This window comes from Streptomyces araujoniae (assembly GCF_050871195.1).
GTDB lineage: Bacteria > Actinomycetota > Actinomycetes > Streptomycetales > Streptomycetaceae > Streptomyces > Streptomyces bacillaris.
In genome coordinates this window covers 1,082,755-1,138,739 of the sequence record NZ_CP194070.1, presented here as the reverse complement: position 1 = coordinate 1,138,739, position 55,985 = coordinate 1,082,755, and the positions used below count along the sequence as shown (strand labels likewise).

The window sequence follows — 55,985 nt, the reverse complement described above, 5'->3', positions numbered from 1 at the left end:
GCGGCCCGTGCGCCGATGACGTCCGCCCCCACGGTCAGCGTCGCCCCGCCGACCGCGAGCAGCGCCATGGAGAGGCACCCGTAGAAGGGGGCGACGGCCGGGTCCAGGAGGTGGGCGCGGGCCTGGTCGCGGTGGTGGAGCCAGTGTCCGGCCCGGGCGGTGAGGACGGCGGCCAGCAGGAGGGCGGAGAGCGCCCAGACGGCGGTGCACGCGGTCCGGAGGCCGGGCACACCGACCGGGAGCGCCGCCCCGGCGGCGGCCACGATCGCGGTGCCCATGACGCTCGCGTACCAGTTGGGGCCGATGTGCCGCAGCGCGGGCAGCCGTGGCCGCGCACCGTCCGGACCCGCATCGGCGGCCCGACCGGGGCCGTCCGGGCGTGGGCCGTGCGCACGTCGGCCGCCCGGGAGCGCACCGTCCGGACCCGGCCCCTCCGGAGAGGGCAGGGGAGCGGTGCCGGGGGCCGACAGGGGGGCGCTGGTCTGCGGAAAGATGGCCATGCCATGATTCTTCGCCCGCCTGCCCGGGCCCACCAGGGACTCCGCCCCTATGAGGTCATAAGGTGAATTTATGAGCAGTGAGACGCCCGTGCCCCCCACCCCCCTCTCCCACCGGGTCCCCGACCTCGGGGCGCTGGAACTGCTGCTCGCCGTCGCCCGCCACGGCAGCCTCGGCCGGGCCGCCAAGGACCTCGGCATCACCCAGCCCGCCGCCTCCAGCCGTATCCGCTCCATGGAACGGCAGCTCGGCGTGGCTCTGATCGACCGCTCACCGCGCGGCTCCCGGCTGACCGGCGCGGGCGCGCTCGTCACCGACTGGGCGCGCCGGGTGGTGGAGGCCGCCGAGGCGTTCGACGCCGGGGCACAGGCACTGCGCGACCGGCGGGACTCCCGGCTGCGGGTCGCGGCCAGCATGACCATCGCCGAATACCTGCTGCCCGGCTGGCTGATCGCCCTGCGCACCGACCGCCCGGACACCGCCGTCTCGCTCCACGCAGGCAACTCGGCGGACGTCGCCCGCCGCCTGGTGACCGGCGAGGCCGACCTGGGCTTCGTCGAGGGCCTGTCGATACCGGAGGGCCTGGACGGCACGGTCATCGCCCACGACCGCCTGGTCGTCGTGGTCGCCCCCGCCCACCCCTGGGCCCGCCGCCGCACCCCGCTGCTCCCCGGCGAACTGGCCGCCACCCCGCTGATCCTGCGCGAGCACGGCTCCGGCACCCGGCAGGTCCTGGACGCGGCCCTAGCCGTCCACGGCGGGCTCGCCCAGCCCCTGCTGGAGCTCTCCTCCACGACCGCCGTGAAGGGCGCGGCGGAGAGCGGCGCCGGACCGTGCGTCCTGAGCGAACTGGCCCTGGGCGAGGAGCTGTCCGCCCGCCGCCTGGTCAAGATCCCGGTCGCGGGCGTACGGCTGCGCCGCCAGCTGCGGGCCGTCTGGCCGGCGGGCCACCGCCCCACGGGCCCGGCCCGCGACCTGCTCTCCCGCACCGGCCGGAGCGGGGTGCCGGGTGCCCCGTAGCGGCTGCGAACCCCCGGCGGCCGCCGCCTAGAGTGGCCCCATGACCTTCGCGACGCCGCCCGGCTGGTACCCGGACGCGGGCACACCCGGCACCGAGCGCTGGTGGGACGGCACGGCCTGGACCGCGCACACCCGCCCGCTCGGCGCCGCCGGCGCCCCGTACGAACCGGCCGGGCAGCCGTACGCGTCCGATCCGGCCCACCAGCCGTACGCACCCCGGACGTCCGGACCCCCGCAGCCCGTCGGCCGGGGCGGCGGTCGGACGAAGGTCCTGGCGATCGCCCTCGCGGGCCTGCTGGTCCTGGGCTCGGCCGTCACCGCCGTCGTCCTGCTGGGCCGCGACGACAGCGGTACGCGAGCGGCCCCGGCCCCCAGCCCTTCCGCCCCGGCCACCGCCACACCCGCCCCCTCCACCACGCCCTCCTCGGACGACGGCGCCCCGGGGGACGACCCCGCCGTCCTCGTCGACCAGCTCAACGGGATCACGCTGGCGGTGCCCGAGGGCTGGGAGAAGGCGAGGACCGCCACCGGAGGCGTCCCCACCGTCCGGACCGCCCTCTCCTACGACTGCCCCGGCACCTCCGGCCTCTGCTACCGGGGCACGGTCTCCACCCACACCGCCCGCGCCGACCAGACCGACCCCAAGGCCATCGCGGAGGCCGACATCACCACGGCCGCCGACAAGGCCTACGGGGAGGACGTCCTCGGCCGGCGCACCCACGGCGGGATCACCTCCCACCGGGTGCTCGAGGAGGGTCCGGTCGCGGTCGCCGGGCGCACCGGCCACCTGGTGCGCTGGCGGGTCGTCACCGGGAAGGGCCCCGGCGGGGTGGTGCAGTCCGTGGCGTTCCCCTCGACGGCGGGCACCGGGACCCCGGTGATCGTCCGGTTCGCCTTCGACGCGGACCGGCCGGAGCTGCCGCTCTCCCTGATGGACACGATCACCCGGTCCATCCGCCCGATCGGGGACAGCGCGACCAACGGCGGCGTGGGCTCGACGATCGGCCCCTGAACGCCCCCGGGATCAGAGGAAGGTCTTCCCTTCCCCCCGGTACGTCGGAACGGTCGCCGTGACCCGGTCGCCCTCGATCAGCCGGAGCGCGTCGAAGCGCTCGCACAGCTCACCGGCCTTGGCGTGCCGGAACCAGACCTTGTCCCCGATCAGCAGATCGTCGGCGGGGGAGCCGAGCAACGGCGTCTGGACCTCGCCCGCGCCCTCCTGCGCGTCGTAGCGCAGCCCTTCGGGGAGGTACGGGACGGGGGAGCGGTCCGCGCCCGCCGCCCCCGACGCCGGGTAGCCGCCGCCGAGCACCGTCACCACGCCCACGCCGGGCCGCCGCACCACGGGCTGGGCGAACAGCGCGGCCGGGCGGGCGGTGAACGAGGTGTAGTTGTCGAAGAGGCGGGGCACGTACAGCCCCGACCCGGCGGCGATCTCCGTGACCGCGGCCTCGGCCGCCGTGTGCTGCACACTGCCGGTGCCGCCGCCGTTGACGAACTCCAGCTCCGGCGCGACCGCCCGTACGGCCCGCACCACCTCGGCCCGCCGGACCGCCAGCTCCTTGCGGGCGGCGGTCTGCATCAGCCGGATCGCCCGGGACCGCAGCGGCCGCCCGGCCACCGCGTCCCCGACCCCGGCGACATGCCCCTCGTACGCCATCAGCCCCACCAGCCGGAACCCGGGCCGGCGTGCCACCGAGCGGGCCAGCTCGGCGAGCTGGGCAGGGGAGCGCAGGGGGGAGCGCAGCGCGCCGATCCTGACCCGGCCGCCCAGCAGCCGCAGCGAGGTGTCCAGTTCCAGACAGACCCGGATCTCCTCCCGGCCACCGGCCCGGGCGGCGTCGATCAGCTCCAGCTGGGAGTGGTCGTCCACCATCACCGTCACGGCTGCGGCCAGCTTCGGATCGGCGGCCAGCTCCGCGAAGGCGGCCCGGTCGGCGGACGGATACGCCAGCAGGACGTCGTCGAACCCGGCCCGCGCCAGCCAGAGCGACTCCGCCAGGGTGAAGGACATGATCCCGGCGAACCCGGGCCGCGCGAGCACCCGCTCCAGCAGGGCCCGGCACCGCACGGACTTGCTCGCCACCCGGATCGGCTTCCCGCCCGCCCGGGCCACGAGATCGTCGGCGTTGTCGTCGAACGCCTCCAGATCGACGATCGCCAGTGGGGCGTCGAGATGGGCGGTGGCCCGGTCGTACCGGGCCCGGTCGGCGGCGCGGGCAGTCATGGCCGCAGCTTGCCAGAGAGCGCTACCCCTGGGTAGGGGACGTTCGGGGCAGATCGGCCGAGGCCGGACGTCCCGTTCCCCGCCGTAGGCCCGCAGCCCGTAGAGTGACGGGCACGCGAGCACCAACGCGCCTGACGGCGGCGGTGATCCGTGGTCGGTACGGGAAGTGAACCAGGGGGCCGGATGAGTACCGAAGCGCAACGCGCTCCCGTACCCCCGCGCCCGGCCTCCCCACCGCCTTCCGCTTCCCCGGCGGTCCCCCCTCCTCCCACGGCTCCGACCCCCGCGGACCCGCCGACGACCCCGCAGGCCCCCGCCCGGCCGACGGCCCCGCACGCGCCCGCGCAGCGGACGGAGCCGGTACCTTCCACTTCCGCCCCGAGGCCTCCCGCCCCGAGGCCTCCCGCCCCGAGGCCTCCCGCCCCGAGGCCTCCCGCCCCACCGGCGTCCGCTGCTCCGACGGCCGCGCGGACGGACCCCGCGGCGACCGCGGCCGTGCCCGCCGCCCCGCCCGTACCACCGAACCCGGCCGGGGCCCCCGCGCCCCCGCGGACGCCACCGCCCACCGCAGGCCCCGGGCCGTCCGCGCCCCCGGCCGCCGGTCCCGCTCCCACCCACCCCGGCCCGCCCGCCGCCTTCACCACCCACCCCGGCCCGCCCGCCGCCTTCACCACCCGGCGCAGGCCCGTCGGGGCCGTCGACCTCACCCCGGCGCCGGGGGCCGTTCCGCAGCCGCCGCCCCCGGGGGCGTACCGCGTGCCGGCGCGCTACGGCTACCCCGAGACGCCCGTGGAGACCACCACCCGGCTGCGGCCCGTCCCGTCCGGGCGACAGCGGTGGCGGGCGGTCTCGGCGGCGGCCTGTGTCGTGCTCGGGCTCGGGCTGATCGGCGGGGCGGCCACCGGGGCCTGGCTGACCGGGGACTCCTCGGCCGAACCCACCCGGACCCCGTACGCCACCGGCCGTACCGTCTGGCACACCGTCCCCGTCGACACCCTCTTCCCGCCCACCCTCAAGGGCACCGGCGCCGGGCCCGGCGGGACCGACCGCACCTGGATCCGGCTCTCCGTCGCCCCGGACGGCGACTGCTCCCAGGGGCTCGACCCGCTGCTGCGCACCACCCTGCGGTCCGTCGGCTGCGAGCGGATGGTGCGGGCCACCTACACCGACGTCACCCGCTCCTCCGTCACCACCGTCGGCGTGGTCGTCACCGAGGCCGACGAGGCCGGGATGCAGGCCCTGAGCACCCGGTTCACCGAGCAGAGGCTCGCCGGGCGCAAGGACCTGATGCCCCGTACGTACGCCCCCGAGGGCACCCTCGCCGCCGGGTTCGGCGACCGGCAGCGGGCCAGCTGGACCGTCCGGCCGCTCACCGAGATCCCCGTCGTCGTCTTCGCCGTCTCCGGCTTCGCCGACGCCCGTACCGTCCCCGAGCCGCAGCCCGCCGACGCGGCCACCGAGACGGGCGCCGACACGGACATCGCCCAGGCCGGGCTCGGCCACGAGGCCAGGGGCATCGCGGACCGGGTGGAGCGAGGGCTCCGCAAGACCGTCACCGATCTCGTGGAGCCCCCCGTATGACCCGACGACGACCCCGCCGCGTCCTCGCCGCGGTCTGCGCCGCCGCCGTCCTCGCGCTCACCCCCGCCGCCCCCGCCCACGCGGACGCCATCCGCGACCAGCAGTGGGCCCTGGCGGCCCTGCACACCGACCGCGCCTGGCAGACCACGAAGGGCGCGGGCATCACCGTCGCCGTCCTGGACACCGGCGTCGACGGCTCCCACCCGGACCTGGTCGGCCAGGTGCTCCCCGGCAAGGACCTCGTCGGCTTCGGCGCCGAGCGCGGCGACTCCTCCTGGGCCCTGCACGGCACCGCGATGGCCGGGATCATCGCCGGACGCGGCAACGGCCCCGGCCGCGCCGACGGCGTCCTCGGCATCGCCCCCGAGGTCAGGATCCTGCCCGTCCGGGTCATTCTGGAGTCCAAGGACCCCGCCCGCGCCGAGGCCCGCAAGACCCGCGGTACCGCCCTCGCCGACGGCATCCGCTGGGCCGCCGACAACGGCGCCGACGTCATCAACCTCTCCCTGGGCGACGACAGCGAGTCCGCCCACCCCGACCCGGGCGAGGACTCCGCCATCCAGTACGCCCTCTCCAAGGGCATCCCCGTGGTCGCCTCGGCGGGCAACGGCGGCGAGAAGGGCGACCGGATCTCCTACCCGGCCGCCTACCCCGGCGTGATCGCGGTCACCGCCGTCGACGAGTACGGCACCCACGCCTCCTTCTCCACCCGCCGCTGGTACGCCACCGTCAGCGCGCCCGGCGTCGACATCGTCGTGGCCAACCCGGACGGCCACTACTACATCGAGTGGGGCACGTCGGCGGCCGCCGCGTTCGTCTCCGGAGCCGTCGCCCTGGTCCGCGCGGCCCACCCCGGCCTCGACCCCGCCCAGATCAAGAAGCTCCTCGCGGACACCGCCCGCGACGCCCCCGCCGGGGGCCGCGACGACGCCCGGGGGTACGGGATGGTCGACCCGGCGGAGGCCATCGAGGCGGGCTCCCGGCTGCGCCCCGGCGACCTCGGCGCCCAGGCCGCCCCGGCGGGCCACCGCGAGGAGTACTTCGGCCCCGGCCCCACCCCGCCGCCCGCCGACGGCGACCCGGTCAACTGGGCCGCTCCGTTCGCCGGCGGCCTCGGCGCGGCCCTGCTGGCGGCGGCGGTCGTCCTCTGGCGGGGCCGCAACGCCCCCGGCCGCCGCTGAGCCGCCACCCCTGGCCTCCTGGCCCCGGCCCCAGGCACTACGCTCGTCCCGTGGCGCTCAAGAACATCCCGGACCCCGGTTTCTCCGACGACGACGGCTCGGCCTCTCCGGCCCTGACCAGCGCACTCGACGCCTGGTCGAAGGACCGCACCGCCGTCGGCCCGGTCCTCACGGCCCTCCGGGAGGCCCGGCTCCTCGTCCCCGTCGTCGCCGTCCTCGGTGAGGTGGAAGAGGACGAGAAGGGACTGCGGCGCGAGAAGACCAGCGACATGGCCGTTCCCACCCTCAAGGCCGGTGACCGGCGTGCGCTCCCCGCCTTCACCTCGACCGCGTCGCTGGCCCGCTGGGACCCCGAGGCGCGCCCCGTCGCCGTACCGCTGCACCAGGCCCTGCAGGCCGCCGCGCACGAGAAGGCCGACACCCTGGTGCTGGACCTCGCCGGGCCCGTCGCCTTCGAGCTGAGCGGGCAGGCGCTCCTGGCCCTGGCGGAGAACCGGACCAGCACCGACCCGCTCCAGGACCCGGCGGTGCTCGACGCCGTCCGGGACGTGGTCGCCGCCGAGCCCGCCGTGCTCCGCGCCCACCTGGGCCCCGGCCGGGCGGACGGCACCCTCGCCCTGGTCCTCGCCCCGGACGCGCACCCCGCCGAGACGGCCCGCCGGGTGGCCGGGGCGCTCTCCGCCAGCGAGGCTCTGAGGGCCCGGCTGGTCGGCGGCCTGGACCTGGCCCTGCTCCCGGCCGGCGCCGCCGCGCCGGGGGAGCCGCTCTTCAGCCGCTGAGCCGCGCACGCCCGTCCGGACGAGGCGCCGAGGCCGCGCACGACAGAGCCCGCCACCCTGCGACAGGGCGGCGGGCTCACGTCCGTACAGGCGGCAGAGGCCTAGCCGTAGACCGGGCCCGTGTACTTCTCGCCCGGACCCTTGCCCGGCTCGTCCGGCACCAGCGAGGCCTCGCGGAAGGCGAGCTGGAGGGACTTCAGGCCGTCGCGCAGCGGCGAGGCGTGGAAGGTGCTGATCTCCGTGGTGGAGGCGTCCAGCAGCCCGGCCAGGGCGTGGACCAGCTTGCGGGCCTCGTCCAGGTCCTTGTGCTCCTCGCCCTCCTCCGTGAGGCCGAGCTTCACCGCCGCCGCGCTCATCAGGTTGACGGCGACCGTCACGATGACCTCGACGGCGGGGACCTCCGCGATGTCGCGGGCCATGGCGTCGAAGCCGGGGTTCTCACTGCTGGTGGGGGTCGCGTCGCTCATGCCCACACGATAAGGCCCGGCCGCCGGGGCCCTGTCCCCGGGAGGCCCGGCACCCGGGGATTAGCGCCTTGGCAGGTCGGCTGTTAACCTGTGACAACGACCGGCCGGACACCTGTGTGCCCGGCCCACAAGTGGAGGCTCCGATCTCCCACCTGACCGTCCGCACCGGACGGCGGGTCACCGGTCAGGCGGTCCCCATCGTTCCGTACGGACGATGGAGCCGCCCGATGCGCCCCGCGGGTTCACCGTGGCGGTGCTCCGGTAGTTCCAGGAGCCCCGCCTGTGTCCCGTCCGGGGCATTTTTGCGCTTCCGGCCCGGTTGGTCATGACGTTACAGACGTTACGCGGCTGTCCGCCAGGCGGTCGCGTGGTGCTACCGAGGAGGATCCATCAGCGCCGAGCCCCGCATCAACGACCGGATTCGCGTTCCCGAGGTCCGACTTGTCGGTCCCAGCGGCGAGCAGGTCGGGATTGTTCCGCTTGCCAAGGCCCTGGAACTCGCACAGGAATACGACCTCGACCTGGTCGAGGTGGCGGCGACAGCCCGTCCGCCCGTGTGCAAGCTCATGGACTACGGGAAGTTCAAGTACGAGTCGGCCATGAAGGCCCGTGAGGCGCGCAAGAACCAGGCGCACACGGTCATCAAGGAGATGAAGCTCCGGCCGAAGATCGACCCGCACGACTACGACACCAAAAAGGGTCACGTCGTCCGGTTCCTCAAGCAGGGCGACAAGGTCAAGATCACGATCATGTTCCGTGGTCGTGAGCAGTCCCGTCCCGAGCTGGGGTTCCGACTGCTCCAGCGTCTCGCTTCGGACGTGGAGGACCTGGGCTTCATCGAGTCCAACCCGAAGCAGGACGGCCGGAACATGATCATGGTTCTGGGCCCGCACAAGAAGAAGACCGAAGCCATGGCCGAGGCCCGCGAGGCCCAGGCCGCCCGCAAGGCGGGGCGTCAGGGTCCGACCGACGCCGCGCCCGAGGACGGCGCCGCCGAGGCTTCGGGCGAGACACCTTCCGAGGCGTGACCTCAGGGGTCGCCACCCAGGCGGCCCCGGGTCCCCCCGGAAACCCATAGAGACTGACGCCCCCGCAGTCCGGTGCCCCGCACCGTGGGGGGCGCCACTGACGAGGAGAGAACGGCGCGATGCCGAAGAACAAGACGCACAGCGGTGCCAGCAAGCGCTTCAAGATCACCGGCTCCGGCAAGGTGCTCCGCGAGAGGGCCGGCAAGCGCCACCTGCTCGAGCACAAGTCGTCCAAGAAGACCCGCTCGCTGACCGGCACGGTCGTCGTGGCTCCGGCCGACGCCAAGAAGATCAAGAAGCTTCTCGGCAAGTGAGGCCCGGCCCCCGGTCCGTTCCGGGGGCACGACCTCGATCACACCGGGACCAATTCGTTTCCGGGCCGTGTGAAGACACCCACGGCCCCGCTACAAGGAGTTAACAAGTGGCACGCGTCAAGCGGGCAGTCAACGCCCACAAGAAGCGCCGGGCGATCCTCGAGCAGGCCAGCGGTTACCGCGGTCAGCGTTCGCGCCTGTACCGCAAGGCCAAGGAGCAGGTCACCCACTCCCTGGTCTACAACTACAACGACCGCAAGAAGCGCAAGGGCGACTTCCGTCAGCTGTGGATCCAGCGCATCAACGCCGCTGCCCGCCAGAACGGCATGACGTACAACCGCCTCATCCAGGGTCTGAAGGCCGCCAACATCGAGGTGGACCGCAAGATCCTGGCCGAGCTCGCGGTCAACGACGCCAACGCGTTCGCCGCCCTCGTCGAGGTCGCCCAGAAGGCCCTCCCGAGCGACGTCAACGCCCCGAAGGCCGCCTGATCCAGGCCCCACCTTCCAGGTAGTACGTGAACCGGACCCGCAGGCGCCCGCCGTCTGCGGGTCCGGTGCGTTGCCGCCGCGCCCACGGCCGTACGCCCGCCGTACGCCCCTTCACGCGCGGCCCCCGCCGCCGTACGCCCCCGTACGCCGATCCCACCGCCGCACGCAGAGCAGAGAGGCCCGCCGCCGACCATGGGCACCCCCGAACTGATCTCCCCGCGCTCCCCGCGCGTCGCCGCCGCCCGCCGGCTGGCCCGCCGCAACTTCCGCGGCAAGGAGCGCAGGTTCATCGCCGAGGGGCCCCAGGCCGTGCGCGAGGCCGCCGCCCACCGGGGCGGGGACGGACAGCCCACCCTCATCGAGCTGTTCGCCACCCCCGAGGCCGCCGAGCGGTACGCCGACATCGTCGCCGCCGCCCACACGGCGGGCGCCCGGGTCCATCTGGCCGGGGACGACGTCCTCGCCGACGTCTCGCAGACCGTCACCCCGCAGGGCCTCATCGGCGTCTGCCGCTTCCTGGACTCCCCGTTCCAGGAGATCCTGGACGCCCGGCCCACCCTGGTGGCCGTTCTGGCCAACGTCCGCGATCCCGGGAACGCCGGCACGGTGCTGCGCTGCGCCGACGCGGCGGGCGCCGACGCGGTGGTGCTCACCGACGCCTCGGTGGACCTCTACAACCCCAAGTCCGTACGGGCGTCGGTCGGTTCGCTCTTCCATCTGCCCGTCGCCGTCGGCGTCCCGGTCGAGCAGGCCGTGCGGGGGCTCCGGGACGCCGGGGTGCGCATCCTCGCCGCCGACGGGGCCGGGGACGACGACCTGGACGACGAGCTGGACGCGGGCACCATGGGGACCCCGACCGCCTGGGTCTTCGGCAACGAGGCCTGGGGGCTGCCCGAGGAGACCCGGGCGCTGGCCGACGCCGTCGTCCGCGTGCCCATCCACGGCAAGGCGGAGAGCCTCAACCTCGCCACCGCCGCGGCCGTCTGCCTTTACGCCTCCGCCCGCGCCCAGCGCCCGCGCCGCGCACCGGAGGCGTAGCCCGGCTCCCCCCGCGTACGCCCCCCCGGCACCGGACGCGCGGACCCCGCTGCCCGGCGTCCACGGGCCCGCCCGACGCTCCGTCACCGAACGGTCCCGGCCATTCGCGTACGTCGTCCACCGGCGCACTCCCTCCGCGCGCCCCCGCAGGGTGTCGCCGGTTCCCCGACGGCTAGTAGGGTGACGAACTCGGGGGCCCACTGCACCGGTTCGAGAGGTGGGGATACGGGAATGACGGCTGTCGGCATGAGTTCGCCGGGACCGGCGCACACCGCCGCCGCGCGCGTGGACGGCCCCGGGCTCGACCCCGACGACCTGCCCGACGGGCTCGTCGTCGCCGACGAGAACGGCCGCGTCGTCTGCTTCAACGCCGCCGCCGCGCGCATCACCGCCACCCCCCGCTCGCAGGCCCTCGGCCGCCCCCTGGCGGTGGCCCTCCCGCTGGAGGACCTCAAGGGCAAGCGCTGGTGGGCGCTGACCGACCCGTACGGCGGCCTCGCCACCCGGGGCGGCCAGCCCGAGCGGAACCTGCTGTTGCCCGGCGGCCGTGAGGTGCTTGTCTCCGCCCGCTACGTACGCGAACACCCCACCGGGCCGGTACGCCGGGTGGTCGTCTCGCTGCGCGGCACCGAGGCCCGCCGGCGCACCGAACGCAGCCACGCCGAGCTGATCGCCACCGTCGCCCATGAGCTGCGCTCCCCGCTCACCTCGGTGAAAGGGTTCACCGCCACCCTGCTCGCCAAATGGGAGCGCTTCACCGACGACCAGAAGCGGCTGATGCTGGAGACCGTGGACGCGGACGCCGGACGGGTCACCCGGCTCATCGCCGAGCTGCTGGACATCTCCCGTATCGACTCCGGCCGGCTGGAGCTGCGCCGCCAGCCCGTCGACATCGCCGCCGCCGTCGCCCGCCACATCCAGGCGCTCATGGCGGCCGGACAGGCCCCCGACCGCTTCCGGGTCCGGGCCCGGGGGCCGCTGCCCGACCTCTGGGCCGACCCCGACAAGATCGACCAGGTCCTCGGGAACCTCCTGGAAAATGCGGTGCGCCACGGCGAGGGAACCGTCACCATCGACATCGCCCCCGCACCCGCGCCGGGCTGCGACGAGACGGGAACGGCTGTCACCGTGAGCGATGAAGGCCCCGGCATCCCCGAGGAGTCGATGGGCCGTGTCTTCACCCGCTTCTGGCGGGGGAGCAAGCGCGGCGGCACCGGCCTCGGCCTCTACATCGTCAAGGGCATCGTCGAGGCGCACGGCGGCACCATCACCGTCGACCGGGGGCCCGGCGGCGGGGCCGAGTTCCGATTTATCCTGCCCGTGAGCGCACCCGCCTATCTGGGGTGAGGCGCCCGCGGGCGCCCCGACCGTCCTGCGGCCTTTAGACTCGACCTTTGGCACCTTTGCGTCCAGCGGTCTCCAGCCGGGTCGCGCCACCAGCCAATCGGAAGCACGGGAAGAGATGTCGGCACCGAACAAGTCGTACGACCCAGTCGAGGTCGAGGCACTGAAACCGGAAGAGATCGAGCGCATGCGGGACGAGGCGTTCGCCGCCTTCGCCGCCGCCGGCGACCTCGACGCGCTCGCCCAGGCGAAGACCGCGCACACCGGAGGTACCTCGCCCCTGTCGCTCGCCAACCGCGAGATCGGCGCCCTGCCCCCGCAGGCCAAGGCCGAGGCGGGCAAGCGCGTGGGCCAGGCCCGCGGCGCCGTCTCCAAGGCACTGGCCGCCCGCCAGGCCGAGCTGGAGGCCGAGCGCGACGCCCGGGTGCTCGTCGAGGAGGCCGTGGACGTCACACTGCCCTACGACCGCGTCCCGGCCGGCGCCCGCCACCCGCTGACGACGATCATGGAGCGCGTCGCGGACGTCTTCGTGGCCATGGGCTACGAGATCGCCGAGGGCCCCGAGGTCGAGGCGGAGTGGTTCAACTTCGACGCCCTGAACTTCGTGCCCGACCACCCGGCCCGCCAGATGCAGGACACCTTCTTCGTCCGGGGCACCACGGCCGACGGCAGGGCGACCGAGGGTGACGAGTCCGGCGTCGTGCTCCGGACGCACACCTCGCCCGTCCAGGCCCGCTCGCTCCTGGAGCGCAAGCCGCCCGTCTACGTGGTCTGCCCCGGCCGGGTCTACCGCACCGACGAGCTGGACGCCACGCACACCCCGGTCTTCCACCAGATCGAGCTGCTCGCCGTCGACGAGGGCCTCACCATGGCCGACCTCAAGGGCACCCTGGACCACATGGTCCAGGCGCTCTTCGGGCCGGACATGAAGACCCGGCTGCGGCCGAACTTCTTCCCGTTCACCGAGCCGTCCGCCGAGATGGACATGGTCTGCTACGTCTGCCGCGGCGAGTCCGTCGGCAACCCCGACCGCCCCTGCCGCACCTGCGGCAGCGAGGGCTGGATCGAGCTGGGCGGCTGCGGCATGGTCAACCCCAAGGTGCTCACCGCCTGCGGTGTCGACCCCCAGAAGTACAGCGGATTCGCCTTCGGGTTCGGCATCGAACGGATGCTGATGTTCCGCCACAACGTCGAAGACATGCGAGACATGGTCGAGGGTGACGTCCGGTTCACCCGGCCGTTCGGGATGGAGATCTGATGCGCGTCCCGCTTTCCTGGCTGCGGGAGTACGTCGACCTGCCGGAGACGGAGACCGGCCGTGACGTACAGGCCAAGCTCGTCTCCGTCGGCCTCGAGGTCGAGACCGTCGAGCAGATCGGCGCGGGCCTCAAGGGCCCCCTGGTCGTCGGCCAGGTCCTGACCATCGAGGAGCTGGAGGGGTTCAAGAAGCCCATCCGCTTCTGCACCGTCGACGTCGGCTCCGCCAACGGCACCGGCGAGCCGCAGGAGATCGTCTGCGGCGCCCGCAACTTCTCGGTCGGCGACAAGGTCGTCGTGGTCCTCCCGGGCGCGGTCCTGCCCGGCGACTTCGCGATCGCCGCCCGCAAGACGTACGGCAAGACCTCCCACGGCATGATCTGCTCCACCGACGAGCTGGGCATGGGCGACGACGGCACGCACGGCATCATCGTGCTGCCGCCGGAGCACGAGGTCGGCACCGACGCCATCGAGCTGCTCCAGCTCGTCGACGAGGTCCTCGACATCGCCGTCACCCCGGACCGGGGCTACTGCCTGTCCGTGCGCGGGGTCGCCCGCGAGACCGCGACCGCCTACGGGCTGCCGCTGCGCGACCCGGCGCTGCTGGACGTGCCCGCGCCCAACGCGTACGGCTACCCGGTCCAGATCTCCGACCCGCTTCGCTGCGACCGCTTCACCGCCCGCACCGTCACCGGCCTCCAGCCCGAGGCCCGCTCCCCGATCTGGATGCAGCGCCGCCTGCAGAAGGCCGGGATGCGCCCGATCTCGCTGGCCGTCGACATCACCAACTACGTGATGCTGGAGCTGGGCCAGCCGCTGCACGCCTACGACCGCAACCGGGTCGACGGGCCGATCGGCGTCCGCCGCGCCCAGCAGGGCGAGAAGCTCACCACGCTGGACGGCACCGTCCGCGTGCTGGACGCCGAGGACCTGGTGATCACCGACAACCGCGGGCCGATCGGCCTCGCGGGCGTCATGGGCGGCGCCAACACCGAGATCGCCGACGCGGACGGCGAGCACGCCCTCACCACCGAGGTCGTCATCGAGGCCGCGCACTTCGACGCGATCTCCATCGCCCGCACCGCGCGCCGCCACAAGCTGTCCTCCGAGGCGTCCAAGCGCTTCGAGCGCGGCGTCGACCCGCAGGCCGCCGCCGCTGCCGCGCAGCGCACGGTGGACCTGCTGGTCCTCCTCGCGGGCGGCACCGCCGAGGCCGGGGTCACCGAGATCACCGCCCCCTCCGCCCCGCGCACCATCGCGATGCCCGCCGACCACCCGGACCGGGTCGCGGGTGTGGCGTACGGGCGCGAGACCGTCGTCCGCCGCCTCCAGGAGGTCGGCTGCGACGTCTACGGGCAGGACGAGCTGATCGTCACCGTCCCGTCCTGGCGGCCCGACCTGAACGAGCCGAACGACCTGGCCGAAGAGGTCATCCGGCTGGAGGGCTACGAGAACCTGCCCTCCACCCTGCCGACGCCCCCCTCCGGGCGTGGTCTCACCGACCGCCAGCGGCTCCACCGCCGCATCGGCCGGGTGCTGGCCGGAGCCGGTTACGTCGAGGCGCTGAGCTACCCGTTCATCGGGGACGCCGTCCTGGACCAGCTCGGCCTGGAGAAGGACGACGAGCGCCGCCGTACGGTCGAGCTCGTCAACCCGCTCTCCGACGAGGAGCCCTCGCTGCGCACCACGCTGCTGCCGGGCCTCCTCGGCGCGCTGCGGCGCAACGACGGCCGCGGCAGCCACGACCTGGCGCTCTTCGAGACGGGCCTGGTCTTCCGGCCGACCGGCGAGGAGACCCCCGCCGTCCGGCTGCCCGTCGACCGCCGCCCCACCGACGAGGAGATCGCCGGACTCGACGCGGCCCTGCCGCGCCAGCCGCGCCGCGCCGCCGTCGTCCTCGCGGGCGCCCGCGAGCAGGCCGGCTGGTGGGGCAAGGGCACCCCGGCCACCTGGGCGGACGCCGTCGAGGCGGCCCGCTCGATCGCCGCCGAGGCCGGTGTGGAGGTCACCGTCCGCGCCGACCAGCACGCCCCGTGGCACCCGGGCCGCTGCGCCGCGCTGTACGTCACCGTGGACGGCGAGGAGACCCTCTTCGGACACGCGGGCGAACTCCACCCGCGCGTGATCAAGGCGCTCCACCTGCCGGAGCGGACCTGCGCCGCCGAGGTCGAGCTGGACGTCCTGGAGCAGGCCGTGGACGGAGCGCTCCAGGCGCCCCGGATCTCCACCTTCCCGGTGGCGACCCAGGATGTGGCGCTCGTCGTCGCCGGGGACGTCCCGGCCGCCGACGTGGAGCGGGCGCTGCGCGAGGGCGCGGGTGAACTCCTCGAATCGCTGCGGCTGTTCGACGTCTTCACCGGCGAGCAGATCGGCGGGGGCAACAAGTCCCTGGCGTACGCGCTGCGCTTCCGCGCCGCCGACCGCACGCTGACCGTCGAGGAGGCCTCGGCCGCCCGCGACAGCGCGGTGGCCCTGGCCGCCGAGCGCACGGGCGCGGTGCTGCGCGGGGCGTAGCACCCTCCGGGCGTGGAGAAGGGGCGTATCCGGCCACCGGATACGCCCCTTCTCCTTCTCCCGCCGGGCGGCGGAGGGACCGCACGCGGACCGGACACGGAACCGGGAGGAAGCGCGGTTCCGGTCCCGACCCGCAGCCACCCTCCTTCGTCGTTGGGCAGTGGGTCGTGCGATCCGGCGCCGTCCGCACGGCCACGGAGTGTCGGGCAGGCCGGCGGTGCGGACGGCGCGGGTGCGGGTCGTAGGCCTTACGAGGGGGTGCCGACGACCCGGCCGCCTCTTGCGAGGGAGCCCATTCAACCGACCCCGGTCCCCGCGCGGCAGAGTGCACAGCAGGAGGGTTCGGGCATTCCGTTCACACCCCGTGTGAATCGTGCTCCACTAGGCTCATTGCGACACGCATCTGGGGGGACGATGGAGCCGAATGTCCTGCTCGAATCCCTGATCGACGAGGCCGGGATGTCCCGGGCGGGGCTCGCCGGTCACGTCAACCGGGCGGGCCGGGCCAGGGGCCTGGGCCTGCGCTACGAACATACGGCGGTCTCCCGCTGGCTCAAGGGCCAGCGGCCGCGCGGCCAGGTGCCCGACCTGATCTGCGAGGTGCTGGCCGCCCGGCTGGCCCGCCCGGTCGCCCTCGACGACATCGGCATGGGAACCTCCGGCGGCTGCGGCACGGAGACGGCCGCCCATCCGGCCTCCCTCTCCGGCTTCGTCGACCGGGCCACCGCGCTCTGGCGCTCCGACGAACAGCAGCGCCCCGGCCTGGCCGCCGTGCCCGCCGTCACCGGCACCCCGGCGGTGATGCCGGTCTGGGAGTGGGAGAACCCGCCCGAGGACACCGACGTCTCCCGCCCGGGCCCCGGCCGGGTCAGCATGGCCGACATAGAGACGCTCCGCTCCGCCCGCGACCACTACGAGCAGCTCTACCGCAAGGCGGGCGGCATCGCGACCAGGCCCCGGATCGTCCGCTTCCTCAACGCCGAGGCCGCGCCCCTGCTCCGCGGCGGCCACAGCGACGCCCTCGGCCGCCGGCTCCACCGGGCGACGGCGGCCCTGGTGGCGGTGGCCGGCATCTGCGCGTACGACTCCGACGCCCACGGTCTCGCCCAGCGCTACTTCCACCAGGCGCTGCGGCTCGCCAAGTCCAGCGGCGACCGGGCGCTCGGCGGCTATGTGATCGCCCTGCTGACCACCCAGTCGCTCTTCCTCGGGGAACACCGCCGCTCCATCGCCTTCGCCGAGGCCGCGCTGCGGGCCGCCGGGGACCACATCACCCCGGCCCTCGCCGCCGACCTCCACGCCATGCAGGCCAAGGCGTACGCACAGCTCGGTGACGCGGCGGGCGCCCGCGCCCGCATCGCGCGGGCCCAGGCGCAGGCGGACCGGATCCACACCGGGCGGGAGCCGGACGAGACCGGATACGTCCAGCCGGGCCTGGTCGACGTCCAGGTGGCGGAGGCGCTGCTCAGCCTGGGGGACCTGGACGCGGCACGGGAGCACGCGGCCTCCGCCGTGCGCGCCCCGGCGCACGACCGGGGGCGCGTCCACCGGCTCGCGATGCTCAGCCATATCGAGCTGCTCCAGGGCGAACCGGACCGAGCAGCCGGTACGGCGGCCGAAATGGCCGAGCGGGCCCGGGGGATGGAGTCCCAGCGGATGCGCGACCGGCTGCGCCAGGTGGGGCGGGAGCTGGCGGAGAGCGGCTGCGCCGACGCCGTACAGACGGCCGATCTCATCGGCGGGGCGCTCCGCGTGCCTCTGTGAGCTGCGCCGCGCACCCCGTCGTTCGTTCCGCTTCGCGGCCGACCCTGCTGGCATGTTGCCCCCAACATGTCGAAAGGCGGCAGAAACGTGCAGTGGACGAACCTGAACGAACAGAAGGTGTACGAGAACCGTTGGTTCCGGGTGAACCTGGCGGATGTCGAGCTGCCCGACGGCAGCCATCTCGACCACTTCGTCATCCGGCTCCGCCCGGTCGCCGCGGCCACCGTCGTCAACGGGGCGGACGAGGTGCTGCTCCTGTGGCGCCACCGCTTCATCACCGACAGCTGGGGGTGGGAGCTGGCCGCCGGGGTCGTGGACGACGGCGAGGACATCGCGGCGGCGGCGGCCCGCGAGATGGAGGAGGAGACCGGCTGGCGCCCAGGCCCGCTGCGCCCGCTCCTCACCGTGGAGCCCGCCAACGGCCTCACCGACGCCCGCCACCACCTCTTCTGGGCGGAGGAGGGGCAGTACACGGGCCCGCCGAAGGACGCCTTCGAGTCCTCGCGCCGTGAGTGGATACCGCTGAAGGTGATCCCGGACATGATCGCCCGGGGGGAGGTGCCCGCGGCCAACATGGCGGCGGCGCTGCTGATGCTGCACCACCTGCGGCTGGGCTGAGGGGCGTTCACGGGCCCGCTCCCGTACGCGAAGGAGGACACGGACCCCGCCCCCGTACACCGAGGAGGACTCGGGTCCCGCCCCCTACGCACGAGGAGGACTCGGGCCTCGCCCCCGTACGCGGGAGAGGCACGGGCCCGCTCCCTACGCACGAGGAGCCGGCCCCGGGATCGTCCGGGACCGGCTCCACGAAGTGACGGGGGAGGCTCAGGCGTACGGGTAGAACCCCGACCCCGTCTTGCGCCCCAGGCGCCCCGCGTCGACCATGCGCTGGAGCAGCGGGGGAGCGGCGTACAGCGGCTCCTTGTACTCCGCGTACATCGAGTCCGCGACCGAGGCCACGGTGTCCAGGCCGATCAGGTCCGCGAGCTTCAGCGGCCCCATCGGGTGGGCGCAGCCCATCTCCATGCCGTTGTCGATGTCCTCGCGGCTCGCGATGCCCGACTCGAACATCCGGATCGCGGAGAGCAGGTACGGGATCAGCAGCGCGTTCACCACGAAGCCCGACCGGTCCTGGGCGCGGATCGCGTGCTTGCCCAGCACGTCGTGGACCACGGCCTCGGCGCGCTTGACGGTCTCGTCCGAGGTGGTCAGCGCCGGGATCAGCTCGACCAGCTTCTGGACGGGCGCCGGGTTGAAGAAGTGGATGCCGATGACCCGGTCCGGGCGCGAGGTGGCGACGGCCAGCTTCACCAGCGGGATGGAGGAGGTGTTGGAGGCGAGGATCGCGTCCTGCCGGACCACCACCTGGTCCAGGACCTGGAAGATCTCCGTCTTGACCTGCTCGTTCTCCACGACGGCCTCGATGACGAGGTCGCGGTCCGCGAACTCCCCGAGGTCGGTGGTGAAGCTGAGGCGGCCGAGGGTCTCGTCCCGCTCCTGCTCGGTGATCTTGCCGCGTTCGGCGGCCTTCGAGAGGGAGTTGTGCAGCCGGGTGCGGCCGATCTCCAGCGCCTCGCCGGTGGTCTCGGCGACCTTGACCTCGAGGCCGCTGCGGGCGCACACCTCCGCGATCCCTGCGCCCATCTGGCCACAGCCCACCACCCCGACGCGTGCAATGTCGGCCATAGAGTCCGTCACCTCGTGCCTTTCGCTGTTCTCCGCATTGCAGGGTCCCGTGTGATTCCGGTGCCCGCCTCGACCCCACGACGTTACTCCGCGATCCGGCCCCGACGACCCGCGGGTCGGAGGGCTACGAACGGGCATCATCCGGTTACGTACAGCGATGGGGGTGACGGTCGACGTGAAGGGACGAGTGGCGTATGCGACGTGGACGCGGTGGACGTGGAGGAATGACCCGGCGGTCGCTGGTGGCGGGCGCGGCGGGACTGGTGGCGGCGATGACGACGGGCGGTGACGCGGCGGCGATGGCAACGGCCCCTTCCGTACGGGGCGGGGGCGGCGGCGAGGACCGCCTCGCGCGGGGCGAACTGCGCGGCGTCTGGATCGCCACGGTCGCCAACCTGGACTGGCCCTCCAGGCCGGGGCTGACGGCGGCGGCCCAGCGGACCGAGCTGATCGCCCATCTCGACCGGGCCGTCCGGCTGCGGCTCAACGCGGTGGTGTTCCAGGTCCGCCCCACCGCGGACGCCCTCTGGCCCTCCCCGTACGAACCGTGGGCCGACTGCCTGACCGGAGTCCAGGGCCAGGACCCGGGGTGGGACCCGCTCGCCACGGCCGTCCGCGAGGCGCACGACCGGGGCCTGGAGCTGCACGCCTGGTTCAACCCGTACCGGGTGGCCAACCACACGGACCCCACCCGGCTCGCCGCCTCCCACCCCGCCCGGCGGCACCCGGAGTGGGTCCTTCCGTACGGCGGGAAGCTCTACTACAACCCCGGCCTTCCGGAGGTCCGCCGGTTCGTCCAGGACGCCATGCTGGACGCCGTCCGCCGCTACGAGATCGACGCGGTCCACTGGGACGACTACTTCTACCCGTATCCGGTGGCGGGCCAGGAGTTCCAGGACGACGCCGCCTACGAGCGGTACGGCTCCGCCTTCGCGGACAGGGCCGCCTGGCGCCGGGACAACGTGGACCGGCTGGTGCGGGAGATGGGGGAGCGGATCCGGCAGACCCGGCAGGGCGTCCGGTTCGGCATCAGCCCCTTCGCCGTCTGGCGGAACAAGGCCACCGACCCGGCGGGATCCGACACCCGGGCGGGCGTCGAGACCTACGACGACCTGCACGCCGACACCCGTAGATGGGTCAAGGAGGGCTGGATCGACTACATCTGCCCGCAGATCTACTGGCACATCGGCCAGACGGCCGCCGACTACGCCAAGGTCCTCGCCTGGTGGGACGCGACCGTACGGGGCACGGGGGTGGGCCTGTACGTGGGGGAGGCGCTCTACAAGGCGGGCGACCCGGCCCAGGCCGCGCCCTGGCAGGACCCGGCGGAACTCTCCCGCCACCTCACGCTCGCCCGCGACCACGGGGAGGTGGCCGGGCACATCTTCTTCTCCGCCAAGCACGTGGCGGCGGACCGGATCGGCGCGATGGCCCGGGTGGTGGCCGACCACTACCAGGACCGGGTGCGCGCCCCGCGCTGAGCGGTCCGGTGCCGGCCGGGAGGCGGCCGCGAGCGGCGGCAGCGAGGGGCCGGGGCGGCTCGGCCCCGGCCCCGTTCCCTCTCCCCTCACCGCGGGGGCCGGTCCCCGGGCGCCTCGATGCGCTGGACGACGCGCCGCCCGGACCGCTGGGTGGCGGCGATGCAGACCAGCACCGCGACCGCCGCGAGGGGGGCCGCCGCCGACACCTCCTCGCCGAGCAGCAGGACGGACCACGCCAGCGTCAGCAGCGGTTGCGCGAGCTGGAGTTGGCTGGCCCGGGGGACGCCGATCGCGGCCATGCCCTTGTACCAGACGTACAGCCCGAAGAAGGTCGACCCGGCGGCCACCCAGACCAGGCCGAGCACGCCGTGCGTGGTGAGGCGGACCGGCTCCAGCGGCAGGGCCACCGCGCTGCCCGCCACCGCGAACGGCAGGCAGAGCATCAGGGCCCAGCCGATCACCTGCCACCCCGGCATCACCCGGGCCAGCCGGCCGCCCTCGGTGTACCCGGCGGCGCACACCAGCAGCGCCCCGAAGAGATAGAGATCGCCCGAGGTCAGGGCCCCGCCGCTCTGCTGCACGGTGAAGCCGATGACGACGGCGGCCCCGGCGAGGGCCGCGACCCAGAACGTACGGGAAGGGCGCTCCCCGGTACGGAGCGACCCCAGCACGGCGGTCGTCAGAGGCAGCAGCCCCACCACCACGGCGGCGTGCGAGGTGGTGGAGGTCTGCAGCGCCAGGGTCGTCAGCAGCGGGAACCCGACGACCACCCCGCCCGCCACCACCGCGAGCCCGGCCCAGTGGCGGCGCTCGGGCACCGGCGCCCGCACGGCCAGCAGGAAGCAGCCCGCGATGAGGGCGGCGAGCGTGGAGCGCAGGGCGACGAGGGACCAGGGGCCGAAGCTCTCCAGGCCCCAGGCGGTGGAGGGGAAGGTGAGCGAGAACGCCACGACGCCGAGCGAGGCGAGGAACGTGCCCCGGCGGGCGGAGGCCTTGGGGCCGGGCTGCGGCGCGGACGGGACCGGGGCCGGGATGGCCCGGACCGGGGCCGGGCCCGGGGAGGTGCCTGCGGCGGCCGGGGCGGTGCCGTCGGTCGGGGTGGTCCCACCGGCCGGCGCCGGGGCGGCGCCTGCGGCCAGGGCGGTGCCCGCGGTCGGGGCCGGGGCTGTGGGCGGGCCCGGGACGGTCTCCGTACCACCCTCGACCGCTATCGCTCCGGAACCGGTAGCGCTATCCTTTGCTCTCATGCAAGAGCGTAGCAGCGTGGCCGAGCTGGTCACTTCCCTCCGTGCCGAGCTGAACCGCTACTCACCCGGTGGAAAGCTGCCCTCCAGTCGTGCCCTCGTCGAACGCTTCCGGGTCAGCCCCGTCACGGTCTCCCGCGCCATCGCCCAGCTCGCCGCCGAGGGACTGGTCACCACCCGCCCCGGCTCGGGTGCCTTCCGGGCCGAACCCCGGGCCGAGGTGCCCGCCCCCGGGGACACCTCCTGGCAGGAGGTGTCGCTGAGCGGCGACGGCGGACCCGAGGTCGTGCCCCGTACGGTCGACGCCTCCGGAGTGCTGGCCACCCTCGCCGCGCCGCCGCCCGGCACCATCGAGTTCAACGGCGGCTATCTGCACGCCGACCTCCAGCCGGAGCGGGCCCTCTCCGCCGCCCTCGCCCGGGCCGGACGCCGCCCGGGGGCCTGGGGGCGGCCGCCCACGGACGGACTGCCCGAACTGCGCTCCTGGTTCGCCCGCGAGATCGGCCCCGCGGTCTCCGGCGCCGACGTCCTGATCACCGCGGGCGGCCAGAGCGCCCTGGCCACCGCCCTGCGCGCGCTCGCCCCGCCCGGCGCCCCGGTCCTCGTCGAGTCACCCACCTACCCCGGCATGCTCGCGGTCGCCCGCGCCACGGGGCTGCGCCCGGTCCCGGTCCCGATGGACGCGGACGGTATCCGGCCCGAACTGCTCGCCGACGCCTTCCGCGCCACCGGGGCCCGGGTCCTCGTCACCCAGCCGCTCTTCCAGAACCCCACCGGGGCCACCCTCGCCCCCGCCCGCCGTCCCGAGGTCCTGGCGATCGCCCGGGCGGCCGGGGCGTTCGTCATCGAGGACGACTTCGCCCGCCGGCTGGTTCACGAGGACGCCGGACCGCTTCCGCCGCCGCTGGCCGCCGACGACCCCGACGGGGTGGTCGTCCACGTCTGCTCGCTCACCAAGGTCACCTCGCCCAGCCTCCGGGTCGGCGCCCTGGCCGCCCGGGGCCCGGTCCTCGAACGCCTCCGCGCCATCCAGGTCGTCGACAGCTTCTTCGTCCCCAGGCCGCTCCAGGAGGCCGCGCTCGAACTCGTCGGCTCCCCGGCGTGGGGCCGCCACCTGGCCGCGGTGGCGGCGGAGCTGCGCGGCCGCCGTACGGTGATGGCCACCGCCCTGCGCTCCGAACTGCCCGCCCTCGCCCTGCCCCACGTCCCGGCGGGCGGCGGCAGCCTCTGGCTCCGCATCCCGGCGACCGGCGCGGGAACGGCCCCCGACGAGACGGCCGTCACCTCCGCCGCCCTGCGGGCCTCGGTCGCCATCGCCCCCGGCACCCCGTACTTCTGTGCCGAACCCCCGGCAGGCCACGTGCGGTTGAGCTTCGCCGCGGTCTCCGGGCCGGGCGAGATCGCGGAGGGCGTGCGCCGGCTCCGTACGGCGTACGACGCGGCCTACGCCGGGTCGCGGGGGCCGGGGGAGGCGCCGGGCGGGTGACGGTGGCGCGGGGCGGCGGTCGGACGGTCCACCCCACCCACCCGGCCGGACCGCCCCGCGCCCACCGCGACCCCGGCAGTCGCGCAGCCTCGCCCCACCCACCCGGCCGGACCGCCCCGCGCCCACCGCGACCCCGGCAGTCGTGCAGCCTCGCCCCACGCGCCCGGGCGAACCGCCCCACCCCCGCCCGGCCGGACCGCCCCACACCCCCGGCGAACGTCTGGGGCGGCCCCCGACAGGTGCCCTCTTGACCGGACAGTCGTTCGGCACCACGATCCGGCCATGACGCATCCGGCCATGACGCAGCGGGTCACCCTGGTCGCGGCGGCGCGCACCTCGCCGCGCCTGGCCGAGCGCTTCGACGACGACCGGCCGCTCGACCACGCCGGCTGGCACGAGGTGCAGCTCGTCGCCCACACCCTGGTCCCGCTCGGGGCGGCCGAACTGCGGTACTGCTCACCCAGCCCGCGCAGCCGCGCCACCGCCGACGCGCTCGGCTACGCCCCGATGGCCCAGCCCGCCCTGCGCGACTGCGACATGGGCCGCTGGCGCGGTGCGACCCTGGCCGAGGTGGCCGCCCGGGAACCGGCCGCCGTCGACGCCTGGTTCGCGGACCCGGGCGGCGCCCCGCACGGCGGGGAATCGCTCCTCGCCTTCATCGGGCGCATCGGGAGCTGGCTGGACACCCGCCCGGTCTGCGACGGCTTCATCGTCGCGGTCGCGGAGCCCGCCGCGATCCGGGCGGCCCTGGTCTACGCGCTGAACGTGCCGCCGACCGCGTACTGGAACGTGGACGTCCGCCCGCTCTCCACGATCACGCTCGCCGGTTCCCCCGGCCGCTGGAGCCTCAGCCTGGAGTCCGGCCTCCGCTGAGCTCCCCTGACCTCCGCCGACCTCCGCAGGGCCCCTCCGCAGGGCCCCTCCGCAGGGCCCGCTCTTCCCTCCGGCCCGACCGGTCGGTACGTTGCGGGGACACCGATCCCGCACCGTACCGAGGGAGCCCCATGGCACAGGTCCACGGCCACTGCGACGACCGGTTCACCCGGGTCCGGGAGGCCTTCGAGGAGAACTTCACGGCCCGCGGCGAACTCGGCGCCGCCGTCACCGTCCTCCTCGACGGCCGGCCCGTGGTGGACCTCTGGGGCGGCTGGGCCGACGAGGCCCGCACCCGCCCCTGGGAGCGGGACACCCTGGTCAACGTCTGGTCCACGAGCAAGGGCCCCACCGCCCTCTGCGCCCACCTCCTCGCGGACCGGGGCCTGCTCGACCTGGACGCCCCCGTGGCCACGTACTGGCCGGAGTTCGCGGCGGCCGGCAAGGAGGCCGTTCCCGTACGCCACCTCCTCTCGCACCGCTCCGGGGTCGCCGGGATCGACGTACCGCACACGCTGGACGACCTGTACGACTGGGAGCTCACCTGCGCGCGGCTCGCCGCCACCGCCCCCTGGTGGGAGCCGGGGACCCGGTCGGGCTACCACGCGATCTCGTACGGATTCCTCGTCGGTGAGGTGGTCCGCCGGGTCACGGGGGTGCCGCCGGGGGAGTTCCTGCGGCAGGAGATCACCGGACCGCTCGGCATCGACTTCACCTTCGGCCTCCCGGAGAAGGAGACCCACCGGCTCGCCGAACTCGTCCAGGAACGCACCGACCGCGCCGCCCAGGCCGCTCTCCTGGCCCGGATGGAGCCGGTCGCCGTCGCCTCCCTGCTCAACCCGCCCACCGGCCGGGCCGCCGCCAACACACCCGGGTGGCGCGCCGCCGAGATCCCCGCCGCCAACGGCCACGGCACCGCCCGCGCGGTCGCCGCGCTCTACGGGATCCTCGCCGGACGCGGCACCCTGGACGGCCGCCGGATCCTCTCCGAGCAGGCCGTCGAACGCGTCCGCGAGAGCCAGGGCGCCTGCCGCGACCTGGTCCTCGGTGACGCCTTCGCCCAGGAGACGGAGATCGCGCTCGGCCTCTGGCTGAGCGGCCGCAACCGCTCCTACGGGCCCAACCCGCGGGCGATGGGCCACGACGGCGCGGGCGGCTCCTGCGGGCTGGCCGACCCGGAAGCGGGCATCGCCCTCGGGTACGTCATGAACCGGATGGGGGCGGGCGTGGCCGACGACCCCCGGAAGACGGCCCTGGTGGACGCGGTGTACGCGGCCCTCGGAGACACCGCCCGGGGATGACCGGAGCGCGACATTCCCCACCGCCGACCCAACCCGGGTTTCACCTGCGGTTGCCAGGAATGTGAGGATGTCACCATGACAACCAAGGTCTACTTCGACATCACCATCGACGACGCGCCCGCTGGGCGGATCACGTTCAACCTGTTCGACGACGTCGTCCCCAAGACGACGGAGAACTTCCGCGCGCTCGCCACCGGCGAGAAGGGCTTCGGCTACGCCGGCTCGTCCTTCCACCGTGTCATCACGGACTTCATGCTCCAGGGCGGCGACTTCACCCGCGGCGACGGCACCGGCGGCAAGAGCATCTACGGCGAGAAGTTCGCCGACGAGAACTTCAAGCTCAAGCACGACCGCGTGGGCCTGCTCTCGATGGCCAACGCCGGCCCGAACACCAACGGCTCGCAGTTCTTCATCACCACGGTGCTGACCCCGTGGCTGGACGGCAAGCACGTGGTCTTCGGTGAGGTCGCCGACGACGACAGCATGGCCCTGGTCCGCAAGATCGAGGCGCTGGGCTCCTCCAGCGGCCGCACCCGCGCCAAGGTCACCATCGCCGAGTCCGGCGTTCTCTGACCGACGTACGGGCCCTCGGGCCCGCACGCACGGAAGCCCGGCCGACGCCATCGCGTCGGCCGGGCTTCCCGTTGTCCTACGGCCCTCCAGACCGGCTCCCGGTCAGTCCGACCGGAAGTCAGTCCGACCGGGCGGCCCGCTCCGCGTTGCGCTCCTTGATGCGGGCGGTCTCCTTGCGGACCTCCGCCTGGGTCGCCCGCTCCTTCTGGAGCCACTCGGGCATCTCGGCCTTGAGGGCGTCGATCTGCTCGGTGGTGAGGGCGTCGGTGACCCCGCCGCGGGCCAGCCCCGCGATGGAGACGCCGAGCTTCGCCGCGACGACGGGACGGGGGTGCGGCCCGGTGCGGCGCAGCTCGACCAGCCAGGCGGGCGGGTCGGTCTGGAGGGTGTTCAGCTCGGTGCGCGAGACGGCACCCTCCTGGAACTCGGCGGGGGTGGCCTGGAGGTACACACCCAGCTTCTTCGCCGCGGTGGCGGGCTTCATGGTCTGGGCGGTCTTGTGCGACGTCATGGGTCCAGGGTATCGACCACAGGACATACCTCCGACCACGGACCGGTAGCCTGAACCCGTGACAGGCTCGGACACACCCTCATCCTTCAGGCTCGCGTACGTACCCGGTGTGACGCCCGCCAAGTGGGTGAGGGTCTGGCACGAGCGGCTGCCCGGCACCCCCCTGGAGCTGGTCCAGGTCCCCCCGGCCGACGCGGGCCGGCTGCTGGCGGACGGCGGTGCGGAGGCCGGACTCGTACGGCTCCCGGTCGACCGGGACGTCCTCAGCGCGATCCCCCTCTACACCGAGACGACGGTCGTGGTGATCCCCAAGGACCACACCGCCACCGCCGCGGAGGAGGTCACGCTCCCCGACCTGGCCGACGAGATCGTCCTGCACCCGCTCGACGACGTCCTGGACTGGGAGACCCTCCCCGGCCGCCCCGCGATCGAGCGCCCGGCCACCACGGCGGACGCGATCGAGCTGGTGGCGGCGGGCGTGGGCGTCCTCCTGGTCCCGCAGTCCCTGGCCCGCCTCCACCACCGCAAGGACCTCACCTACCGCCCGGTCCCGGAGGCCCCCGAGTCCCGCGTCGCCCTGTCGTGGCCGCAGGAGGAACCCACGCCGGATCTGGTGGAGGAGTTCATCGGCATCGTCCGGGGGCGCACGGTCAACAGCACCCGCGGCCGCGCGGCCCAGCAGCAGACGCCGAAGGCCAAGCCCCAGCCGAAGCGCTCCGGCAAGCCGGCCTCCGGCGGAAAGCAGCAGGGCAGGCAGACCGCCCAGCAGCCCGGCTCCGGCCGCCGCGCGGGCGTCCCGAAGGGCGGCAGCAGGACGGCGGGCAAGCGCGGAAAGCCGCGGGGTCGGTAGGGGGACTCGGTCCCTGCCGCGGTATTCCGGCCGTGCGGACGGCTGCGGGCGAGAGTTCCCAGGCGACACGTGCGGACGGCTGCGGGCGAGAGTTCCACGGCGACACGTGCGGACAGTTGCGGGTGAGAGCTCCACGGCGACACGTGCGGACGGCTACTGGTGAGGGCTCCACGGCGACACCACCGACTCGGCAGGCCGTCCCAGCCCTCCGTTACGCCTCGTTGCGCCGCGGGCGTCCCCCGTCGGCGCCTCGCTGCCCCGGAGGTGACCGGGTCCACGGGCACCGCGGCGACGGCGGTGTCCCTCCTGCTCCACGCCACCGGCTGCGACTGCCGGTGACCGCGCGCGCCGGAACTCGCTGGCCACCCGGTGACGGGATTCCTGGGCTGGCCCCATGGCCACCGCGAGAACCTCGTACGTCTGCCTCGCCTGCCGGGCGTCGTACAAGCAGCCCTACGACCGCACGAGGCAGCGGAGTTGCCCGCGCTGCGCCGAGCCGCTGATCCACGCGGGCTCGGCGTTCGCCCCGCCCCGCCGACGGGACACGGCGGCCTGGCGGACGCTGACCGTGCTGCTGAACGCCGACGTCGGCTTCCACAAGAGCTGCTGCGGTGGCCCCGGTTACCGCCCCCGCACGCTGCGGGAGGTCCGCGAACGGATGACGTACGCCGAGCGCAGCGGCGAACCGGTCGCCAGGGCTCTGGTGCGCTACAACATGCCTTGACGCAGCGTCAGTTCATCACGTCCTCGACGATTCGCCGGGCGGCCTCGGCGGGTGTCGGGGGCGCGTGGTGTCGATGACCTCGGCGTCGGCGTGCAGCCAGATGTGATCCGCTTCGGCGTTCAGCCATACGGCCATGTGCCTCAGGTCAGTGGGGAGGGGTGCGGAGCCCGACGCGCAGCAGTCCCCGGCCGAGTGCCACCAGCGAGGGGGCGGTGGCCGTCATGGGGCCGGAGCCTGGTCGCGGGCCCGCGCTGCAGGGCGGTCGGGCCCACGGCCCCGCAGCCGGCCGATACGCCGGAACGTGCGACTGAGCGTCAAGCCCGGGGTGCTCACCGCCCGAGGCGCTCCCCGCGCTGCCGCGAGCAAGCTCGGGCCGTCGCCGGCACGCCGGGTCTCGACCAGGAGTGCAGCGATTCACCCCCTGATTGCATAAAAGTGCAGTCATGCGTATAGTCATGCCATCAACGAGGAGGATTCCGATGGTGGTACGCGCAGCAGTCGCAGGGGCGAGCGGATACGCCGGTGGTGAGCTGCTCCGACTTCTGCTCGCGCACCCCGGGGTCGAGATCGGGGCGCTCACCGGGCACTCCAACGCGGGCCAGACCCTCGGCTCGCTCCAGCCGCATCTGCGGCCGCTGGCCGACCGGGTGCTGGAGCCCACCACCGCCGAGGTGCTCGCCGGGCACGACGTCGTCTTCCTGGCGCTCCCGCACGGGCAGTCCGCCGCCGTGGCCGAGCAGCTCGGGGACGAGGTGCTCGTGGTCGACATGGGGGCCGACTTCCGGCTCAAGGACGCGGGGGACTGGGAGACGTTCTACGGGTCCCCGCACGCCGGGACCTGGCCCTACGGGCTGCCCGAGCTGCCGGGCGGGCGGGGCGCGCTCGCCGGGGTGAAGCGGATCGCCGTGCCGGGGTGCTATCCGACCGCCGTCTCGCTCGCGCTCTTCCCGGCGTACGCGGCCGGTATCGCCGAGCCGGAGGCCGTCGTCGTCGCCGCGTCCGGCACCTCCGGGGCGGGCAAGGCGGCCAAGCCGCACCTGCTCGGCTCCGAGGTGATGGGCAACATGACCCCGTACGGCGTCGGCGGCGGCCACCGCCACACGCCCGAGATGATCCAGAACCTCAGCGCCGCCGCAGGCCGGCCGGTCACCGTCTCCTTCACGCCCACCCTCGCCCCCATGGCGCGCGGCATCCTCGCCACGTGCAGCGCGAAGGCCACGCCGGGTGTGAGCGCGGAGGGCCTGCGCGCGGTGTACGAGAAGGCGTTCGCGGACGAGCCGTTCGTCGATCTCCTGCCCGAGGGGCAGTGGCCCGCCACCGCCTCCGTGTACGGCTCCAACGCCGTGCAGATCCAGGTCGCGTACGACCCCGCCGCCGGGCGGATCGTCGTCGTCGCCGCCATCGACAACCTGGCCAAGGGCACCGCGGGCGGCGCCCTCCAGAGTATGAACATCGCCCTCGGGCTGCCCGAGGACACCGGCCTCTCGACGATCGGCGTCGCACCGTGAGCGTCGAGCGCGCGGCCGCCGGGCCGCCGAGGGCCAGGAGAGCCGCGCCGCGCCGCGCGGTCGGAGAAGCGAAGAAGGAGATGCAGTGAGCGTCACGGCAGCACAGGGATTCTCGGCGGCGGGCATCGCCGCGGGGATCAAGGAGAGCGGTAACCCGGACCTGGCCCTCGTGGTCAACCACGGGCCGCGTCGCGCCGCCGCGGGCGTCTTCACCTCCAACCGCGTCAAGGCCGCGCCCGTGCTCTGGTCGGAGCAGGTCCTCAAGGGCGGCGCGGTCACCGCCGTCGTCCTCAACTCCGGTGGCGCCAACGCCTGTACGGGACCCAAGGGGTTCCAGGACACCCACGCCACGGCGGAGAAGGTCGCCGAGGTGCTGGAGGGGCACAGCGCGGGAGAGGTGGCCGTCGCCTCCACCGGGCTCATCGGGCTCCTGCTCCCCATGGACAAGCTCCTCCCCGGCATCGAGCAGGCCGCCGCCGCCCTCAGCGAGCACGGCGGCGAGAAGGCCGCCATCGCCATCAAGACCACCGACACCGTCCACAAGACCGCCGTCGCGGGCGGCGACGGCTGGACCGTCGGAGGCATGGCCAAGGGCGCCGGCATGCTCGCCCCGGGCCTCGCCACCATGCTCGTCGTCCTCACCACCGACGCCGACGTGGCCGCCCCGCAACTGGACGCCGCCCTCCGCGAGGCCACCCGGACCACCTTCGACCGGGTCGACTCCGACGGCTGCATGTCCACCAACGACACCGTGCTGCTCCTCGCCTCCGGCGCCAGCGGCATCACCCCGGAGCAGGACGCGTTCGCCGAAGCCGTACGCGCCGTCTGCGCCGACCTCGCCCGGCAGCTCATCGGGGACGCCGAGGGCGCCTCCAAGGACATCCGGATCGAGGTGATCAACGCGGCCACCGAGGACGACGCCGTCGAGGTCGGCCGCTCCATCGCCCGCAACAACCTCCTCAAGTGCGCCATCCACGGCGAGGACCCCAACTGGGGCCGTGTCCTCTCCGCGATCGGCACGACGAAGGCCGCCTTCGAGCCGGACCAGCTCAACGTGGCCATCAACGACGTCTGGGTCTGCAAGAACGGCGGCGTGGGGGAGGACCGCGACCTCGTCGACATGCGCTACCGGGAGGTCAAGGTCACCGCCGACCTCGCGGCGGGCACCGAGTCCGCCGTCATCTGGGCCAACGACCTCACCGCGGACTACGTCCACGAGAACAGCGCGTACAGCTCATGACGACGGCGCGGAAGCACACCGCACTCCCGAAGGCGCAGACCCTCATCGAGGCGCTGCCCTGGCTGACCCGGCACCACGGCAGGACGGTCGTCATCAAGTTCGGCGGCAACGCCATGATCGACGAGGAGCTGAAGGCCGCGTTCGCCCAGGACGTCGTCTTCCTGCGCCACGCCGGTCTCAAGCCCGTCGTCGTGCACGGCGGCGGCCCCCAGATCAGCGCCCAGCTCGACAAGCAGGGCCTGGTCAGCGAGTTCAAGGCCGGGCTGCGCGTCACCACGCCCGAGGCGATGGACGTCGTACGGATGGTCCTCGCCGGACAGGTCCAGCGCGAACTGGTCGGCCTCCTCAACCAGCACGGCCCCCTCGCCGTCGGCATGACCGGCGAGGACGCCCACACCATCACCGCCACCCAGCACCGGCCCACCATCGACGGCGAGTCCGTCGACATCGGCCGGGTCGGGGAGATCACCGCCATCGACACCGGGGCCATCCAGGCGCTGCTGGACGACGGCCGCATCCCGGTCGTCTCCTCCATCGCCCGCTCCGCCGACGACCACCACGTCTACAACGTCAACGCCGACACCGCGGCCGCGGCGCTCGCCGCCGCCCTGAACGCCGAGACGCTGATGGTCCTCACGGACGTCGAGGGGCTGTACGAGGACTGGCCCAACAGCGACGACGTGATCAGCAGGCTCACCGCGAGCGAGCTGGAGAAGCTGCTGCCCGAGCTGTCCAGCGGCATGGTCCCCAAGATGCAGGGCTGCCTCCACGCCGTACGCAACGGCGTCGAGACCGCCCGGGTCATCGACGGCCGGGTCCAGCACTCGATCCTGCTGGAGATCTTCACCGACGAGGGCATCGGCACGATGGTCGTGCCCGACGCTCCCATCGCCGTACACACAGGGCCCGAACTGCCCGGACTGGGGGAATCATGACGACCGGCACCGGAGCCGAGGCCGCGGGACTCACCGCGCGCTGGCAGGGCGCGCTGATGGACAACTACGGCACCCCCCGCCTGCCCCTCGTCCGCGGCGAGGGCGCGCACGTCTGGGACGGCGACGGCACCCGCTACCTCGACTTCGTCGGCGGCATCGCGGTCAACGCCCTCGGCCACGCGCACCCGGCCGTCGTCGAGGCCGTCTCCACCCAGGTGGCGTCCCTCGGCCATGTGTCGAACCTGTTCATCGCCGAACCGCCGGTCGCCCTCGCGGAGCGGCTGCTCCAGCTCTTCGGCCGCCAGGGCCGGGTCTTCTTCGCCAACTCCGGCGCGGAGGCCAACGAAGCCGCGTTCAAGATCGGCCGGCTCACCGGGCGCACCCACATGGTCGCCACCGACGGCGGCTTCCACGGCCGGACGATGGGCGCGCTCGCGCTGACCGGCCAGCCCGGCAAGCAGGAGCCGTTCCGCCCGCTCCCCGGTGATGTCACCCATGTCCCCTACGGGGACGTGGACGCCCTGCGCGCGGCCGTCACCACCGACACCGCACTGGTGATCATCGAACCGGTCCAGGGCGAGAACGGCGTCGTCGTCCCGCCCAAGGGCTACCTGGAAGCCGCCCGCGAGATCACCCGCGCCACCGGCACCCTCCTCGTCCTGGACGAGGTGCAGACCGGGATCGGGCGCTGCGGCCAGTGGTTCGAGTACCAGGCCCACCAAGGCGTCGAGCCGGACATCGTCACCCTCGCCAAGGGGCTCGGCGGCGGGCTGCCGATCGGTGCGACCGTCGCCTTCGGCCCGGCCGCCGACCTGCTGAAGCCCGGTCACCACGGCACCACCTTCGGCGGCAACCCGGTCGCCTGCGCCGCCGGACTCGCCGTCCTGGACACCCTCGCGGCCGACGGCGTGCTCGACCAGGTCAAGCGGCTCGGGGAGAGGATCCGCGACGGCGTGGAGGCGCTCGGACACCCGCTGGTCTCCCATGTCCGCGGCAGCGGGCTGCTGCTGGGTATCGTGCTCACCGGACCCCTCGCACCGCAGGTGCAGCAGGCGGCCCAGGGAGCCGGCCTCCTGGTGAACGCGCCCGCCCCCGATGTCGTACGGCTCATGCCGCCGCTGATCATCGGTGACGCGGAGGTGGACGCGTTCCTGGAGATCCTGCCGGGCGCTCTCGACGCGGCACACGGGGACGGACGATCCGGAGCATGACCCTCCGGAGAATGAGGCGACGACGATGACCGAGGCGCAGGAGACCGAGCACGGCGGGCCGTCCGTGCCGCAGACCCGCACCGCCCGCCACCGCCGGATCGTGGACATCCTGAACCGGCAGCCGGTCCGCTCGCAGAGCCAGCTGGCCAAGCTCCTCGCGGACGACGGGCTGAGCGTCACCCAGGCGACGCTCTCCCGCGACCTGGACGAGCTGGGCGCGGTCAAGATCCGCAACACCGGCGGCGAGCTGATCTACGCGGTGCCCAGCGAGGGCGGCTTCCGCACCCCGCAGGCCCCGCTCGGCGGCTCGGCCAAGGAGGAGCGGATGCGCCGGCTCTCGGCCGAACTGCTCATCTCGGCCGAGGCGTCGGCCAACCTGGTGGTGCTCCGTACGCCGCCGGGCGCCGCCCAGTTCCTCGCCTCGGCCATCGACCAGGCCGAACTGCACGACATCCTCGGCACCATCGCGGGCGACGACACGCTGATGCTCATCAGCCGCGACCCGAGCGGCGGCCAGGCGCTCGCCGACCATCTGCTGAGGCTCGCTCAGAACGACCGCTGAGCCGGAGAACCAGGGCCGGCCCGTCGCACGGCCGCCCTCCGGGCGACGACGGCAGTTCGACGACAGGCCCTAGTAGCGCGTGATCGCGGTCGGGCCCGACGAGGTCCCGACCGCGATGTGCGGCCGCCGCTCCGGCCGCACCCAGGCCAGGATCTCCGCCATGGCCTCCGCCGGGACCGAGACGCAACCCGCCGTCGCCCCGCGCCCGTTCACATGGAGGAAGATCCCGGCGCCCCGGCCGCGCACCGGACGGTCGTAGTTGAAGCCGATCACCAGCGCCCGGGCGTACTGCGTCCCGTACGTGACCAGGTGCTCGGCCTCGTCCGCCCGGCAGTGGTCCGGCCGGGGCTCCACCCAGCGGTTGTACGCGCGCGAGGCGTTGTCCTGGCACCACCACGAGTCCTCGTTCACCTTGCGGTACGGATACCGCGTCCCCGCCGGGGCGTCCTCGATGCCGAACGCGTACGGCAGGTCGTACAGCCCCGTCGGCGTGGTGCCGGTGCCCTGTTCCCGGCCCGCCCCCTCGGCCAGCCCGTTCGCCCCGAACCGCGCGGGGGCGGAGCCCTTCTCCGCCCACCGGCCCCCGCGCCGCTCCCACCAGGTCACCGTGCCGGTGGTCGAGCCGGTACCGGGGGCCTCGGCCGTGATCAGCTGCGAGCCGCCGCCGGTGTCCGCCAGCCGGTACGGGAGCGGCGGCGGGGTGTCGGCGGGCGCGGCCCCGAGGGAGCCGGTGGCCAGGGCGAGGAGGACGGCGAGGGTCGGCAGAGGTCGGCGCATGTCCGGACCGTACGGCGACCGGGACCGACGCCCCACCGGACCTGCTCCGTACGGCCCAGTGCTGCCATCCGCGGGCGATGCACCTGGGCCCGCCGCCCTGACCTGCCGCTTTGACAAAGCATACGGACCACTGCATAGTTATACCCATCAGTGATTGCACCGTAAGGAGAAACCCGTGACCGAGCGCGTCGTACTCGCCTACTCGGGCGGCCTGGACACCTCCGTCGCCATCGGCTGGATCGCCGAGGAGACGGGCGCCGAGGTCATCGCCGTTGCCGTGGACGTCGGCCAGGGCGGCGAGGACCTGGACGTCATCCGCAAGCGCGCGCTCGCCTGCGGTGCCGTCGAAGCCGAGGTCGCGGACGCCAAGGACGAGTTCGCCGAGGAGTACTGCCTCCCGGCGATCAAGGCCAACGCCCTCTACATGGACCGCTATCCGCTGGTCTCGGCCCTCTCCCGGCCGACCATCGTCAAGCACCTCGTCGCCGCCGCCCGGAAGCACGACGCCGGGATCGTCGCCCACGGCTGCACCGGCAAGGGCAACGACCAGGTCCGCTTCGAGGCCGGTATCTCCGCGCTCGGTCCCGACCTCAAGTGCATCGCCCCGGTCCGGGACTACGCGATGACCCGGGACAAGGCCATCGCCTTCTGCGAGGAGAAGAACCTCCCGATCGCCACCACCAAGAAGTCGCCGTACTCCATCGACCAGAACGTCTTCGGACGGGCCGTCGAGACGGGCTTCCTGGAGGACATCTGGAACGCGCCGATCGAGGACATCTACGAGTACACCTCCAACCCCGCCACCCCGCGCGAGGCCGACGAGGTCGTCATCTCCTTCAAGGAGGGTGTCCCGGTCGCCATCGACGGCCGGCCCGTCACCGTCCTCCAGGCGATCCAGCAGCTCAACGAGCGGGCCGGCGCCCAGGGCATCGGCCGGATCGACATGGTCGAGGACCGGCTCGTGGGCATCAAGTCCCGTGAGGTGTACGAGGCGCCCGGCGCGATCGCGCTGATCACCGCCCACCAGGAGCTGGAGAACGTCACCGTCGAGCGCGAGCTGGCCCGCTACAAGCGGCAGGTCGAGCAGCGGTGGGGCGAGATGGTCTACGACGGCCTGTGGTTCTCCCCGCTCAAGCGGGCCCTGGACGGCTTCATCAACGAGGCCAACCAGCACGTGACCGGCGACATCCGGATGACCCTGCACGGCGGCCGGGCCGTCGTCACCGGCCGGAAGTCCGAGGAGTCGCTCTACGACTTCAACCTCGCCACCTACGACTCGGGCGACACCTTCGACCAGTCCAAGGCGCAGGGCTTCATCGAGATCTTCGGCCTCTCCTCGAAGATCGCCGCCAAGCGGGACCTGCAGGCATAGCCTGACGCGCACCTCGCCCGACCCCTTCTCGTTGTACAGCCGCCTCCCCGTCGTCACGTGGCAGGGAGGCGGCCGCATATCCGCACCCCGGCCCCACGCCTTTGCCTTTTGAGGAGCACGCAGTGAGCAGCAACAACGGTGACGTCCGGCTCTGGGGCGCGCGTTTCGCCGACGGACCGGCCGAGGCGCTGGCCAAGCTCTCCGCCTCCGTCCACTTCGACTGGCGGCTCGCCCCCTACGACATCGCCGGCTCCCGCGCCCACGCCCGCGTCCTGAACAAGGCGGGCCTGCTCACCGAGGACGAGCTGAACCGGATGCTCGCCGGGCTCGACCAGCTCGAAGCCGATGTCGCGGACGGCTCCTTCACCGGGACCATCGCCGACGAGGACGTCCACACCGCCCTGGAGCGCGGGCTCCTGGAGCGGCTCGGCCCCGACCTCGGCGGCAAGCTGCGCGCCGGGCGGTCCCGGAACGACCAGATCGCCACGCTCTTCCGGATGTACCTGCGCGACCACGCCCGGACCATCGGCGGCCTGATCGCGGACCTCCAGGGCGCCCTGGTCGGCCTCGCGGAGGCCCACCCGGACGTGGCGATGCCCGGCCGCACCCACCTCCAGCACGCCCAGCCGGTGCTCTTCGCCCACCATGTGCTCGCCCATGTGCAGTCCCTCTCCCGGGACGCCGAGCGGCTGCGCCAGTGGGACGCGCGCACGGCCGTCTCCCCGTACGGCTCCGGGGCGCTCGCCGGCTCCTCGCTCGGGCTCGACCCGGAGGCGGTCGCCGCCGACCTCGGCTTCGAGCACGGTTCGGTCGGCAACTCCATCGACGGCACCGCCTCGCGGGACTTCGTCGCGGAGTTCGCCTTCATCACCGCGATGATCGGCGTCAACCTCTCCCGGATCGCGGAGGAGATCATCATCTGGAACACGAAGGAGTTCTCCTTCGTCACCCTCCACGACGCCTTCTCCACCGGCTCCTCGATCATGCCGCAGAAGAAGAATCCGGACATCGCGGAGCTGGCCCGGGGCAAGTCCGGCCGCCTCATCGGCAATCTGACCGGCCTCCTCGCCACGCTCAAGGCGCTCCCGCTCGCCTACAACCGGGACCTCCAGGAGGACAAGGAGCCCGTCTTCGACTCCTGCGACCAGCTCGAAGTCCTGCTCCCCGCCTTCACCGGCATGATGGCCACGCTCACCGTCAACCGCGAGCGGATGGAGGAGCTGGCCCCGGCGGGGTTCTCGCTCGCCACCGACATCGCGGAGTGGCTGGTCCGCCAGGGCGTGCCCTTCCGGGTCGCCCACGAGGTCGCGGGCGCCTGCGTCAAGGAGTGCGAGCAGCACGGCATCGAGCTGGACCAGCTCACCGACGAGCAGTTCGCGAAGATCTCCGAGCACCTGACGCCGGAGGTCCGCACCGTCCTCGACGTGCGCGGCGCCCTCGCCTCCCGCAGCGGCCGGGGCGGCACGGCCCCCTCCGCCGTCGCCGTCCAGCTGGCCGAGGTGAAGAAGGACCTGGAGGCCCAGCAGGCCTGGGCCGACGCCCGCCGGTAGGCCGGAGCCGGCCCGGGACCGTGCGTACGGGGGTGGCGCCCCGTACGCACGGTCCCGTCGCAGGTGTACGGAGAGGGGCGCGGGCTACGTTGACCGGGGTAGGAGTATCCGCAACCGACCCCGAGGAGCCCGCGATGCCCTTCACCGCCCTGGCCAACGCGACGACCCCGACCGCCCACATCGGACTGGGACTCGCAGCCGTCGGGAGGCCCGGATACATCAACCTCCACCGCGACGAGGACTTCCCCGACGGCCGGGACGTGGCGGCCCTGCGCGCCCGTACGCACGAACTGCTGGACGCGGCGTACGCGCAGGGCGTCCGGTACGTCGACACGGCCCGCTCCTACGGCCGCGCCGAGGAGTTCCTGGGCGAGTGGCTGGACGCCCGCCCCTCCTTCACCGACCTCGTCGTCGGCTCCAAATGGGGATACACCTACACCGGCGACTGGCGCACCGACGCCGGGACCCACGAGGTCAAGGACCACAGCCTCGCCACCTTCGAGCGCCAGCGCGCCGAGACCCGCGAACTCCTCGGCGACCGGCTCGACCTCTACCAGATCCACTCCCTCACCCCCGACAGCCCGGCCCTCGCGGACAAGGAACTCCACGAGAGCCTGGCCGCCCTCGCCGCCGACGGGGTCGCCATCGGCTTCTCCACCAGCGGACCCGCCCAGGCCGACGCCATCCGGGCCGCCCTCGCGCTCACGGTCGACGGCGACCCCCTCTTCCGTACCGTCCAGGCCACCTACAACGCCCTGGAGACCTCGGCCGCCCCCGCCCTCGCCGAGGCCCATGACGCCGGGCTCACCGTGATCGTCAAGGAGGGCATGGCCAACGGGCGGCTCGCCGGGGACGAGGCGCCCGCCGTGTTCCAGGAGATCGCCGCCGACGCGGGGGTGGGCGGCGACGCGGTGGCCCTGGCGCTCGTCCTGCACCAGCCCTGGGTCGGGGTCGTCCTCTCCGGCGCCGCCACCGCCACCCAGCTCGCCGGGAACCTGCACGCCCCCGTCGTCGGCCTGGACGAGGAGCAGCGGGCCCGGCTGGACGCCCTGGTGGAGGAGCCGGAGTCGTACTGGCGCCACCGCGCCGCCCTGCCCTGGCACTGAGCACGCGCGGTACCGCCCGGCCCCCTGGGGTCGTCAGCCCGCCCGGCCCCAGGGGCTCGTCAGCCCGTCAGGACGACGAGCTCCCGGGTCGCCCGGGTCATCGCCACATACCGGTCCACCGCCCCTGCCACGCCCGCCCCGAACGCCTCCGGCTCCACCAGCACCACCAGGTCGAACTCCAGCCCCTTCGACAGCTCCGGGGTCAGCGACCGCACCCGGGGCCGCTCCCGGAACCGAGGCGCGCCGATCACACAGGCCGTCCCCTCCGCGTGCGCGGCCAGCCAGCCGTCCAGGACCGGTTGAAGGTCCGCCACCCGGCCACGTACGACGGGCAGACCGCCCGACCGGATCGAGACCGGCACATTGGCGTCCGGGAGCACCGCCCGGATCACCGGCTCGGCCTCCGCCATCACCTCTTCCGGCGTCCGGTAGTTGACGGTGAGCGAGGCGAGGGCCACCCGGTCGAGCCCGACCCGCTCCAGCCGCTCCCGCCAGGATTCGGTGAACCCGTGCCGGGCCTGGGCGCGGTCCCCGACGACGGTGAAGCTCCGCGAGGGGCAGCGCACCAGCAGCATCTGCCACTCGGCGTCGGTCAGCTCCTGCGCCTCGTCCACCACGATGTGTGCGAACGGGCCCGCCAGCCGGTCCGGCGCCCTCTCCCCGGACGCCTCCGGACCGGCCAGGGAGTTCCTGAGGTCCTGGCCCCGCAGCATGACCAGCGCGCCCTCGCTGTCGGCGTCCGCGTCGGCCAGGGTCTCGTCCGCCAGCAGCGCGTCGACGACCTGGTCCATGCCCGCGCGCTCGGCGGCCGCGGCCGCCTCCCGGCGGCGTCTGCGCCGGGACGCCTCCGGGTCCCCGAGCCGCTGCCGCGCCGCGTCCAGGACGGGCAGATCGGAGACCGTCCACGCCCGCGCCTCCGCGCGCTGCAACAGCCGGACCTCCTCACGGCTCAGCCGGGGCGCGCACAGCCGGAGATACGCGGGCACCGACCACAGGTCACCGACGAGATCGGCCGGATCCAGCAGCGGCCACGCCCGGTCGAAGGCGGCGAGCAGCTCCCGGTCCTGCCCCAGCGCCTTCCGGACCAGCTCGGGCGCGGCCCCGTCGCCGTCGTACTTCTCCATGAGGAGGGTGAGCAGCTCCTCCCACACCTCGTCGCGCACCTCGTTGTGCACGGCCCCGGGTCCGGCGGTCCCGAACGCCACCGCCCAGTCGGCGGCGGTCAGCCGGAGGTCGCACCAGGGGGTCTGGACGGTCAGCGGCTCGGTGGGAGGCTCCTCGTAGAACCGTACGGCGGTCTCGACCGCCCGCACCAGCTCCGCCGACGCCTTCAGCCGGGCCACCTCGGAGTCGGTCTCGGCCCCCGCCGTGGCTCCCTCGGGGACGAGGTCCCGCAGGACGCAGGTCTGCACGCCCTCCTCCCCGAGGCTCGGCAGCACATCCGCGACGTACCCGAGATAGGGGCGGGACGGGCCGACGAACAGCACGCCGCCCCGGCGGTGGGCGAGGCGCGGGTCGGCGTACAGGAGGTACGCGGAGCGGTGCAGGGCGACGACCGTCTTCCCCGTGCCCGGACCGCCGTCCACGACCAGCGTGCCGCGTGAGCCCGCCCGGATGACGGCGTCCTGGTCGGCCTGGATGGTGCCGAGCACGTCCCGCATCCGTTCCGAGCGGTTGGCGCCGAGGCTCGCGACGAACGCCGACTGGTCGTCGAGCGCCGCGTGTCCGGCGAAGGCGTCAGGGGCGAACACCTCGTCCCAGTAGTCGCTGATCCGGCCGTCCGTCCAGCGGTAGCGGCGGCGGCTCGCCAGGCCCGTCGGCCGGGCGTGGGTGGCGCCGAAGAACGGCTCGGCGGCGGGGGAGCGCCAGTCGACCAGCAGCCGGTGGCCCGCGCTGTCGGTGAGGCCGAGCCGGCCGACGTAGACGGGCGCGGAACCGTCCTCCGGGACCATGCGGCCGAGGCAGAGGTCGAGCCCGAAGCGGCGCAGGGTGCGCAGCCGGGCGGTGAGCCGGTGGATCTCGGCGTCCCGGTCCATCGCCTGCCGGCCCGTGCCGCCGGGCGCCCGGCGTTCGGCGTCGAGACGGGCGGTCAGCTCGGCGACGGACTCCTCCAGGGTCCGGGCGACGGCCGCGAAGTGCTCCTCGTCGGCGGCGATCAGGGCGGGGGCGGCCTTGGGGGAGAGATGGCCGGGGAGGCGGAAGGCGCTGGTCGGCATGGTGGGCGTTCCGTTCTGCTGGTCCTGGTCGGGCGGGGGTGTACGGGGGCGGCTCAGCCGGTCGGCGCCGGTGCGCCGAACCAGCGGGCCAGCCCGGCGGCCAGCCCCTCCTGGTCCTCGCCCGTCCCCGCCCACGCCACATGGCCGTCGGGCCGCAGCAGGACGGCAGGGGCGCCGAGTTCACCGGCCGGTTCCGCCGCGTCGGCCACCTGGTCGACCCGGTCCGCCCAGCCGGCCGCCGAGAGCCGCCCGCCGCCGTCACCGCTCCGGCCGGTTCCGTCGAGCAGCAGGCCGCGGCCCTCACGCATCAGTTCGTAGAGGCGGCCGCCCCCTGCCAGCCGGACGTCCCGCAGGCGTCGGCCGAGCAGTTCATGGCCCTCGCCGAGGTCGTAGCGGATGTCGACGGCGGTGACCATCCCGGTGACGTACGCGTCGACCTCCTCGAAGTCCATCAGCCGCGCGAGCAGTTCGCGCAGCGCGGCCGCCCCCGGACCGGTCCCCAGCAGGGTGATCTGGGCGCGGGTGTTCTCCAGCACCCGGGCGCCCACCGGGTGCCGTTCGCTGTGGTAGCTGTCCAACAGCCCTTCCGGTGCCCACCCGTTGACCTCGGCGGCCAGCTTCCAGCCGAGGTTGAACGCGTCCTGCACCCCGAGGTTGAGCCCCTGTCCACCGGTCGGCGGGTGGATGTGCGCCGCGTCTCCGGCCAGCAGCACCCGGCCCGCCCGGTACCGCTCGGCCTGGCGGGAGGCGTCCCCGAACCGGGAGAGCCAGCGGGGCGTGTGGACGCCGAAGTCGGTGCCCGCCACCGTCCGCAGCCGCGCCCGGAACTCCTCCAGGGTCGGCGCGCCCGCCCGCTCCTGGGAGACGCCGTCGGCGGGCACGATGACCCGGTGCGTCCCGTCCCCGTTGGGGATGGTGCCGAACCGCAGCTCCTTCTCGCGCACCTTCGCCACCACGTCGGCGACCACGTCGGGGTCCTCGGCCAGCTCCATGTCCCCGAGCAGCGTCTCGACCGTGGCGGGCTCACCGGGGAAGGCGATGCCCGCCTCCTTGCGGACCAGGCTCCGGCCGCCGTCGCACCCGACGAGATAGCGGGAGCGCAGCCGCGTCCCGTCGGCCAGCCCGACGGTCACCGCCTCCGCGTCCTGGTCCACCGCGACCACCTCGTGGCCGGGCCGGATCTCGGCGCCCAGCTCGACGGCCCGCTCCCGGAGCAGCCGCTCGGTGACCGGCTGGAGGGTGGAGAGGCCGTACGGGTGGGCCGTGTCCAGCAGCTTCGGCCACGGCTTCCGGATCCCCCCGAAGGAGCCCCCCACCTGGAACTTCTCGCTCACCGCGAGGAACCGGTCCAGCAGCCCGCGCTGGTCCATCACCTCCACGCTCCGCACATGCAGACCGCGCCCCCGGCTCTCCCGGGTCGGCTCGGCCAGCTTCTCCAGCACCACGGTCCGCACGCCGGCCAGCCGCAGTTCGCAGGCGAGCATCAGGCCCGTCGGTCCACCGCCGACGACGATTACGTCGATCATCACAGTTCCGCCCTTGTCGACGTCGAATTCCCGCAGCCGGCGCTCCTGAGCCCGGCTTCGGCCGTCGATTCTGCGGCATTTGGGGGGCCTTGCGGCAAGACCCCCCATCCGCTATAAGTTAAGAGTGGCAAGGAGTGGGTTCACCTCCTGCCGATCTCTTTTCCTCCCTCCCTCTCGCGCCGCTGGTGCCGGTCCCGTCGCTCGCGGGACGCAAGGTTCCTCGCGGCTCTCGTCCCACCCGCTGACCACCCGGGCTGCCCCGCACTTTTTGATGAGACAAGAATGTCTCACATGGGCTATGGTCGTCTCATGACTCTCGACCGTGAGCAGGTGCTGCGCAGCGCCGCCGCCCTGCTGACCCACAAATCGACCGCCACCATGGACGAGGTCGCCAGAGCGGCCGGTATCGGCCGCGCCACCCTCCACCGCCACTTCGCCGGGCGCGACGCGCTGGTGAAGGCGCTGGAGAACCTGGGCCTCCAGGAGTTCGAGGCGGCCCTCGACACCGCCCGGCTCGACGAGGGCACCTCGGAGGAGGGGCTCCGCCGCCTCATGGCGGCCGTCGAGCCCAGCGCCGGGCTGCTCTCGTTCCTCGTCAACGAGAACCAGCTCTTCGAGGGCGACCAGGTCAACGAGGGCTGGAACCGGGCCGATGCCCGGGTCTCCGCCTTCTTCCGCCGCGGCCAGGAGCGCGGTGAGTTCCGTATCGACCTCACCCCCGCCTGGCTGACCGAGGCCCTCTACGGGCTCGTCGGCACCGGCGCCTGGTCCGTCAAGGCGGGCCGGGTCGCCGCACAGGACTTCCAGTACATGATCGTCGAGCTGCTGCTCGACGGAGCACGCCGGAGAGCAGAGCAGTGACCAGCATCGACCAGCACCCGAAGACCGTGGACGACGTGCGCCGCCCGGGGCGGTGGATCGCGCTCGCCGTGCTCGTCCTCGCCGTGCTGCTGGTGGCCGTCGACGCCACCGTCCTCGGCCTCGCCACCCCCTTCCTCAGCGAGGACCTCGCCCCCACCGGCAACCAGCTGCTCTGGATCGGTGACGTCTACTCCTTCGTCATCGCCGGTCTGCTCGTCTCGATGGGCTCCCTCGGTGACCGCATCGGCCGCAAGAAGCTGCTGCTGATCGGTGCCGTGGCGTTCGGCGCGGTCTCCGTGCTCAACGCGTACGCCACCACGCCCGAGATGATGATCGTGGCCCGGGCGCTGCTCGGTGTCGCGGGCGCCACCCTGATGCCGTCCACCCTCGCCCTGATCCGCAACCTCTTCCACGATCCGCGCGAGCGCAGCCTCGCCATCGGCATCTGGGGGGCCATGGCCTCGGCGGGCGCGGCGGTCGGCCCGGTCGTCGGCGGGTTCCTGCTCGAACACTTCTGGTGGGGCTCGGTCTTCCTGATCAACCTGCCCGTGATGGCCGTGCTCGTCGTCGTCGGCGTCAAGCTGATCCCGGAGTCGAAGAACCCGGCCCCCGGCCCCTGGGACATGCTCAGCGTCGGGCTCTCCCTGGTCGGCATGATCGGCGTCGTGTACGCGATCAAGGAGACGGCCTCGCACGGGCTGAGCTGGGGTCCGGCCGTGGCCGCCGCGGTCGGTGTCCTCGGGATCACCTGGTTCGTCCGCCGGCAGCTCCGGCTGCCCGCGCCCCTGCTGGACATGCGGCTCTTCCAGCACCGGGGCTTCTCCGGCGCGGTCCTCGCCGACCTGCTGACCATCCTCGGTCTCTCGGGTCTGGTCTTCTTCCTCTCCCAGTTCCTCCAACTGGTCCAGGGCCGGGGGCCGCTGGAGGCGGGGCTCGCCGAACTGCCCGCCGCCGTCGGCGCGGTGACCGCCGGTCTGCTGGCCGGGTTCGCCGCCCGCCGGTTCTCGGTGCGCTCGGTCGTGGCGGGCGGGCTCGGCGCGGTCGGGCTCGCGCTGGGCACGGTGACCCTGCTCGACCAGCACACCGGCTACCCGCTGCTCGGCTCCATGCTGCTGATCGTCGGCGTCGGCGCCGGGTTCTCCTTCACCGTCACCGCCGACGTGATCCTCTCCAGCGTCCCGACGGAGCAGGCCGGTTCCGCCTCCGCCGTGTCGGAGACGGCGTACGAGCTGGGCGCCGCCCTCGGTATCGCCCTGCTCGGCTCCATCGTCACCGGCGTCTACCGGGGCTTCCCTACCCCGGCGGGCATCCCCGCCGACGTGGAGTCGGCCGCCCACGAGTCGCTCGGCGGAGCCGTGGAGGCGGCCACCGCCCTGCCCGCCGCCCAGGCGGCCCCGCTGGTCTCGGCGGCCCAGGAGGCGTTCGTCGAGGGGATGCGGTCCGCCGCCGGGGTCGGCTCGGCGGTGCTCATCGCGGCGGCCGTCGCCGCGTGGTTCCTGCTGCGGGGCCAGAAGCTGGAGGACGGGGTCGAGCACCCGTAGCGGCCTCCGCACGGAGAAGGGCCCACGCCCCGGGAAGACCGGGGAGCGGGCCCTTCTCGTACACGCCCTGTGCGCCGTCCTGTACGCGGCCCTGCTCGGGCGGCTGCGCCGTGTGCGCTCCGGCGGCTGCGCCGCGGCTCAGGCCGCCTTGGCCTTGGTCGCGTACATGTCCACGTACTCCTGGCCGGAGAGCCGCATCACCTCGGACATCACCGAGTCGGTCACCGCCCGCAGCACATAGCGGTCGCGGTCCATGCCCTCGTACCGGGAGAACTCCATCGGCTCGCCGAAGCGCACCGTGACCTTGCCCGGCCGGGGCAGCCCCGCACCGCCCGGCTGGAGCTTGTCGGTGCCGATCATGGCGAACGGGACCACCGGGGCGCCCGTCATCAGGGTCAGCCGCGCGATGCCCGTACGGCCCCGGTAGAGCCGGCCGTCGGGGGAGCGGGTGCCCTCCGGGTAGATCGCGAAGGCCTGCCCCTCCTCCAGCACCCGGCGCCCGGTCATCAGCGCCGCGACCCCGCCGCGGCCGCCGTCCCGGTCCACCGGGATCATCCCGGCGCCGGTGAAGAACCAGGCCATCAGCCGGCCCTTGAAGCCCTTGCCGGTCACGTACTCGTCCTTGCCGATGTAGAACACCGGCCGGTCGACGCAGACCGGCATCACCATCGAGTCGATGAAGGTGAGGTGGTTGCCCGCGAGGATCACCGGCCCGGTCCCGGGGATGTTCTCCACGCCCTCCACCTGGGGGCGGAACATCAGGCGCAGGATCGGTCCGAGCACTGCCTTGAAGACCGTGAGACGGGACAACGGGTTCCTCCGGTGTCGTGGCCGGGCCGGCCAGGATGTCGAGTGGGGTGGTGCGGTGTGGTGTCCGGTGGTGCGAAGTGTTGGACTGTGCAGGTGAGGACGATACTCGCGGGTATGGGCTGATCGCACATCGGGTTCACGGAGTGGATACGTGGTGTTGACGTGTGTTTCCGCCGAGTTCGCCTCCGGTCCGCCCCGTAGGCCCGTCCCGATGCCTACGATCGGGCCTCGCCCGGCAGAACGCGGAACCCCGACTTCACCCAGCGAGGAGCATCATGACGGAGCGTGTGACCGGTACCCCCGGCCGGCGGACCCTTCTGGGCGCCGCCGTCCTCGGCACGGCGGCCCTCGGCCTGACCGGCACCGCCGCCCAGGCCGCCGAGCGCGGACGCGGCGGCTCCGGGAACGGCCACGGCTCGCTGCGCGACCTGCCCGTGCCGACGGTGATCGGCCACCGCGGGGCCAGCGGCTACCGCCCCGAGCACACCCTCGGCTCCTACCAGCTGGCGCTGGACCTGGGCGCGCACATCGTCGAGCAGGATCTCGTCCCCACCAAGGACGGCCACCTCGTCTGCCGCCACGAGAACGACATCACCGGCACCACGGACGTCGCCGACCACCCCGAGTTCGCCGGCCGCAGGACCACCAAGACCATCGACGGCGTCTCCTCCACCGGCTGGTTCACCGAGGACTTCACCCTCGCCGAGCTGAAGACCCTGCGGGCCACCGAGCGCATCCCCGGCAACCGCCCGGACAACACCCTCTACGACGGCCGCTGGACGGTCCCCACCTTCGAGGAGGTCCTGCGCTGGGCCGACCAGGAGGGCCGCAAGCGCAGGAAGCCCGTCTGGCTGTACGTCGAGACCAAGCACCCCACGTACTTCCGGAGCCTGGGCCTCGGCCTGGAGGAGCCCCTCGCCCGGCTGCTCCGCCGCCACGGCCGGGACCGCCGCACCTCCCCGCTCATCCTCCAGTCCTTCGAGCCCGGCTCGATCCAGCGCCTCGCCCGCCTGGTCGACACCCCGCGCATCGTCCTGCTCTCCGGGCCCACCAGCCGTCCCTGGGACTTCGTCGAGTCGGGCGACCCGCGCACGGTGGCCGACCTGATCAAGCCCGCCGGGCTGAAGTGGATCGCCTCCTACGCCCAGGGCATCGGCCCCACACTCGACCTGATCATCCCCAAGGACGCCGCGGGCCGGCTCACCCGTCCGACCACGCTGGTCAAGGACGCGCACGCCCGGGGCCTGCGCCTCCACCCGTACACCCTGCGCAACGAGAACAGCTTCCTGCCCGCGGACTTCCGGCGCGGCACCGACCCCAACGCCTACGGTGACGTCTTCGGCGCCTACGCCGCGTACTTCGCCACCGGCATCGACGGCATCTTCACCGACCACCCGGACACCGCCCTGCTCGCGGCGGCGGACTTCTCCGGCCGCTGACCTCTTCTTCCTTCCGTACGGGACGGGACCGGCGGCACGGGCGCGCACGACGGGTCCGCCGGCTCCCTCGGGTGCGGCGGTCGGGCCCGGCGGCCGGTGCGCGGGTACGGGCGTCAGCCGCCGGGCCCGTCGGTGCCCCGGTCGGGTGGTGCCGCCCGTGCGGGGCAACCGGGCGCGCCGCCGCCGCGTTTGCCGGGGCATGACGCTTCTCGATCATGAACCCGACCGGTCCGCCGCCACCGCCCGGACCGTCCGCGCCTTACAACCCCTGGTCCGCGCGGAGGCGCGGGCCGAGGCGCCCGCCGCCGGGCTCGACCCCGCCGACCTCGAACAGACGGTGTGGCTGCGGCTGCTGGAACGCCCCACCGGAGCGGTCCCGCCCGGCGACCCGGCCCGCTGGGTGCGCGACACCGTACGGGCGGAGGCCCGGCGCGGCCGCCGTACGGTCCGGCGGGAACGCCCGTACGCCGGGACGGAACCCGCCGCTCCGCTCGTGACCGGTCCGGAGCGGACCGCTCTCGGGGCCGCCGAGGGCCGGGCGCTGCGGGCCGCGATGGCCCGGCTGCCCGGACGCTGCGGCCGGCTGCTGGAGGCGATGCTGTCGCCCGCCGACCCGACATACCGGGAAATCGCAGGGGAGTTGGGTATCTCACAGGGGAGTTTGGGCCCGATCCGTTCCCGTTGCCTTGGATGTCTGCGCAGAATGCTCGCGGCGGAGGTTGCCGTCCCTGAACTGCGGGGAAGAGGGCGATAGGCAACCGGGCGGACAGGTGAGCGGGAGGCGTGCACACATGGGCATGAGCGTGATCATCTCGGCGGCGACGGCCGAGGACGTGGAGCAGATCTTCCGGCTCCAGTACCTCTGCTTCCAGCGCGAGGCCGAGCTGTACGACAACTACCGCATCGACCCGCTCGTCCAGAGCCTCGACGCGGTCCGCGGCGAAGTCGCCGACGACCTGGTGTTCGTGGCCCGCCTCGGGGACGAAGTCGTCGGTTCGGTACGCGGCTTCACCGACCCGGACGGTACGGGCCAGATCGGCAAGCTCTGCGTGCACCCCCGGCTCCAGGGCCACGGGCTGGGCACCCGGCTGCTGAACGCGGCGGAGTCGGCCCTCGCGGCCCAGCGCGCGGCCACCCGCTTCCGGCTGCACACCGGACACCGCAGCGAGAGCAACCTCCGGCTCTACCGGCGGGCCGGGTACGCGCAGGTCGGCAACGCCACGGGTACGGACGGCGTCCGGCTCATCCTGCTGGAGAAGGAAGTCGCGGCCCAGGAGTTCGTGGCCAGCGCCTGACCGGGCGCCTCACGGGTGACCTGACACCTCCGGCCTGAGCGGGCGCCTTACGGGTGCCCGGACACCTCCGGCCCGACCGGCCCCCTCGCGAGGAGGCCGGGGCATCGACCGGCCCGAAGGGGGCCGGGGGCCGAGGCCGCCAGGTGCCCGGCCCGCTCGGGAACCGGGGCGCCTCAGGCCCGCTTCGCGCGGCGCAGCCAGATCATCCCGGTGACCGGCAGGATCACCGGGATGAACAGGTAGCCCATCCCGAAGTCCGACCAGACCGTGGAGTCGGGGAAGGCGGACGGCTCGGCCAGCGTCCAGGCGCCGACGACCAGGACACCCAGCAGCTCGGCGGCGCAGCACGCCAGCGCCGCCCGGCGGGCCTTCTCGCCCCCGCGCACCAGCGAGTACGTGATGAACCCGTAGACGACGGCGGCGACGGCCGAGAGCGAGTAGGCGAGCGGCGCCCGGTCGAAGCCCCGGATCACCTCGACGATCGAGCGCGAGGCCGCCGCGACGGTGAACACCCCGTAGAACCAGACCAGTACCCGGCCCGGCCCGGTGCCCAGCTCGAAGGACCCCTTCGAGGCGGGGGAGGCGGGGGTTGCGGTCACGGCTTCGGGGGAGGGGTCCGGGCGCCGTTCGGTGTCACTCACGTCAGTTACCCCAGATGTCGTAGAGCCGTACTTCGAGGACCGCCAGGACGAGCGCGCCCGCGGCCACCGTCACCGAGCCCCAGCGGGTCCGCTCGGACAACGACAGGACGCCCGCCGCCGGTACGGCCGCGAACGAGCCGATCAGATAGGCGATGAACACCGCCGTCCCCTGCTCCGGACGCTCCCCGCGCGCCAGCTGCACGATGCCCACCACCAGCTGGGCCAGGGCCAGCACGGTCACCACGGCCATCCCGATGAAGTGCCAGTCCTTCGTCGGCTGGTCCTTGTAGGCGGCGTGTCCGCACCAGGCGGCGAGGGCGAGCGCGGTCACGGCGACCGCGACCGTCAGGGCGTCAAGCATGTAGCGAGGGTATTACGGCCGTGCCACCCGCCCGCGTGCGCCCCCGACCTGCGCCGACGCCGTCCTCCGCGGCTCCGGTGTGTGTCCCGCGTGGGTCCCGGGAGGAGGCCGTGACCGTGGCCTTTGCCACAACTGGCACCCCTGGCGCCCCCTCCGGCCCCCGCCCACGGCCCCCTACGGCCCCCGCCTTCACCTCTATAAGTGCAGGTCAGAGCGTTTTTCTCGTCCGCCGGTGCGGCGGCCCGGGGCATCGCCGCGGGCTGTCCACGGCCGTCCGCTATGCGGACATGCGGGATCGCTCCGCAGTTACGTCTGTTTTACTTGGGCCCATGACCACGACGAGCAGCCGCACCCTTGCGACCGAGGCGATCCGTACGCCCGGTGCTCGTTGTATGTGTCGAATGCGCGCCTTCTGAGGGCCCCAGCCTGAGCCTCGCGCCCCGAAGCGAGACCGAGCCTGTGCCGTTCGCCCCCTGTGGAACGAGCCGCCCGAGCATGCGCTGTCCCCGGCCGACCGCCGTACACAGCTGTGCTGAGACGTAAACCGGCCGACCAGCCCGCATCAGTCTCTTCAGACGTTTGCCCCGTGCCCGGCGGACACCCGCGCCGCGCACTCGACAGTGACGGAAACCCCCTGTGATCACCACGACGGGCCTCACGAAGGTCTACCAGTCGCGCGACCGCGAGGTCACCGCACTCGACGGAGTCGACCTCCACGTCCGCGAGGGCGAGATATACGGCGTCATCGGACAGAGCGGCGCCGGGAAGTCCTCCCTCATCCGCTGCGTCAACCTGCTGGAGCGCCCCACCTCCGGCACGGTCACCGTGGCCGGCCAGGACCTCACCGCCCTCGCCGGCCGCGGCCGGCGGGCGGGCAGGGAGCTGCGCGCGGCCCGCACCCGGATCGGCATGGTCTTCCAGCACTTCAACCTGCTGAGCTCGCGCACCGTCCTGGACAACGTCGAACTCCCCCTGGAGATCCTCGGCGTCTCCGGCCAGGAGCGGACCCGCAAGGCGAAGGAGCTCCTCGACCTGGTCGGCCTCGCCGAGAAGGCGAAGTCCTACCCCGGTCAGCTCTCCGGCGGCCAGAAGCAGCGCGTGGGCATCGCCCGCGCCCTGGCCGGAGACCCCAAGGTGCTGCTCTCGGACGAGGCGACCTCCGCCCTGGACCCCGAGACCACCCGCTCCATCCTCCAGTTGCTGCGCGACCTCAACCAGCAGCTCGGTCTGACCATCCTGCTGATCACCCACGAGATGGACGTCGTCAAGACGATCTGCGACTCCGCCGCCCTCATGCAGCGCGGCCGGATCGTGGAGTCCGGCACGGTCGGCGGACTGCTCGCCACCCCCGGCTCCGAGCTGGCGGGCGAGCTGTTCCCGGTCGGCGGGACCGCCTCCGGGCCGGACCGCACGGTCGTGGACGTCACCTTCCACGGCGAAGCCGCCTCCCAGCCGGTGATCTCGCAGCTCTCCCGTACGTACAACATCGACATATCGATCCTCGGCGCCGCGATGGACACCGTCGGCGGCAAGCAGATCGGCCGGATGCGCATCGAGCTGCCCGGCCGGTTCGAGGAGAACGTCGTCCCCATCGGCTTCCTGCGTGAACAGGGCCTCCAGGCCGAGGTCGTCGAGGACGAGAACGGCCCGCGGGACCCGAAGGCCGCCGCCGCGACCGCGGGATCCGCCGAGAGCCCCGCCGCCGCGACCGGCCCCGAGCAGACGCCCGCCGCTCTCACCAAGGAGGTCGTCAAGTGACCTGGTCCGAAATGCAGCCCCTGCTGACCCAGGGCACTCTGGACACCCTCTACATGGTGCTGTGGTCGACGCTGGTCACCGTCGCCGGCGGACTGCCGCTCGGTGTCCTGCTGGTCCTCACCGACAAGGGCGGACTGCTCCAGAACACCGTGGTGAACAAGGTCACCGGCGTGATCGTGAACATCGGCCGCTCGCTGCCCTTCATCATCCTGCTGATCGCCCTGATCCCCTTCACCACCTGGGTCGTCGGCACCTTCATCGGCCCCACCGCGATGATCGTGCCGCTCGCCGTCGGCGCCATCCCGTTCTTCGCCCGGCTCGTCGAGACGGCGATCCGGGAGGTCGACCACGGGCTCGTCGAGGCGGTGCAGTCGATGGGCGGCTCGATCCCCACCATCGTCCGCAAGGTGCTCCTGCCGCAGGCCCTGCCCTCGATCGTCTCGGGCGTCACCACCACCCTCATCGTGCTCATCGGCTACTCCGCGATGGCCGGTGCGGTCGGCGGCGAAGGGCTCGGCTCCAAGGCCGTCACCTACGGATTCCAGCGCTTCGACAACCAGTTCATGCTGATCACGGTCGCCCTCCTGATCGTCATCGTCAGCGTGATCCAGCTGATCGGCGACCTCGCCGTACGGCTGCTGGCCCGCCGCGGCCGCACCGCCTCCTGAGGATCCGGCTCCCCGAGGCCCCTGAACTTCCCTTCCCCACCAAGTCCGAACTCCTTGTCCGGGCGCACCACCACCATGAAGAAAGAGGCACTTTTCGTGCGCAAGAACATCAAGATCACCGCAGCCGCCGCTTCCGTCGCCGCCCTCGCCCTGGGCCTCAGCGCCTGCGGTACGGACTCCGACCCGGCCTCCAAGGGCGAGAGCGGCGCCAAGGCCGACACCTCCAAGGCCCTCGTCGTCGCCGCGTCCCCGACGCCGCACGCCGACATCCTGAACTTCGTCAAGAAGAACCTGGCGGAGAAGGAGGGCCTCAAGCTGGAGGTCAAGGAGTTCACGGACTACGTCCTGCCGAACACCGCCACCCAGTCCGGCCAGGTCGACGCCAACTTCTTCCAGCACAAGCCGTACCTGGACGACTTCAACGCGAAGAACGACACCACCATCGTCCCGGTCGTCAACGTCCACCTGGAGCCGCTGGGCCTCTACTCCAAGAAGCTCAAGGACATCAAGGACATCAAGGCCGGCCAGACCGTCGCCGTCCCCAACGACACCACCAACGGCGGCCGCGCCCTCCAGCTGCTCGCCGAGAACGGCCTGATCACCCTCAAGGACGGCGTCGGCACCAGCGCCAAGCTGAGCGACATCACCGACAAGAAGGGCCTGGAGTTCAAGGAGCTGGAGGCCGCCACCGTGCCCCGCGCCCTGAACGACGTGGACGCCGCCGTCATCAACGGCAACTACGCCCTGGAGGCCAAGCTCTCCCCGGCCAAGGACGCCCTGGCCCTGGAGAAGGCCGAGGGCAACCCGTACGCCAACTTCCTGGCGGTCAAGGAAGGCAACGAGAAGGACCCGCGCGTCGAGAAGCTCGCCAAGCTCCTCAACTCCGACGAGGTCAAGAAGTTCATCGACGACACCTACCAGGGCTCGATCGTCGCCGCCTTCGGCGCCCCGGCCAAGTCCTGAACCCCGACCGGCACTTGACCGACGGAGCCCCGCCCCTTCCCCGGAAGGCGCGGGGCTCCGCCGCGCGGACCCGGCCATGCGCGACGCGCACCCGATGCTGCATGCTGTGCTTTTAACCGGTCTTCTGCATGGAGCTGCGCATGACTACCACCTTTCCGTCCGTCTCCATCAGCACGGACAGGTTGGTGATGCGCCCCTTCGAGATGGCCGACATCCCCGCGTACATCGAGATGATGAACGACGAGACGGTCGTCGCCTGGACCGACGGACCGCATCCCTACAGCCAGGTCGACGCCGAACGCTGGGTCCGCAGAATCGCCCCCGGGGAACGCACCTCGGGCCACGGCATCGCCCTCGCCGTCACCGAGTTCCTCACCCAGCGGCTCGTCGGCAGCGTCCAGCTCCTCAACACCGACTGGCGCACCCTGGCCACCGAGGTCCGCTACATCACCGCCCCCTGGGCGCGCGGCGAGGGGTACGCCACCGAATCGGTGCTGGCCGTCGCGGAGTGGCTCTTCCGCGACCAGGGCTTCGAACGCCTCGAACTGCGCACCCCCGCGGACAACACCGCCGCCCAGCAGGTCGCCCAGAAGCTCGGGTGCATCAGCGAGGGCGTCCTGCGCAACGCCCGGATCGCCCGGACCCGCACGGAGAACGGCACCGACGGCGGCTGGACCGACATCCGCACCGACCTGATCGTCTGGGGGCTCCTCCCCGAGGACCTCGAAGGCGTCGCCGAGCAACTCGCCGACGCCGGCGGCTACGGCACGTACAACGACTGGAAGTGAGCACGACGGGCCTCCGGCACGGGCTCCCCGAGGCCCCCGGCCGGCCTCCGGCCCGGACCAGGTACTGTCACCCCTGCCCACCCTGCACCCCGCACGCGCACGGGCACCCCCTCGCTCCCTCCGACACCCCAGGAGACAGACGACGATGGCCGACCGGGTCACGGTGATCGGCTGGGACGGCTCGCCTCTGACCAGGGCGGCCACGGCCGCGCTCTCGGCCGCCACGCTCGTCGCGGGCGCCGCCCACCACCTCGCCCTGCCCGAAGTGCCCGAGGATGCCGAGCGCATCCGCCTCGGCAGCGTCGACCTGGCCGCCCGCCGCATCGCCGGCCACCGCGGCAGCGCCGTCGTCCTGGCCGACGGCGACCCCGGCTTCTTCGGTGTCGTCCGCACCCTGCGCGCCCCCGAACACGGCCTGGAGGTCGAGGTCGTCCCGGCCGTCTCCGCCGTCGCCTCCGCCTTCGCCCGCGCCGGAATGCCCTGGGACGACGCCCAGATCGTCGTCGCCCACCCGCGCACCCTGCGCCGCGCCGTCAACGTCTGCCGGGCCCACCACAAGGTCGCCGTCCTCACCTCACCGGGCGCCGGCCCCGCCGAACTCGCGCTGCTCCTGGACGGCGTCCACCGCACCTTCGTGATCTGCGAGGAACTGGGCACCGGCCGTGAACGCGTCACCGTGCTCACCTCCGACAAGGCCGCCGACCACACCTGGCGCGATCCCAACGTCGTCATCGTCGTCGGCGGCGGAGGCCCCGAGACCGCCACCACCGCCCCCGCCGCCTGGATCGCCGGCCGCCGCCCCGCCCAGCCCCCGGGCATCCGGGGCTGGGCCCTGCCCCCCGAGGCCTACCGGGAGGCAGGAGCGGAAGGCGTACGGGAGTCCGGCGAGGGGGAGTTCCCGCAGCTGCGCGCCGCCCAGCTGGCCATCCTCGGCCCCCGCACCGGCGACCTGGTCTGGGACATCGGCTGCGGCAGCGGCGCCCTCGCCGTCGAAGCGGCCCGCTTCGGGGCGGCCGTGCTGGCGGTGGACGCCGACCCGGGAGCCTGCTCCCGTACGGACGCCGCCGCCCGCGCCTTCGGAGTGCCCCTCCAGATCGTCTGCGGCCGGGCCCCGCAGGTCCTGGAACGGTTGCCCGAACCCGATGTCGTACGGGTCGGGGGAGGGGGCGTCCAGGTGGTCCGCGCGGTCGTGGACCGGCGTCCGGAACGCATCGTCACCCACGCCTCCACCCGGGACGAGGCCGAGGCCCTGGGCGCGGCGCTCACCGGCAACGGCTACACCGCCGAGTGCTCGCTCCTCCAGTCCGTCGACCTGGACACCGAGGTGTGGATCGAGCGTGAACGGTCCGTCGTCTTCCTTCTCTCCGCACGGCGTTCGGACCTCGCCCCCTGACCTTTCCGTCCGGTACGGGAGGTAGGCTGGCCGATTGTTGTACCGCGCCCGGACGTTCGTCGCTTCGTTCGTCAATGTCCGGAAAAGTGGACTGTTTTGTTCCGCTCTGTGGTACGGCAGCAACCGGGGGACGCGCGACGTGGCGCAGTCCACAGCGAGCCGTGGCGGAACTGCCTGTCACGGTGGCGAACGACCGCGAGAATAGGACCAGGTCCGCGGGCGGTTCGTGCCGCGCGGCGAGCCCGCTCGTTCTTCATGACGAGCACCGGCGTGCCGTGGTTCGGCGTCCCGGGCGAAGGGCCGAAGGAGCACTGACGATGGGCGAGGGGTACGCATGACTGACACCGGCCAGATCCCGGGCGAGGGACTGCCGGAGAACGCAGGCATGGTGGAGCAGCCGGGCATCCCCGCCCCGGGCGCGTACACCTTCCTCGACCCCTCCGAGCACGCCCCCGAGGACGACGACCTCCTGCTGATGCCGGCCTCCCAGGGCGCGTGGAGCGACCCGCAGACGGTCCAGCCGCAGGCCCAGGCGGCCCCGGCCGGGGCTCCGCAGGGCTTCCCGGCCGCTTCCCGGACCGCTCAGCCCGTGGCGGCTCATGCCGTGCCCGCCACGGCCGTGGCCGAGGCGGTGCCGGTGCCGGAGGCCGCCCCCGCCGCTGCGGCGGCTCCCGAGGCCGTCTCCGCCCCGGAGGCGCAGGCCTCCACCGTCCCGCCCGTGCCGGAGCAGCCGTCGCAGCAGCTCCCGGACGGGCAGCAGCCGCCGTACGCGCCACAGCCGCAGCTCCCCGCGGACGGCCAGGAGGCCCCGGTCCCCGCCGAGCCGCACGGCACGCACGAGTCGGGCGGCCGCGACACGGGCTCCGTGGACCTCAACGGCGTACGGATCCCTCACCCGGCCCCCGCTCCCGCGCAGACCCCCGCTCCGGTCGGCGCTCCCGCGCAGGCTCCCGCCCCGGCCCGCCGCCCGCTGCACCGGGGCCCGGCCTCGGCCGAGGCCCCGGCGTACGGCGGTACGCAGGGCGGCGGCGTGGTCCGCTCGCTGGCCGACCGCGGCCCCGCCGGAGCGGTCCGGACCGCGCCCCCGGCCCGCCACGCGAGCCCGCCGGCCACCGCCCCCGACTCCTTCGCGGCCCCGGTCGAGGCCCCGGCAGAGGAGGCTCCGGTGCTGCCGGGGCCGCAGCTGGGCGAGATCCCGCCGCAGGGCGCGGCCCCGTGGGGCCCGCCGCCGC

Annotated in this window: 52 protein-coding genes (2 of these 52 only partly in view); 40 read left to right on the top strand and 12 right to left on the bottom strand. The window is 73.5% G+C overall.

From position 1 onward, the window contains the following. On the bottom strand, positions 1 to 500 hold the 5' portion of the coding sequence (locus ACQ9ZG_RS04735; RefSeq protein ID WP_499279971.1) for a TDT family transporter. The gene continues 772 nt to the left of window position 1, outside the view; 500 of the gene's 1,272 nt are visible here — the first part of the coding sequence; it begins with the start codon at positions 498 to 500; the stop codon falls past the left edge of the window. Between the two features lie 70 nt (positions 501 to 570). Between ACQ9ZG_RS04735 and ACQ9ZG_RS04730 the strand changes: the two genes are divergently transcribed. Next, positions 571 to 1,518 carry a LysR family transcriptional regulator gene (locus tag ACQ9ZG_RS04730; RefSeq protein WP_028420018.1) on the top strand — a complete coding sequence of 316 codons (948 nt, stop codon included), beginning with the start codon at positions 571 to 573 and terminating at the stop codon, positions 1,516 to 1,518. Positions 1,519 to 1,558: 40 nt separating this feature from the next. After that, complete coding sequence (locus tag ACQ9ZG_RS04725; RefSeq protein WP_499279970.1) at positions 1,559 to 2,530, top strand: DUF2510 domain-containing protein; 972 nt, start codon at positions 1,559 to 1,561, stop codon at positions 2,528 to 2,530. 12 nt (positions 2,531 to 2,542) lie between these two features. Here ACQ9ZG_RS04725 and ACQ9ZG_RS04720 read toward each other — a convergent pair whose 3' ends face one another. After that, the gene (locus ACQ9ZG_RS04720; protein ID WP_109914024.1) at positions 2,543 to 3,745 is read right to left on the bottom strand and encodes an amino acid deaminase/aldolase; all 1,203 of its coding nucleotides are present in this window, start codon (positions 3,743 to 3,745) and stop codon (positions 2,543 to 2,545) included. A gap of 495 nt (positions 3,746 to 4,240) precedes the next feature. On the opposite strand from ACQ9ZG_RS04720, the gene ACQ9ZG_RS04715 reads away from it, so the two are divergent. Genes ACQ9ZG_RS04715 through ACQ9ZG_RS04705 form a run of 3 tightly spaced genes read left to right on the top strand, consistent with a single transcriptional unit; the run spans position 4,241 to position 7,286 of the window. Further along, complete coding sequence (locus ACQ9ZG_RS04715) at positions 4,241 to 5,326, top strand: hypothetical protein (RefSeq protein ID WP_499279968.1); 1,086 nt, start codon at positions 4,241 to 4,243, stop codon at positions 5,324 to 5,326. Continuing rightward, a complete protein-coding gene (gene mycP, locus ACQ9ZG_RS04710; RefSeq protein WP_499279967.1) occupies positions 5,323 to 6,507 on the top strand; it encodes a type VII secretion-associated serine protease mycosin in 1,185 nt (394 codons plus the stop codon). The genes ACQ9ZG_RS04715 and mycP overlap by 4 nt, the downstream gene beginning before the upstream one ends. 50 nt (positions 6,508 to 6,557) lie before the next feature. Continuing rightward, positions 6,558 to 7,286 carry an SseB family protein gene (locus tag ACQ9ZG_RS04705; RefSeq protein WP_028420023.1) on the top strand — a complete coding sequence of 243 codons (729 nt, stop codon included), beginning with the start codon at positions 6,558 to 6,560 and terminating at the stop codon, positions 7,284 to 7,286. 101 nt (positions 7,287 to 7,387) lie between these two features. On the opposite strand, the gene ACQ9ZG_RS04700 is transcribed toward ACQ9ZG_RS04705, so the two are convergent. After that, positions 7,388 to 7,753, bottom strand: coding sequence for a DUF1844 domain-containing protein (locus ACQ9ZG_RS04700; RefSeq protein WP_018487849.1), 366 nt, complete (start codon positions 7,751 to 7,753; stop codon positions 7,388 to 7,390). A 389-nt stretch (positions 7,754 to 8,142) separates the two neighbouring features. Here ACQ9ZG_RS04700 and infC point away from each other — a divergent pair, with 389 nt between their 5' ends. The 9 genes from infC (at position 8,143) to ACQ9ZG_RS04655 (ending at position 18,121) form a co-directional block, all read left to right on the top strand. Beyond that, positions 8,143 to 8,781 carry a translation initiation factor IF-3 gene (infC, locus tag ACQ9ZG_RS04695; protein ID WP_078507634.1) on the top strand — a complete coding sequence of 213 codons (639 nt, stop codon included), beginning with the start codon at positions 8,143 to 8,145 and terminating at the stop codon, positions 8,779 to 8,781. A gap of 119 nt (positions 8,782 to 8,900) precedes the next feature. Next, positions 8,901 to 9,095, top strand: coding sequence for a 50S ribosomal protein L35 (gene rpmI / locus ACQ9ZG_RS04690; RefSeq protein ID WP_003970213.1), 195 nt, complete (start codon positions 8,901 to 8,903; stop codon positions 9,093 to 9,095). Between the two features lie 107 nt (positions 9,096 to 9,202). Next, positions 9,203 to 9,586 carry a 50S ribosomal protein L20 gene (rplT, locus tag ACQ9ZG_RS04685; protein WP_018103794.1) on the top strand — a complete coding sequence of 128 codons (384 nt, stop codon included), beginning with the start codon at positions 9,203 to 9,205 and terminating at the stop codon, positions 9,584 to 9,586. A 192-nt stretch (positions 9,587 to 9,778) separates the two neighbouring features. Continuing rightward, positions 9,779 to 10,624, top strand: coding sequence for a TrmH family RNA methyltransferase (locus ACQ9ZG_RS04680; protein WP_028420024.1), 846 nt, complete (start codon positions 9,779 to 9,781; stop codon positions 10,622 to 10,624). Between the two features lie 246 nt (positions 10,625 to 10,870). Further along, on the top strand, positions 10,871 to 11,971 hold the full coding sequence (locus ACQ9ZG_RS04675) for a sensor histidine kinase (RefSeq protein ID WP_499279966.1): 1,101 nt from the start codon (positions 10,871 to 10,873) through the stop codon (positions 11,969 to 11,971). A 115-nt stretch (positions 11,972 to 12,086) separates the two neighbouring features. After that, the gene (pheS, locus tag ACQ9ZG_RS04670; RefSeq protein ID WP_028420026.1) at positions 12,087 to 13,226 is read left to right on the top strand and encodes a phenylalanine--tRNA ligase subunit alpha; all 1,140 of its coding nucleotides are present in this window, start codon (positions 12,087 to 12,089) and stop codon (positions 13,224 to 13,226) included. After that, positions 13,226 to 15,739 (top strand): phenylalanine--tRNA ligase subunit beta, encoded by a 2,514-nt coding sequence (gene pheT, locus ACQ9ZG_RS04665; protein WP_499279965.1) that lies wholly within the window; start codon positions 13,226 to 13,228, stop codon positions 15,737 to 15,739. The genes pheS and pheT overlap by 1 nt, the downstream gene beginning before the upstream one ends. A 414-nt stretch (positions 15,740 to 16,153) precedes the next feature. Then, positions 16,154 to 17,503, top strand: coding sequence for an NsdA family TPR-like regulatory protein (locus ACQ9ZG_RS04660; RefSeq protein WP_099219563.1), 1,350 nt, complete (start codon positions 16,154 to 16,156; stop codon positions 17,501 to 17,503). 87 nt (positions 17,504 to 17,590) lie between these two features. Beyond that, complete coding sequence (locus ACQ9ZG_RS04655) at positions 17,591 to 18,121, top strand: NUDIX domain-containing protein (protein ID WP_109916377.1); 531 nt, start codon at positions 17,591 to 17,593, stop codon at positions 18,119 to 18,121. A gap of 207 nt (positions 18,122 to 18,328) precedes the next feature. Here the strand turns inward: ACQ9ZG_RS04655 and ACQ9ZG_RS04650 are convergent, their stop codons facing one another. Next, positions 18,329 to 19,189, bottom strand: a complete 861-nt coding sequence (locus ACQ9ZG_RS04650; protein ID WP_026237483.1) for a 3-hydroxybutyryl-CoA dehydrogenase — start codon at positions 19,187 to 19,189, stop codon at positions 18,329 to 18,331. Positions 19,190 to 19,413: 224 nt separating this feature from the next. Here ACQ9ZG_RS04650 and ACQ9ZG_RS04645 point away from each other — a divergent pair, with 224 nt between their 5' ends. Further along, positions 19,414 to 20,670, top strand: a complete 1,257-nt coding sequence (locus tag ACQ9ZG_RS04645; RefSeq protein ID WP_441350848.1) for a glycoside hydrolase family 10-like protein — start codon at positions 19,414 to 19,416, stop codon at positions 20,668 to 20,670. Positions 20,671 to 20,756: 86 nt separating this feature from the next. On the opposite strand, the gene ACQ9ZG_RS04640 is transcribed toward ACQ9ZG_RS04645, so the two are convergent. Further along, complete coding sequence (locus ACQ9ZG_RS04640) at positions 20,757 to 21,917, bottom strand: DMT family transporter (protein WP_499279963.1); 1,161 nt, start codon at positions 21,915 to 21,917, stop codon at positions 20,757 to 20,759. Between ACQ9ZG_RS04640 and ACQ9ZG_RS04635 the strand changes: the two genes are divergently transcribed. The 4 genes from ACQ9ZG_RS04635 to ACQ9ZG_RS04620 all read left to right on the top strand — a co-directional run bounded on the left by ACQ9ZG_RS04635 (position 21,916) and on the right by ACQ9ZG_RS04620 (position 26,147). Beyond that, positions 21,916 to 23,400 carry an aminotransferase-like domain-containing protein gene (locus ACQ9ZG_RS04635; RefSeq protein WP_499279962.1) on the top strand — a complete coding sequence of 495 codons (1,485 nt, stop codon included), beginning with the start codon at positions 21,916 to 21,918 and terminating at the stop codon, positions 23,398 to 23,400. The two genes, ACQ9ZG_RS04640 and ACQ9ZG_RS04635, sit on opposite strands and share 2 nt — an antisense overlap. Positions 23,401 to 23,697: 297 nt before the next feature. Then, on the top strand, positions 23,698 to 24,273 hold the full coding sequence (locus ACQ9ZG_RS04630) for a histidine phosphatase family protein (RefSeq protein WP_386694879.1): 576 nt from the start codon (positions 23,698 to 23,700) through the stop codon (positions 24,271 to 24,273). Positions 24,274 to 24,404: 131 nt separating this feature from the next. Further along, a complete protein-coding gene (locus tag ACQ9ZG_RS04625) occupies positions 24,405 to 25,574 on the top strand; it encodes a serine hydrolase domain-containing protein (protein WP_499279960.1) in 1,170 nt (389 codons plus the stop codon). 75 nt (positions 25,575 to 25,649) lie between these two features. After that, positions 25,650 to 26,147, top strand: coding sequence for a peptidylprolyl isomerase (locus ACQ9ZG_RS04620; protein ID WP_018487835.1), 498 nt, complete (start codon positions 25,650 to 25,652; stop codon positions 26,145 to 26,147). A gap of 118 nt (positions 26,148 to 26,265) precedes the next feature. Here ACQ9ZG_RS04620 and ACQ9ZG_RS04615 read toward each other — a convergent pair whose 3' ends face one another. Continuing rightward, complete coding sequence (locus ACQ9ZG_RS04615; RefSeq protein WP_109916874.1) at positions 26,266 to 26,658, bottom strand: DUF5997 family protein; 393 nt, start codon at positions 26,656 to 26,658, stop codon at positions 26,266 to 26,268. 58 nt (positions 26,659 to 26,716) lie between these two features. Here ACQ9ZG_RS04615 and ACQ9ZG_RS04610 point away from each other — a divergent pair, with 58 nt between their 5' ends. From ACQ9ZG_RS04610 to ACQ9ZG_RS04580, 7 genes are all read left to right on the top strand, one after another. Continuing rightward, positions 26,717 to 27,508: a LysR family substrate-binding domain-containing protein gene (locus tag ACQ9ZG_RS04610; protein WP_109916873.1), complete on the top strand. Its 792-nt coding sequence runs from the start codon at positions 26,717 to 26,719 to the stop codon at positions 27,506 to 27,508. A gap of 394 nt (positions 27,509 to 27,902) precedes the next feature. Further along, positions 27,903 to 28,232 carry a deoxyxylulose-5-phosphate synthase gene (locus tag ACQ9ZG_RS04605; protein WP_109916872.1) on the top strand — a complete coding sequence of 110 codons (330 nt, stop codon included), beginning with the start codon at positions 27,903 to 27,905 and terminating at the stop codon, positions 28,230 to 28,232. Positions 28,233 to 28,711: 479 nt separating this feature from the next. After that, positions 28,712 to 29,740, top strand: coding sequence for an N-acetyl-gamma-glutamyl-phosphate reductase (gene argC, locus ACQ9ZG_RS04600; RefSeq protein WP_109916871.1), 1,029 nt, complete (start codon positions 28,712 to 28,714; stop codon positions 29,738 to 29,740). Positions 29,741 to 29,825: 85 nt separating this feature from the next. Next, the gene (gene argJ, locus ACQ9ZG_RS04595; protein WP_109916870.1) at positions 29,826 to 30,980 is read left to right on the top strand and encodes a bifunctional glutamate N-acetyltransferase/amino-acid acetyltransferase ArgJ; all 1,155 of its coding nucleotides are present in this window, start codon (positions 29,826 to 29,828) and stop codon (positions 30,978 to 30,980) included. Continuing rightward, entirely contained in the window at positions 30,977 to 31,915 is a 939-nt protein-coding gene (gene argB / locus ACQ9ZG_RS04590; RefSeq protein WP_018491012.1) for an acetylglutamate kinase, read from the top strand. The genes argJ and argB overlap by 4 nt, the downstream gene beginning before the upstream one ends. Next, on the top strand, positions 31,912 to 33,126 hold the full coding sequence (locus ACQ9ZG_RS04585) for an acetylornithine transaminase (protein ID WP_109916869.1): 1,215 nt from the start codon (positions 31,912 to 31,914) through the stop codon (positions 33,124 to 33,126). Before argB ends, ACQ9ZG_RS04585 begins: the two co-directional genes overlap by 4 nt. Positions 33,127 to 33,151: 25 nt before the next feature. Then, positions 33,152 to 33,688, top strand: coding sequence for an arginine repressor (locus ACQ9ZG_RS04580; protein WP_018491010.1), 537 nt, complete (start codon positions 33,152 to 33,154; stop codon positions 33,686 to 33,688). Between the two features lie 69 nt (positions 33,689 to 33,757). Here ACQ9ZG_RS04580 and ACQ9ZG_RS04575 read toward each other — a convergent pair whose 3' ends face one another. Further along, positions 33,758 to 34,465 (bottom strand): L,D-transpeptidase family protein, encoded by a 708-nt coding sequence (locus tag ACQ9ZG_RS04575; protein ID WP_109916868.1) that lies wholly within the window; start codon positions 34,463 to 34,465, stop codon positions 33,758 to 33,760. 175 nt (positions 34,466 to 34,640) lie between these two features. On the opposite strand from ACQ9ZG_RS04575, the gene ACQ9ZG_RS04570 reads away from it, so the two are divergent. The 3 genes from ACQ9ZG_RS04570 (at position 34,641) to ACQ9ZG_RS04560 (ending at position 38,493) form a co-directional block, all read left to right on the top strand. Beyond that, positions 34,641 to 35,837 carry an argininosuccinate synthase gene (locus ACQ9ZG_RS04570; protein ID WP_028420043.1) on the top strand — a complete coding sequence of 399 codons (1,197 nt, stop codon included), beginning with the start codon at positions 34,641 to 34,643 and terminating at the stop codon, positions 35,835 to 35,837. A gap of 122 nt (positions 35,838 to 35,959) precedes the next feature. Beyond that, positions 35,960 to 37,387 carry an argininosuccinate lyase gene (argH, locus tag ACQ9ZG_RS04565; protein WP_109916867.1) on the top strand — a complete coding sequence of 476 codons (1,428 nt, stop codon included), beginning with the start codon at positions 35,960 to 35,962 and terminating at the stop codon, positions 37,385 to 37,387. Positions 37,388 to 37,521: 134 nt separating this feature from the next. Further along, a complete protein-coding gene (locus ACQ9ZG_RS04560; protein ID WP_109916866.1) occupies positions 37,522 to 38,493 on the top strand; it encodes an aldo/keto reductase in 972 nt (323 codons plus the stop codon). A 59-nt stretch (positions 38,494 to 38,552) separates the two neighbouring features. Here the strand turns inward: ACQ9ZG_RS04560 and helR are convergent, their stop codons facing one another. Beyond that, positions 38,553 to 40,709: an RNA polymerase recycling motor ATPase HelR gene (helR, locus tag ACQ9ZG_RS04555; RefSeq protein ID WP_499279956.1), complete on the bottom strand. Its 2,157-nt coding sequence runs from the start codon at positions 40,707 to 40,709 to the stop codon at positions 38,553 to 38,555. Positions 40,710 to 40,762: 53 nt separating this feature from the next. Then, entirely contained in the window at positions 40,763 to 42,235 is a 1,473-nt protein-coding gene (locus tag ACQ9ZG_RS04550) for an FAD-dependent monooxygenase (protein WP_499279955.1), read from the bottom strand. Positions 42,236 to 42,544: 309 nt separating this feature from the next. On the opposite strand from ACQ9ZG_RS04550, the gene ACQ9ZG_RS04545 reads away from it, so the two are divergent. Together ACQ9ZG_RS04545 and ACQ9ZG_RS04540 are read left to right on the top strand one after the other, a co-directional pair. After that, positions 42,545 to 43,096: a TetR/AcrR family transcriptional regulator gene (locus ACQ9ZG_RS04545; protein WP_028420047.1), complete on the top strand. Its 552-nt coding sequence runs from the start codon at positions 42,545 to 42,547 to the stop codon at positions 43,094 to 43,096. Next, the gene (locus tag ACQ9ZG_RS04540; protein WP_099219551.1) at positions 43,093 to 44,637 is read left to right on the top strand and encodes an MFS transporter; all 1,545 of its coding nucleotides are present in this window, start codon (positions 43,093 to 43,095) and stop codon (positions 44,635 to 44,637) included. Before ACQ9ZG_RS04545 ends, ACQ9ZG_RS04540 begins: the two co-directional genes overlap by 4 nt. 138 nt (positions 44,638 to 44,775) lie before the next feature. Here the strand turns inward: ACQ9ZG_RS04540 and ACQ9ZG_RS04535 are convergent, their stop codons facing one another. Continuing rightward, positions 44,776 to 45,447, bottom strand: coding sequence for a lysophospholipid acyltransferase family protein (locus ACQ9ZG_RS04535; protein WP_028420049.1), 672 nt, complete (start codon positions 45,445 to 45,447; stop codon positions 44,776 to 44,778). 275 nt (positions 45,448 to 45,722) lie between these two features. Between ACQ9ZG_RS04535 and ACQ9ZG_RS04530 the strand changes: the two genes are divergently transcribed. The 3 genes from ACQ9ZG_RS04530 (at position 45,723) to ACQ9ZG_RS04520 (ending at position 48,181) form a co-directional block, all read left to right on the top strand. Beyond that, a complete protein-coding gene (locus ACQ9ZG_RS04530; RefSeq protein ID WP_499279954.1) occupies positions 45,723 to 46,886 on the top strand; it encodes a glycerophosphodiester phosphodiesterase in 1,164 nt (387 codons plus the stop codon). 199 nt (positions 46,887 to 47,085) lie between these two features. Continuing rightward, positions 47,086 to 47,640 carry an RNA polymerase sigma factor gene (locus ACQ9ZG_RS04525; RefSeq protein WP_499279952.1) on the top strand — a complete coding sequence of 185 codons (555 nt, stop codon included), beginning with the start codon at positions 47,086 to 47,088 and terminating at the stop codon, positions 47,638 to 47,640. A gap of 37 nt (positions 47,641 to 47,677) precedes the next feature. Then, a complete protein-coding gene (locus tag ACQ9ZG_RS04520; RefSeq protein ID WP_018490477.1) occupies positions 47,678 to 48,181 on the top strand; it encodes a GNAT family N-acetyltransferase in 504 nt (167 codons plus the stop codon). Positions 48,182 to 48,354: 173 nt separating this feature from the next. Here ACQ9ZG_RS04520 and ACQ9ZG_RS04515 read toward each other — a convergent pair whose 3' ends face one another. Together ACQ9ZG_RS04515 and ACQ9ZG_RS04510 are read right to left on the bottom strand one after the other, a co-directional pair. Beyond that, positions 48,355 to 48,822: a hypothetical protein gene (locus tag ACQ9ZG_RS04515; protein WP_084996340.1), complete on the bottom strand. Its 468-nt coding sequence runs from the start codon at positions 48,820 to 48,822 to the stop codon at positions 48,355 to 48,357. Between the two features lies 1 nt (position 48,823). Next, a complete protein-coding gene (locus tag ACQ9ZG_RS04510) occupies positions 48,824 to 49,183 on the bottom strand; it encodes a hypothetical protein (RefSeq protein WP_018490475.1) in 360 nt (119 codons plus the stop codon). Positions 49,184 to 49,819: 636 nt separating this feature from the next. Between ACQ9ZG_RS04510 and ACQ9ZG_RS04505 the strand changes: the two genes are divergently transcribed. The 6 genes from ACQ9ZG_RS04505 to cobT form a co-directional block, all read left to right on the top strand. Continuing rightward, the gene (locus tag ACQ9ZG_RS04505) at positions 49,820 to 50,941 is read left to right on the top strand and encodes a methionine ABC transporter ATP-binding protein (protein WP_109915524.1); all 1,122 of its coding nucleotides are present in this window, start codon (positions 49,820 to 49,822) and stop codon (positions 50,939 to 50,941) included. Further along, complete coding sequence (locus ACQ9ZG_RS04500; protein ID WP_018490473.1) at positions 50,938 to 51,609, top strand: methionine ABC transporter permease; 672 nt, start codon at positions 50,938 to 50,940, stop codon at positions 51,607 to 51,609. The genes ACQ9ZG_RS04505 and ACQ9ZG_RS04500 overlap by 4 nt, the downstream gene beginning before the upstream one ends. A 96-nt stretch (positions 51,610 to 51,705) precedes the next feature. Further along, positions 51,706 to 52,572, top strand: a complete 867-nt coding sequence (locus ACQ9ZG_RS04495) for a MetQ/NlpA family ABC transporter substrate-binding protein (protein WP_109915523.1) — start codon at positions 51,706 to 51,708, stop codon at positions 52,570 to 52,572. Positions 52,573 to 52,712: 140 nt separating this feature from the next. Continuing rightward, the gene (locus tag ACQ9ZG_RS04490) at positions 52,713 to 53,360 is read left to right on the top strand and encodes a GNAT family N-acetyltransferase (protein ID WP_084996342.1); all 648 of its coding nucleotides are present in this window, start codon (positions 52,713 to 52,715) and stop codon (positions 53,358 to 53,360) included. Between the two features lie 145 nt (positions 53,361 to 53,505). Further along, positions 53,506 to 54,753: a precorrin-6y C5,15-methyltransferase (decarboxylating) subunit CbiE gene (gene cbiE, locus ACQ9ZG_RS04485; RefSeq protein WP_499279950.1), complete on the top strand. Its 1,248-nt coding sequence runs from the start codon at positions 53,506 to 53,508 to the stop codon at positions 54,751 to 54,753. A gap of 334 nt (positions 54,754 to 55,087) precedes the next feature. Further along, on the top strand, positions 55,088 to 55,985 hold the 5' end (the start) of the coding sequence (cobT, locus tag ACQ9ZG_RS04480) for a nicotinate-nucleotide--dimethylbenzimidazole phosphoribosyltransferase (RefSeq protein WP_499279949.1). 2,738 nt of this gene lie beyond the right edge of the window; the window shows 898 of its 3,636 coding nt (coding positions 1-898); its start codon is at positions 55,088 to 55,090; the stop codon falls past the right edge of the window.

Bases quoted from the DNA above. Each gene is read 5' to 3' on its own strand.
- ACQ9ZG_RS04645 (WP_441350848.1), top strand. From the start codon at position 19,414: ATGACCCGGCGGTCGCTGGTGGCGGGCGCGGCGGGACTGGTGGCGGCG.
- ACQ9ZG_RS04650 (WP_026237483.1), bottom strand. From the start codon at position 19,189: ATGGCCGACATTGCACGCGTCGGGGTGGTGGGCTGTGGCCAGATGGGC.
- ACQ9ZG_RS04530 (WP_499279954.1), top strand. From the start codon at position 45,723: ATGACGGAGCGTGTGACCGGTACCCCCGGCCGGCGGACCCTTCTGGGC.
- ACQ9ZG_RS04490 (WP_084996342.1), top strand. From the start codon at position 52,713: ATGACTACCACCTTTCCGTCCGTCTCCATCAGCACGGACAGGTTGGTG.
- mycP (WP_499279967.1), top strand. From the start codon at position 5,323: ATGACCCGACGACGACCCCGCCGCGTCCTCGCCGCGGTCTGCGCCGCC.
- ACQ9ZG_RS04640 (WP_499279963.1), bottom strand. From the start codon at position 21,917: ATGAGAGCAAAGGATAGCGCTACCGGTTCCGGAGCGATAGCGGTCGAG.
- ACQ9ZG_RS04620 (WP_018487835.1), top strand. From the start codon at position 25,650: ATGACAACCAAGGTCTACTTCGACATCACCATCGACGACGCGCCCGCT.
- ACQ9ZG_RS04510 (WP_018490475.1), bottom strand. From the start codon at position 49,183: ATGCTTGACGCCCTGACGGTCGCGGTCGCCGTGACCGCGCTCGCCCTC.
- helR (WP_499279956.1), bottom strand. From the start codon at position 40,709: ATGCCGACCAGCGCCTTCCGCCTCCCCGGCCATCTCTCCCCCAAGGCC.
- argC (WP_109916871.1), top strand. From the start codon at position 28,712: ATGGTGGTACGCGCAGCAGTCGCAGGGGCGAGCGGATACGCCGGTGGT.
- cbiE (WP_499279950.1), top strand. From the start codon at position 53,506: ATGGCCGACCGGGTCACGGTGATCGGCTGGGACGGCTCGCCTCTGACC.
- ACQ9ZG_RS04680 (WP_028420024.1), top strand. From the start codon at position 9,779: ATGGGCACCCCCGAACTGATCTCCCCGCGCTCCCCGCGCGTCGCCGCC.
- ACQ9ZG_RS04615 (WP_109916874.1), bottom strand. From the start codon at position 26,658: ATGACGTCGCACAAGACCGCCCAGACCATGAAGCCCGCCACCGCGGCG.
- ACQ9ZG_RS04630 (WP_386694879.1), top strand. From the start codon at position 23,698: ATGACGCAGCGGGTCACCCTGGTCGCGGCGGCGCGCACCTCGCCGCGC.
- ACQ9ZG_RS04725 (WP_499279970.1), top strand. From the start codon at position 1,559: ATGACCTTCGCGACGCCGCCCGGCTGGTACCCGGACGCGGGCACACCC.
- ACQ9ZG_RS04545 (WP_028420047.1), top strand. From the start codon at position 42,545: ATGACTCTCGACCGTGAGCAGGTGCTGCGCAGCGCCGCCGCCCTGCTG.
- ACQ9ZG_RS04625 (WP_499279960.1), top strand. From the start codon at position 24,405: ATGGCACAGGTCCACGGCCACTGCGACGACCGGTTCACCCGGGTCCGG.
- ACQ9ZG_RS04675 (WP_499279966.1), top strand. From the start codon at position 10,871: ATGAGTTCGCCGGGACCGGCGCACACCGCCGCCGCGCGCGTGGACGGC.
- ACQ9ZG_RS04585 (WP_109916869.1), top strand. From the start codon at position 31,912: ATGACGACCGGCACCGGAGCCGAGGCCGCGGGACTCACCGCGCGCTGG.
- ACQ9ZG_RS04560 (WP_109916866.1), top strand. From the start codon at position 37,522: ATGCCCTTCACCGCCCTGGCCAACGCGACGACCCCGACCGCCCACATC.
- pheS (WP_028420026.1), top strand. From the start codon at position 12,087: ATGTCGGCACCGAACAAGTCGTACGACCCAGTCGAGGTCGAGGCACTG.
- ACQ9ZG_RS04700 (WP_018487849.1), bottom strand. From the start codon at position 7,753: ATGAGCGACGCGACCCCCACCAGCAGTGAGAACCCCGGCTTCGACGCC.
- ACQ9ZG_RS04605 (WP_109916872.1), top strand. From the start codon at position 27,903: ATGGCCACCGCGAGAACCTCGTACGTCTGCCTCGCCTGCCGGGCGTCG.
- pheT (WP_499279965.1), top strand. From the start codon at position 13,226: ATGCGCGTCCCGCTTTCCTGGCTGCGGGAGTACGTCGACCTGCCGGAG.
- ACQ9ZG_RS04525 (WP_499279952.1), top strand. From the start codon at position 47,086: ATGACGCTTCTCGATCATGAACCCGACCGGTCCGCCGCCACCGCCCGG.
- ACQ9ZG_RS04720 (WP_109914024.1), bottom strand. From the start codon at position 3,745: ATGACTGCCCGCGCCGCCGACCGGGCCCGGTACGACCGGGCCACCGCC.
- ACQ9ZG_RS04550 (WP_499279955.1), bottom strand. From the start codon at position 42,235: ATGATCGACGTAATCGTCGTCGGCGGTGGACCGACGGGCCTGATGCTC.
- ACQ9ZG_RS04635 (WP_499279962.1), top strand. From the start codon at position 21,916: ATGCAAGAGCGTAGCAGCGTGGCCGAGCTGGTCACTTCCCTCCGTGCC.
- ACQ9ZG_RS04660 (WP_099219563.1), top strand. From the start codon at position 16,154: ATGGAGCCGAATGTCCTGCTCGAATCCCTGATCGACGAGGCCGGGATG.
- ACQ9ZG_RS04520 (WP_018490477.1), top strand. From the start codon at position 47,678: ATGGGCATGAGCGTGATCATCTCGGCGGCGACGGCCGAGGACGTGGAG.
- rpmI (WP_003970213.1), top strand. From the start codon at position 8,901: ATGCCGAAGAACAAGACGCACAGCGGTGCCAGCAAGCGCTTCAAGATC.
- ACQ9ZG_RS04580 (WP_018491010.1), top strand. From the start codon at position 33,152: ATGACCGAGGCGCAGGAGACCGAGCACGGCGGGCCGTCCGTGCCGCAG.
- ACQ9ZG_RS04730 (WP_028420018.1), top strand. From the start codon at position 571: ATGAGCAGTGAGACGCCCGTGCCCCCCACCCCCCTCTCCCACCGGGTC.
- ACQ9ZG_RS04575 (WP_109916868.1), bottom strand. From the start codon at position 34,465: ATGCGCCGACCTCTGCCGACCCTCGCCGTCCTCCTCGCCCTGGCCACC.
- argB (WP_018491012.1), top strand. From the start codon at position 30,977: ATGACGACGGCGCGGAAGCACACCGCACTCCCGAAGGCGCAGACCCTC.